The 57671-nt window shown below is 69.9% G+C and carries 48 protein-coding genes, 1 pseudogene and 1 riboswitch (1 of these 50 running past the window's edge); of the genes and pseudogenes, 22 read left to right on the top strand and 27 right to left on the bottom strand.

All coding sequences use genetic code 11. The features are described 5' to 3' along the window. Positions 1–1246 carry the 3' portion of an NACHT domain-containing protein gene (locus H504_RS0115645; RefSeq protein WP_026423529.1) on the top strand. Its footprint begins 695 nt before the window's first position, so the window shows 1246 of its 1941 coding nt (coding positions 696–1941); the start codon falls outside the window, past its left edge; it ends in the stop codon at positions 1244–1246. 704 nt (positions 1247–1950) lie between these two features. On the opposite strand, the gene H504_RS0115640 is transcribed toward H504_RS0115645, so the two are convergent. From H504_RS0115640 to H504_RS0115585, 12 genes are all read right to left on the bottom strand, one after another. Further along, positions 1951–2421 (bottom strand): DnaJ family domain-containing protein, encoded by a 471-nt coding sequence (locus tag H504_RS0115640; RefSeq protein ID WP_026423528.1) that lies wholly within the window; start codon positions 2419–2421, stop codon positions 1951–1953. Next, complete coding sequence (locus H504_RS0115635) at positions 2418–3746, bottom strand: lyase family protein (RefSeq protein WP_026423527.1); 1329 nt, start codon at positions 3744–3746, stop codon at positions 2418–2420. Before H504_RS0115635 ends, H504_RS0115640 begins: the two co-directional genes overlap by 4 nt. A gap of 34 nt (positions 3747–3780) precedes the next feature. Further along, a complete protein-coding gene (locus H504_RS35365) occupies positions 3781–5580 on the bottom strand; it encodes an FAD/NAD(P)-binding protein (protein ID WP_035304478.1) in 1800 nt (599 codons plus the stop codon). A 131-nt stretch (positions 5581–5711) separates the two neighbouring features. Next, positions 5712–7112, bottom strand: coding sequence for a condensation domain-containing protein (locus tag H504_RS35360; protein WP_051385916.1), 1401 nt, complete (start codon positions 7110–7112; stop codon positions 5712–5714). 3 nt (positions 7113–7115) lie between these two features. Continuing rightward, positions 7116–8093 carry an alpha-ketoacid dehydrogenase subunit beta gene (locus H504_RS0115620; protein WP_026423526.1) on the bottom strand — a complete coding sequence of 326 codons (978 nt, stop codon included), beginning with the start codon at positions 8091–8093 and terminating at the stop codon, positions 7116–7118. A 17-nt stretch (positions 8094–8110) separates the two neighbouring features. Beyond that, positions 8111–9079, bottom strand: a complete 969-nt coding sequence (locus tag H504_RS0115615; protein WP_026423525.1) for a thiamine pyrophosphate-dependent dehydrogenase E1 component subunit alpha — start codon at positions 9077–9079, stop codon at positions 8111–8113. Continuing rightward, a complete protein-coding gene (locus tag H504_RS0115610) occupies positions 9072–9953 on the bottom strand; it encodes an aminoacyl--tRNA ligase-related protein (RefSeq protein ID WP_026423524.1) in 882 nt (293 codons plus the stop codon). Before H504_RS0115610 ends, H504_RS0115615 begins: the two co-directional genes overlap by 8 nt. Continuing rightward, the gene (locus H504_RS35355) at positions 9937–10614 is read right to left on the bottom strand and encodes a 4'-phosphopantetheinyl transferase family protein (RefSeq protein WP_169735399.1); all 678 of its coding nucleotides are present in this window, start codon (positions 10612–10614) and stop codon (positions 9937–9939) included. The genes H504_RS0115610 and H504_RS35355 overlap by 17 nt, the downstream gene beginning before the upstream one ends. After that, entirely contained in the window at positions 10614–11474 is an 861-nt protein-coding gene (locus H504_RS38725) for a hypothetical protein (RefSeq protein WP_051385914.1), read from the bottom strand. The genes H504_RS35355 and H504_RS38725 overlap by 1 nt, the downstream gene beginning before the upstream one ends. Beyond that, a complete protein-coding gene (locus tag H504_RS0115595) occupies positions 11474–11758 on the bottom strand; it encodes a phosphopantetheine-binding protein (protein ID WP_084467747.1) in 285 nt (94 codons plus the stop codon). The genes H504_RS38725 and H504_RS0115595 overlap by 1 nt, the downstream gene beginning before the upstream one ends. Positions 11759–11799: 41 nt before the next feature. Next, on the bottom strand, positions 11800–12732 hold the full coding sequence (locus tag H504_RS0115590) for a ketoacyl-ACP synthase III family protein (protein WP_026423522.1): 933 nt from the start codon (positions 12730–12732) through the stop codon (positions 11800–11802). Continuing rightward, complete coding sequence (locus H504_RS0115585; RefSeq protein ID WP_026423521.1) at positions 12729–14096, bottom strand: condensation domain-containing protein; 1368 nt, start codon at positions 14094–14096, stop codon at positions 12729–12731. The genes H504_RS0115590 and H504_RS0115585 overlap by 4 nt, the downstream gene beginning before the upstream one ends. 171 nt (positions 14097–14267) lie before the next feature. On the opposite strand from H504_RS0115585, the gene H504_RS0115580 reads away from it, so the two are divergent. The 4 genes from H504_RS0115580 to H504_RS0115565 are packed head-to-tail and all read left to right on the top strand — an operon-like array spanning position 14268 to position 17432. Further along, positions 14268–14531: an acyl carrier protein gene (locus H504_RS0115580; RefSeq protein ID WP_026423520.1), complete on the top strand. Its 264-nt coding sequence runs from the start codon at positions 14268–14270 to the stop codon at positions 14529–14531. Next, a complete protein-coding gene (locus H504_RS0115575; protein ID WP_026423519.1) occupies positions 14528–15706 on the top strand; it encodes a glycosyltransferase in 1179 nt (392 codons plus the stop codon). The genes H504_RS0115580 and H504_RS0115575 overlap by 4 nt, the downstream gene beginning before the upstream one ends. Then, complete coding sequence (locus H504_RS0115570) at positions 15703–16656, top strand: daunorubicin resistance protein DrrA family ABC transporter ATP-binding protein (protein ID WP_026423518.1); 954 nt, start codon at positions 15703–15705, stop codon at positions 16654–16656. Before H504_RS0115575 ends, H504_RS0115570 begins: the two co-directional genes overlap by 4 nt. Before the next feature lie 11 nt (positions 16657–16667). Further along, a complete protein-coding gene (locus tag H504_RS0115565) occupies positions 16668–17432 on the top strand; it encodes an ABC transporter permease (RefSeq protein WP_026423517.1) in 765 nt (254 codons plus the stop codon). A 154-nt stretch (positions 17433–17586) separates the two neighbouring features. Here the strand turns inward: H504_RS0115565 and H504_RS0115560 are convergent, their stop codons facing one another. From H504_RS0115560 to H504_RS0115520, 9 genes are read right to left on the bottom strand one after another with little or no spacing between them, the layout of a single operon-like run. After that, complete coding sequence (locus H504_RS0115560; protein WP_026423516.1) at positions 17587–18498, bottom strand: phytanoyl-CoA dioxygenase family protein; 912 nt, start codon at positions 18496–18498, stop codon at positions 17587–17589. Further along, on the bottom strand, positions 18495–19508 hold the full coding sequence (gene hppD, locus H504_RS0115555) for a 4-hydroxyphenylpyruvate dioxygenase (RefSeq protein WP_026423515.1): 1014 nt from the start codon (positions 19506–19508) through the stop codon (positions 18495–18497). The genes H504_RS0115560 and hppD overlap by 4 nt, the downstream gene beginning before the upstream one ends. 31 nt (positions 19509–19539) lie before the next feature. Beyond that, positions 19540–20811: a beta-ketoacyl-[acyl-carrier-protein] synthase family protein gene (locus tag H504_RS0115550; RefSeq protein ID WP_026423514.1), complete on the bottom strand. Its 1272-nt coding sequence runs from the start codon at positions 20809–20811 to the stop codon at positions 19540–19542. Beyond that, positions 20808–22421 (bottom strand): class I adenylate-forming enzyme family protein, encoded by a 1614-nt coding sequence (locus H504_RS0115545; protein WP_026423513.1) that lies wholly within the window; start codon positions 22419–22421, stop codon positions 20808–20810. Before H504_RS0115545 ends, H504_RS0115550 begins: the two co-directional genes overlap by 4 nt. After that, positions 22418–23041 (bottom strand): hypothetical protein, encoded by a 624-nt coding sequence (locus H504_RS0115540; RefSeq protein ID WP_211239328.1) that lies wholly within the window; start codon positions 23039–23041, stop codon positions 22418–22420. Before H504_RS0115540 ends, H504_RS0115545 begins: the two co-directional genes overlap by 4 nt. Then, a complete protein-coding gene (locus H504_RS0115535; RefSeq protein WP_026423511.1) occupies positions 23038–24084 on the bottom strand; it encodes a beta-ketoacyl synthase N-terminal-like domain-containing protein in 1047 nt (348 codons plus the stop codon). Before H504_RS0115535 ends, H504_RS0115540 begins: the two co-directional genes overlap by 4 nt. Then, positions 24077–24325, bottom strand: a complete 249-nt coding sequence (locus H504_RS0115530; RefSeq protein ID WP_026423510.1) for a hypothetical protein — start codon at positions 24323–24325, stop codon at positions 24077–24079. The genes H504_RS0115535 and H504_RS0115530 overlap by 8 nt, the downstream gene beginning before the upstream one ends. 1 nt (position 24326) lies before the next feature. Next, positions 24327–24596 carry an acyl carrier protein gene (locus H504_RS0115525; RefSeq protein WP_026423509.1) on the bottom strand — a complete coding sequence of 90 codons (270 nt, stop codon included), beginning with the start codon at positions 24594–24596 and terminating at the stop codon, positions 24327–24329. Between the two features lie 50 nt (positions 24597–24646). Then, the gene (locus tag H504_RS0115520; RefSeq protein WP_051385913.1) at positions 24647–26053 is read right to left on the bottom strand and encodes a class I adenylate-forming enzyme family protein; all 1407 of its coding nucleotides are present in this window, start codon (positions 26051–26053) and stop codon (positions 24647–24649) included. A gap of 329 nt (positions 26054–26382) precedes the next feature. Here H504_RS0115520 and H504_RS0115515 point away from each other — a divergent pair, with 329 nt between their 5' ends. The 4 genes from H504_RS0115515 (at position 26383) to H504_RS0115495 (ending at position 32935) form a co-directional block, all read left to right on the top strand. After that, a complete protein-coding gene (locus H504_RS0115515; RefSeq protein WP_026423507.1) occupies positions 26383–27456 on the top strand; it encodes an alpha-hydroxy acid oxidase in 1074 nt (357 codons plus the stop codon). Between the two features lie 2457 nt (positions 27457–29913). After that, positions 29914–31716, top strand: a complete 1803-nt coding sequence (locus H504_RS0115505; RefSeq protein ID WP_425394061.1) for a chitinase — start codon at positions 29914–29916, stop codon at positions 31714–31716. Positions 31717–31835: 119 nt separating this feature from the next. Next, positions 31836–32357 (top strand): hypothetical protein, encoded by a 522-nt coding sequence (locus H504_RS0115500; RefSeq protein WP_026423505.1) that lies wholly within the window; start codon positions 31836–31838, stop codon positions 32355–32357. Positions 32358–32401: 44 nt separating this feature from the next. Beyond that, the gene (locus tag H504_RS0115495; RefSeq protein ID WP_157440441.1) at positions 32402–32935 is read left to right on the top strand and encodes a hypothetical protein; all 534 of its coding nucleotides are present in this window, start codon (positions 32402–32404) and stop codon (positions 32933–32935) included. Positions 32936–33009: 74 nt separating this feature from the next. Here the strand turns inward: H504_RS0115495 and H504_RS0115490 are convergent, their stop codons facing one another. The 3 genes from H504_RS0115490 to H504_RS38720 form a co-directional block, all read right to left on the bottom strand. Further along, positions 33010–34158 (bottom strand): class I SAM-dependent methyltransferase, encoded by a 1149-nt coding sequence (locus H504_RS0115490; protein ID WP_026423503.1) that lies wholly within the window; start codon positions 34156–34158, stop codon positions 33010–33012. Between the two features lie 103 nt (positions 34159–34261). Then, complete coding sequence (locus tag H504_RS0115485; protein ID WP_035304490.1) at positions 34262–35083, bottom strand: oxidoreductase; 822 nt, start codon at positions 35081–35083, stop codon at positions 34262–34264. Between the two features lie 38 nt (positions 35084–35121). Further along, the gene (locus tag H504_RS38720) at positions 35122–35580 is read right to left on the bottom strand and encodes an ATP-binding protein (protein ID WP_157440440.1); all 459 of its coding nucleotides are present in this window, start codon (positions 35578–35580) and stop codon (positions 35122–35124) included. Positions 35581–35889: 309 nt separating this feature from the next. On the opposite strand from H504_RS38720, the gene H504_RS0115475 reads away from it, so the two are divergent. From H504_RS0115475 to H504_RS35340, 4 genes and pseudogenes are all read left to right on the top strand, one after another. Next, complete coding sequence (locus H504_RS0115475) at positions 35890–36390, top strand: dephospho-CoA kinase (RefSeq protein ID WP_026423501.1); 501 nt, start codon at positions 35890–35892, stop codon at positions 36388–36390. A gap of 55 nt (positions 36391–36445) precedes the next feature. Then, positions 36446–36663, top strand: a riboswitch (cobalamin riboswitch). A gap of 105 nt (positions 36664–36768) precedes the next feature. Further along, positions 36769–39096 (top strand): ribonucleoside-diphosphate reductase subunit alpha, encoded by a 2328-nt coding sequence (locus H504_RS0115470; RefSeq protein WP_026423500.1) that lies wholly within the window; start codon positions 36769–36771, stop codon positions 39094–39096. After that, positions 39093–39218, top strand: a complete 126-nt coding sequence (locus tag H504_RS43635; protein ID WP_281173630.1) for a hypothetical protein — start codon at positions 39093–39095, stop codon at positions 39216–39218. The genes H504_RS0115470 and H504_RS43635 overlap by 4 nt, the downstream gene beginning before the upstream one ends. A gap of 12 nt (positions 39219–39230) precedes the next feature. Continuing rightward, a pseudogene (locus H504_RS35340) lies at positions 39231–40121 on the top strand (ribonucleotide-diphosphate reductase subunit beta); the annotation flags it as partial. A 1080-nt stretch (positions 40122–41201) separates the two neighbouring features. On the opposite strand, the gene H504_RS0115460 reads toward H504_RS35340, so the two are convergent. Then, complete coding sequence (locus H504_RS0115460) at positions 41202–41888, bottom strand: DsbA family oxidoreductase (RefSeq protein WP_026423499.1); 687 nt, start codon at positions 41886–41888, stop codon at positions 41202–41204. A gap of 476 nt (positions 41889–42364) precedes the next feature. On the opposite strand from H504_RS0115460, the gene H504_RS0115455 reads away from it, so the two are divergent. The 3 genes from H504_RS0115455 to H504_RS0115445 all read left to right on the top strand — a co-directional run bounded on the left by H504_RS0115455 (position 42365) and on the right by H504_RS0115445 (position 47440). Beyond that, a complete protein-coding gene (locus H504_RS0115455) occupies positions 42365–43591 on the top strand; it encodes an MFS transporter (RefSeq protein WP_157440438.1) in 1227 nt (408 codons plus the stop codon). 138 nt (positions 43592–43729) lie between these two features. Then, positions 43730–46579, top strand: a complete 2850-nt coding sequence (locus H504_RS0115450; RefSeq protein WP_051385910.1) for an AfsR/SARP family transcriptional regulator — start codon at positions 43730–43732, stop codon at positions 46577–46579. Positions 46580–46582: 3 nt separating this feature from the next. Beyond that, a complete protein-coding gene (locus H504_RS0115445; protein ID WP_026423496.1) occupies positions 46583–47440 on the top strand; it encodes a class I SAM-dependent methyltransferase in 858 nt (285 codons plus the stop codon). A gap of 3 nt (positions 47441–47443) precedes the next feature. Here the strand turns inward: H504_RS0115445 and H504_RS0115440 are convergent, their stop codons facing one another. Then, positions 47444–48316 (bottom strand): AurF N-oxygenase family protein, encoded by an 873-nt coding sequence (locus H504_RS0115440; protein WP_026423495.1) that lies wholly within the window; start codon positions 48314–48316, stop codon positions 47444–47446. Positions 48317–48435: 119 nt separating this feature from the next. On the opposite strand from H504_RS0115440, the gene H504_RS0115435 reads away from it, so the two are divergent. The 3 genes from H504_RS0115435 to H504_RS35330 all read left to right on the top strand — a co-directional run bounded on the left by H504_RS0115435 (position 48436) and on the right by H504_RS35330 (position 51760). After that, entirely contained in the window at positions 48436–48771 is a 336-nt protein-coding gene (locus tag H504_RS0115435; protein WP_051385909.1) for an STAS domain-containing protein, read from the top strand. Then, positions 48768–51176 carry an ATP-binding SpoIIE family protein phosphatase gene (locus tag H504_RS35335; protein WP_035304474.1) on the top strand — a complete coding sequence of 803 codons (2409 nt, stop codon included), beginning with the start codon at positions 48768–48770 and terminating at the stop codon, positions 51174–51176. The genes H504_RS0115435 and H504_RS35335 overlap by 4 nt, the downstream gene beginning before the upstream one ends. 107 nt (positions 51177–51283) lie before the next feature. Further along, a complete protein-coding gene (locus H504_RS35330) occupies positions 51284–51760 on the top strand; it encodes a DUF6328 family protein (protein ID WP_035304472.1) in 477 nt (158 codons plus the stop codon). Here H504_RS35330 and H504_RS0115420 read toward each other — a convergent pair. Continuing rightward, the gene (locus H504_RS0115420) at positions 51748–54501 is read right to left on the bottom strand and encodes an ATP-binding protein (RefSeq protein WP_026423493.1); all 2754 of its coding nucleotides are present in this window, start codon (positions 54499–54501) and stop codon (positions 51748–51750) included. The genes H504_RS35330 and H504_RS0115420 overlap by 13 nt on opposite strands. Before the next feature lie 233 nt (positions 54502–54734). On the opposite strand from H504_RS0115420, the gene H504_RS41325 reads away from it, so the two are divergent. The 3 genes from H504_RS41325 to H504_RS35325 all read left to right on the top strand — a co-directional run bounded on the left by H504_RS41325 (position 54735) and on the right by H504_RS35325 (position 57406). Continuing rightward, the gene (locus H504_RS41325) at positions 54735–54875 is read left to right on the top strand and encodes a hypothetical protein (protein ID WP_157440437.1); all 141 of its coding nucleotides are present in this window, start codon (positions 54735–54737) and stop codon (positions 54873–54875) included. Between the two features lie 151 nt (positions 54876–55026). After that, on the top strand, positions 55027–56448 hold the full coding sequence (locus tag H504_RS0115410) for a serine/threonine-protein kinase (protein ID WP_026423492.1): 1422 nt from the start codon (positions 55027–55029) through the stop codon (positions 56446–56448). Between the two features lie 25 nt (positions 56449–56473). Continuing rightward, positions 56474–57406: a sensor histidine kinase gene (locus H504_RS35325; RefSeq protein WP_051385907.1), complete on the top strand. Its 933-nt coding sequence runs from the start codon at positions 56474–56476 to the stop codon at positions 57404–57406. Positions 57407–57671 lie beyond the last annotated feature (265 nt).

The raw sequence follows: 57671 nt of genomic DNA, 5'->3' as shown, positions 1-57671 counted from the left end.
GTCGAACGACGACACAGAGCTAGACCAAGACCTCCGAGCGCTTCGCCGGTCGAACCAGGGAATCCTGAGCGAGCCGGTGATCGCGGCTGACGCGGAAAAGTACGGAGTGGATGTCACTTTCCCGACCGTGGAACGCGGCTTCATCGCGCCGCACTACAAGGTCGCCAGATATCTCCTGCAAAGCGCCAACGTGGCCAGCGAACGCTGGTGGGACGACCAGGGGCGGCACGCCGATCTCGACCTCATGCTGACCGCCTATTTCAACTCACCCGAGGCGATCAGGCTTCCCCTGTTGGTGTTGGGACACCCCGGGGCGGGAAAATCGTTGCTGACCAAGGTGATCGCCGCCCGACTCCCCGACTCCGACTACACGGTCATCCGGGTCCCGCTGCGCAACGTCGAGGCGACCGCACCGATCATCGACCAGGTTCAGCAGGCACTCGACCGCTCGACCCACCGGCGCACGTCTTGGTCCAGAATGGCCCAACAGAGCGCCGACACCATCCGAGTCATCCTGCTCGACGGCCTCGATGAACTTCTCCAAGCCTCCCATATCGACCGGCGCGGCTACCTCCAGGAGGCCATGGAGTTCCAACGGGGCGAACGCAACCAGGAACAACCGGTGGCGATCATCGTGACCTCGCGGACCCTCGTCGCCGACCGGGTGACCATCCCCGACGGCACGACCGTGGTCAAGTTGACCGACTTCAACCGGGCCCAGATCAGGGACTGGGTCACCCGACGGAACACCGCCAACAACCGGGCTATCACCGAGCGCGCGATCCCGTCGTTGAACCCGGCCGATCTCACGGACCTCCACGAATTGGCCGCACAGCCGCTTCTGCTGTTGATGCTGGCCCTCTACGCCGCCGACCCGGAGTCACCCAAGCTCGGGGCCGATACCTCTACTATCACGCTCTACGAACGGCTCATCGATAATTTTACCCGAAGAGAAGTCCTGAAGAGCGATCGGCCGAGCGACCTCAAAAGCGCGGTGGAGAAGCAGGTCGAACGGCTGTCAATTGCCGCACTCGGCATGTTCAACCGGGGCATCCAGTATATCAGCGATGTCGAACTATCCGATGACATCAAGGCGTTGCACAACGAGCCCAACGCAGGCAGACAGCTCCTAGGGCGCTTCTTCTTCGTACACTCGGCAGAGGCCGTACTACACGAGCGAGAAATATCCTACGAGTTCCTACACGCGAGCTTTGGGGAGTATTTAGCCGCGCTACATCGCCGATGAAGTCATCAGCCTCACCATGGCGGCACGTTTCAGCCGACGCGATCCCGACGACAGCAGGTTGTTCACACTGTTGTCACGTCAGACGCTGGCAGGCAGAGCAAATATGCTCACTTACCTTCGAGCCTTCTTAGGGGAACGTTCAGGCGTCGAACCGATACTGTACAACCTGATCACACAGTACCGGACTCAAACGCGGTCGGCAATATCGGCCAGCTACCAGCCGACTCCGCCGGACGCCTTGAGGCAGCTCACAATCTATTCGGCGAACCTCATCCTCATGATCGAGTCTCTCGTTCCGTTCAATCGGAAGATGATCGACTGGGAAGCCGTTGTCCGACTATGGCAAACCCTGTCGACACGGGAATTCGAAGACATTTTTCTCATATTTGAGAGAAATCGTGATCAATATACCAGTTTCGAAGAAGCAGGTGCCCTACTGCGGGGCCACAGGCATACGTACGATGCATTACTGCTCGGACACGCGATGGCCACGACTCCCAACGGCTACTGCGAGTGGACGAATCACGCCCTCGGCTCAATCTGCGGGATCGGCATTGGCTTTAAGGCTGCCGCGCAGTTCAACCGGCCGGGCGCCGCGGTGCCGCGGGACGAAATCGTGGTAGTGATCGACGCCCTGTCCTGGCTGCTGGCGAAGCCTCAACTAAACGACGCCGCGATAGTCGACGACTACCACCACTACCTGACTACCCTGGTCGACGAGCGCGACGCCACCACCTGGGCTTCGCAAGTAGCGATGGCGGAGCGGGCAGAGTGGGAGGCGGAACGTAGGTTTCGCGCCAGCGGGCGACGATCTCGTCGGGATCGACCAGGGGGACGGTGAAGTGGGTGTCCTGGCCGTTGCGCATCCAGGTTTTGATGCGGTTGTTCAGGTCTTCCACCACATCGCGGACGTGGGACTCACGTGGGAGGCCGCGGATCAGGGTGGGGAGGTGTTCGACTTCCTTGCGCAGGCGCAGGGGTTCGGGGAGGAGGGCTTCGGTGGGGAGGCCTTCGCGGCGGAGGTAGGTGGTGAGCCAGGCTTGGGGGTCTTCGAGGTTGGTGAGGGGTTTGCCGGTGCCGGGGAGGTTGTCGAACTCACCGCGGTTGGCGGCTTCGCGGATTTGGGACTCGACCCAGGATTCCATGTTGACGCCGGGGGGTTTGCGCCTGGTCATGGGAGGAGCCTGCGGTGGCGGTCCAGGGCGCGGTTGACGAGGGCGTCGGTGGCGCCGAGGTAGCCCGCGGGGTCCAGAAGGGCTTCCACGTCAACGGAGGCGAGTTCGGGGGCGGCGCGCAGGGCGTCCGAAAAGGACGGTTCGCGGGAGAGTCTGGCCAGCAGCTTCTTGGCTTCGACCTTGCCGAGGATGGGGGCCAACGCCACGTTGAGGCGTTCGGAGACGATGGTGCCGCCGGTGAGGGACAGGTTGGCCGACAAGCGAGCGGGGAAGACCTCCAGGCCCTCGGCGAGTTCGGCGGCGGTCGCGGCGGCGCCGCCGACGGTGCGGAGGAGTTCGCGGAGGGGTTGCCATTCGGCGTGCCAGGCGCCGGGGGCGCGTTCGTCTTCGGCGATCATGGACTGGGCCAGGACGGTGGCGTACAGCGGGACCTGGCGGGCGGCGGCCATGACGAGGGTGGCCAGCACCGGGTTTCGCTTCTGCGGCATGGCCGAGGACACGCCGCGACCCTCGGCGGAGGGTTCGACGACCTCGCCGACCTCGGTGCGGGACATGCCCTGCACGTCGAGGGCGAACTTGCCCAGGGCGCCGGTCACCACCACGCCTGCGTGACCGATGTCGGCGTACGGGGTCCGCAGGGCGTGCCAGGGGACGACGGCTTCCACCAGGTCCAACTGCCGGGCGAACTCCGCGCTCAGCACCAGGCCGTGCGCCGGGTCGCCCGCATACTCCACATAGGACGCGAGGGTGCCCGCCGCGCCGCCGAGTTGGGCCGGTAACACGACCGCGCGGAGCCGGGACACGGCGTCCAGCACGACGGTCAGCCAGCCCGCGGCCTTCAGGCCGAACGTCACCGGGACGGCGTGCTGGGTCAGTGTGCGCCCGGCCATCACCGAACCCCGGTGCTCGTCGGCCAACCGGGCCAACGCGGCGGCGACGCGCAGCAGGTCCGTTTCGACGGCGGCGAACACGCGGGTGGTGAGCAGCATCGCGGCGGAGTCCAGGATGTCCTGGCTGGTGCTGCCGCGGTGGACGTACTCGCGGGCGTCTTCGGCCACGCACGCGGTGAACGCGGTGACGAAAGCCACGATCGGGTTGGCGCCGCCCCGGGACTTGACGGCCAGGTCGACGACGTCGATGTCCACGGCGGCCGCGGCGATGGACGCGGCGGCGGCCTCCGGGATGACGCCGAGCTTGGCCTGGGCGCGGGCCAGCGCGACCTCCACCTCGACCATGGCGGCGACCCAGGCCTCGTCGGTCACCAGGTCGGCGGCGGTCGAGCCCGCCCACACCGGGGCGAGCAGGCCGGAGTCGGTACCGGTCACGGGGCTCCTTACGCCGGTCGCGCGACCCCGGGGGTCACGCGGTGCTGGTCGTCGCCAACGCCGCCCTGGCGATGGCGTCCGCGTCGGCGAGGATCATCGAGTTCACGCCGGGACGGATCCCCGCGGCGGTCACCCAGTGCACCGACTCGGTAGGAACACCGTATCCGAATCGCCGGGGGTGGGGGGTGCCATCGGCGCGGACCAGCCGGTACGGGCGAGGTGTCACGGCGAGCCCACCGGTCTCGACAGGCCCATCGGGATCAGGGATGCGATACGGCACACAGTCGCCGCGGCTGAGCATCGAGGCGATAAGAGGGTCTGATGTGCGGCGGATGTCGACTTCCGGTAGTCGGGCCTCGACCAGGGTCGTGCACAGCACCGCGGAGCCGCCCACGCGAGGTGAGCTGACGAGGTAACCGCGCTCGGCCAGGTCCACCCGCATACCCGGGCCGACCACCCTGACCACCTCGGCCTCGATCAGCGCGACGAGTTCCGCCACCCGCCGTGCGGGCGGTCCGATGGACAGATAAGCGTTGAGTGGGGTGTACCAGGAGTCAAGGTCGTCGCGGTAAGAGCTGCCGGTTACCCCACCGTGGTCGACGGCCAACCGGACCTCGTTGCGCAGGTCGCGCAGGACGTCAAGAGCGGCCTTGACCGGGTTGGTCACGTTGCCACCGGGCACATTCGCGCGCAGCAGGTCCAGCAGCCACTCGTCGAAGTCCTCGGGCGAGCGGAACGTGCGGCCACCATCGGGTCGCGCCACCCGCTCCCAGTCCCAGACCGGCACCTCGAAGGCGGCGGGCAGTCCCGGCTCACCCGCGATGAACCGGTCCGCGAACTCGTCGCCGCGTGGACCGAGCAGTGTGCGGTAGTAGACGAGTTCGACCTCGCGGGCGATCAGCGGCCAGATGTCGTCGAGGAAGGACACCGTGGGCCGAGACCGGAGCTCGGCGATCACGTCCAGGGTGAGGAACACCGGCTCGTGCCTGCCGTACGCGCCCTTCTCGTTCTCCCCGCGCGCGTGGTACGGGATGCCGCGCCGGGAGCCGGTGATGATGACGGGCTCTTGCCCAGACGGCAGGTACGCCAGCGTCCCGTCCGCGCGCTCTTTGAACTGGCCGCCCCGGTCGGACGTGAGCAGCGCCAGGTAGTCGAAGAAGGACAGCCCGAGCCCACGCAGCGCGATGACCTCACCGGGCATGATGGTCGCGAGGTCCGCCTCAGCCGGGTTGGTGGGCGGCACATAGCCCAAGCCGTGCTCGGCGGCGTAATCGGCCAACCGGGACTCGACGGCGCCAAGAGGCATGTCGACGTGTCCTTGCGCCAGTACGACAGCGGACAACCCGGCCAAGACAGTCCCGTCGGACAGCGTCACGCGTTGACCGTCGTCCGCGTCGGCGATATCCGCCGCACTGACGCGGTGAAGCCGGATCTCCACGCCGGGCGTTCGGCACAACTCGTCGAGGAACCAGTCCAGGTAGTGCCCATAGAACGCCCGGGAGGGGTAAGAGTTCGGGGTCAGCGCCCGTGCCTCGGCGGCGACCACGGCGGGCACGGCAGCCGAGAGCGCCCACTCGTAGAGCGACGGCCCCGGCCGGATCGGGCCCGCACAGTCGACCGAGGCGTCGGTGAACATCGACACCTGGCAGGCGATGGTGTTCATCAGCAGCGACGCGGGCTGCCCGGTCGACCACACCCGGCCACCGCGACCGGCGTGCGGGTCCACCAGGTGCACCACCAGCGGACCGGTGGCGTTGGCGCACAGCCGCTCGACCGCGCTGAGCCCGCGCGGTCCCGCTCCGACGACGCAGACCTCCTGGCCGAACCTGTGCATGAGCTTGTTCCCGGGGTGTGTGTGGAGGCGGGGGCGGGTCCCGGGAGGACCCGCCCCCGCGTCCGGTTGTTCAGCGAACGCGGAAGGGCCTCGAGTGCCCCCGCGCTAGCGCGGGGTTCACTTGATCTCGATCATCGGGCACCTCCCTCGCCAGTGTCCGCCCCGGCTCCGGCGGTGGCCGGGAGCTTGGGCTCGGCCCGCACGCCGGTCGGCGTGTCCGGGTCGAGGGCGGCGCGCACCGCGACGGACTCGATGCCGCGCACGACGGCCTCGGTCTCCGCCGCGGTGAAGTAGCGGGTGTCCACCGACATGGTGAACTCGATCGTGTCGAGCGGGTCGTCCACGTGCAGGTAGAGCTTCTGCCGCGGCATGCCGGGCTCGTCCTCCCAGTGCGTCTCGGACCGGGACAGCGCCGAGGCCAGCGAGTCGGCCGTCGGCTCGGGTCCCGCGCCGGGCGCGCGGTCGGACTTGCGCCGGTCGTTGAAGAAGCAGGAGAAGTCGACGGGCTCGCCGCGATCGGCGAACACCTGGTCGACGACGTCGTCCTGCGCGTCCGGGTCGTAGTAGGCGTGCTTGTAGGCGTTCATCGTGCTGCGCGCCGCCCTGGCGACCGCGTCACCGAGGGTGATGTCGGCGACGTCGATCAGGTAGGGGCTGATCTGCACGATCGTGCTGACCGACTCGGCGAAACCCGGCCGGAACCGGTTGCTGACCATCAGCATCGCCATGACCGGGTTGCTCGCCCCGGCTCGGGCCAACGCGACCGCGAAACAGGCCAGCAGCACCGACGAGGTGCTGACCCCGCCGCGCCGGGCGATCGCGTCGACCGCCAGCCGGGTGGCGGGCGAGCGGTAGCGAACCATCCGAAACGTCGGGTCGCGCAGTTCGCGCGGCTCGCCGAACCGCAGCGGCGACACGCTGCGCAGCACGTTGTCCAGGTACCGCAACGAGTTCGCCGACTGCCGCAACGCCGAGGGCTCCTCCTGGCTGCGGGCCTGCTCCAGCGGCTGGACGGCGGTGACCGGCGGCAGCGTCGCCGGGTCGGACCCGAGCTCGCGGATCAGCACCTCCAGCCCGCCCGCGTCCAGCGACAGGTGCAGGTAGACCGCGACCATGTGCGTGATCTCCGCGCCGACGCGGACCAGGGCGGCCCGCACCGGGAACTCGTGCTCGTAGTCGAACGGCACGCTCGCGTACCGCTCCTGCACGGCGGCGGCGACATCGGCCGGGTCGGACCCGCCCGCGTCGAGCACCTCCAGGGTGATCTCACCGGCCTCCACCAGGGACTGCCGCGGCCGCCCATCGGTGAACACCAGCCGGGTGCGCAGCGCCTGGTGCCTGCCGATGATCACGCTGAACGTGGCCGCCACCTGCTCGACGGTCACGCCGGGCGGCAGTTTGACCACGCCGCCCATGGTGCGCGACTCGCCGGACCGCGCGATGGCCTGCCAGATACCGATCTGACCCCAGGTCAGCCCCGCCTCACCACTGCCGTGGCCGCGGAAGGGAACGGGGACGCGCTCCACCTCCACCGGTCACCAGCCCGGACTCTTGAGCACCGTGCGGATGGCCTCCGCCAACTGCTCCTTGGTCGGTTGCAACACCGCGTCCAGTTCCGGCACCGCGCCGACGATCGCGCCGTCGGGCCGGGTGACCCGCTTGGGCGGCGCGGTCAGGTGCATCTCCTCGACGGCGGTCGCCAGGATCTCCGCGCCCATCCCGCAGGAGCGGTTGGAGTCGTCGAACACGACCAGTCGACCGGTGCGCGACACCGACTCGGCCAACCCGGCCCAGTCGAACGGGTACACCGAGCGCGGGTCCCACACCTCGACCGACGCCTCCTCGGCCAGGTCCTCGGCGACCTGCAGCGCCTCGTGCACCAGGTGTCCTAACGCGACAACCGTGACGTCGGTGCCCGACCGGTGGATTCGACCGCTGCCCAACGGGATCGGCCGCAGGTCCTCGTAGTCGACGATCTCGCGCACCGTCAGCGCGGCGAGCGGGCCGAAGAACACCACCGGGTCGTCATCGCGGATCGCGGTGGTCAGCAGGCCGTAGGCGTCGGTGGGGGTCGCGGGCAGCACGGTCTTGACGCCCATGTGCGCGAACATGCTGTACGGCTGGTCGGAGTGCTGCGCGCCCCACCCGGCCCGCCAGCCCGCGGCGGGCATCAGGTAGGTGACCGGGACGCTGCGCTGGCCACCACTCATCATCAGGAACTTGTTGGCCTGGTTGGTGATCTGCTCGAACACCAGCAGCAGCAGGAACGGGATCTGGAACTCGATCACCGGCCTGCGCCCGGCCATCGCCGCGCCGGTGGCGAAGTTGGTGAAGCCCTGCTCGGTCAGCGGCACCTCGAGCACCCGGTCCGGGCCGAACTTCTTCAGGAACCCGGCGGTGACGTTGGTGAGCGCGAAGTTCACGTCCTCGCCGAGCACGAAGACGGACTCGTCGCGGGTCATCTCGTCACCGAGCGCGCGGTTGAGCGCCTTGAGGTAGGACAGCTTCGGCACGGCTCACTCCTCTCCTGCTACAGCGAGACGCCGGGTCTCGGTCGGAAACCGTCGGCGTAGTAGTGGTCCATCGCGTCGGCCGGGTCCGGCCGGGGACTGTCCACGGCGAACCGGACGACCTCGTCCAGCTCCGCCTCGACCGCCGCGTCCACCCGGTCCCGGTCGGCCGGGTCGATCCGGGCGGCCTGGATGTCCAGCGGGTCGCGGGCCTTCCAGGCGTCGATCTCGGCCTGCTCCCGGTAGCGCAGCCGCACCAGCATCTCGAAGGTGTGGTGGCCGTGGTAGCGGTACGTGTCCATCACCAGCAGCGAGGGACCGCCACCGGAGCGCGCCCTGGCCACCGCCTCGGCGACCGCGGCGTGCACCACCTCGACGTCCTGACCGTCCACATCGGACGACGGGATGCCGAACGCCTCACCGCGGCCGGTGATCGTCCCGGCTACCGCCGTCTCGACCGGAAGCGTTGTGGCGTAACGGTTGTTCTCACAAATGTACACCACCGGGAGCTGCCAGAGGCCCGCCAGGTTGAAACCTTCGAGGAGCGCGCCCTGGGTGACCGCGCCGTCGCCGAAGAAGCTCAGCACGACCTTCGGCTCCCCCGCCTTCGCCGCCGCCCAGGCGATCCCGGCCGCGATGCCCGCGCCGTGCCCGACGGTGCCGGTCGAGTTGTACACGCCCGCGCTGAAGTCCGACGGGTGGAACGAGCCACCGCGACCCTTGTCGATCCCGGTGACCCGACCGGCCATCTCGGCCAGCACGCGCCCCGGGTCGCAGCCCTTGGCCAGCAGGTGCCCGTGGCCCCGGTGGCTGGACAACACGATGTCATCGGGGTCGAGCGCGCCGCAGGCCCCTGCTGCCACGGCTTCCTGACCGATGCACGGGTGGATGCCGCTGAAGATCTCCCCCGCGCGGACCAGCTCGATCGCGCGTTCCTCGAACCGGCGGATGAACCGCATGGTCCGGTAGAACCCCAGGGCGTCAGGCATCTGCGCCGCCGAAAGCCGCCAGCACCGACTCCGGCCACTGCCTGGAGTCCGCACCGTGCCGGTTGATCAGGGCGAGGGCGAGCCGTTCGAGTCCGAAAGCGACACACGACGTGTGCGCGAGCTCGCCGCCCGCGGTGATGCCGAAGGTCTCGCCGAAGTGCTCCTTGTGGTAGTTGGCCGAGGCCACCGCCTGCACCTGGCCGTCGGCCACCGGGACCTTCAGCTCCCACTTGAGCTCCTGCAGCCGTTGCGCCGCTTGGTAGAGCTTGCGGCCGGGACCGAAGAACGGGTCGTCGGCCACCTCGACCGACACGTCCAGCCCCAACTCTTGGAACCAGCCCTCGACCTGCTCCAGCCGGGCCGCCCGCCACTTGAGGCAGTGCTCCTCGGTGGCGACGGTCACCAGCTCCAACATCCGGAACGACCGCAGCCGACCGGGTTCACTGGTCGCCTCCTGGCGGAAGCAGGACGCCTCGACGGTGACCTTCGCGGGTTCGGCCAAGGCGCTGTCGGCCAGCGTCGCGTACACCGGGTAGCAGGCGGCGGGCAGCAGGACCAGGTCACCGATCTGCTGCTGCGCGTACCACTCGCCACCCTCCTCGACCAGTGGCTTCAACCGCGCCCAACCGCTGGGGGTGCCACCGTAGCCGTGCACGGTGCCCAGCAGGTTCGGGAACGCGGCGACGTAACCGGCGCGCTCGATGGTCTTGCGGGAGATGACCGGCGGGATGACCAGCCGGTGGAACGGTTCGTCGGCGGCCAGCGCGGCGACCCCGGTGCGCAGCAACCCGATGACCCGCTCGAACCCCGGCGGGGACAGGAACACCCCCGGTACGCCGGTCTCCAGCGGCAGACCCTCACCCAGCCTCGACATCGCGCCACTCCTCTGGCCAACGGTGCTCGCGCACCCGGTAGTCGTCCTCCCCGGCCAACGCGACCGCGGCCGCGAAGCCGGTGGGCGCGGAGAGATCCCGCACCCGGTATGGGCCGTCAGCCCGCCGTACCACCCCGCCGGAACCGCCGGGGCTCACCGATTGCCGCAGGCCCGGGAAAAGCCGCCCGCCCGCGGCTTTCACGCACGCCTCCTTGCGGGCGAACAACCCGGTGAACCGGGCCGCCCGCTGCCCGGGTGGGCAGTCGACGACGTGTCGCGCCTCCGCCGCCGGGTAGAACCTGGCCGCTATTCGCGCCGCGTCCAACTCCGGCTCGACCCGCTGCAGGTCGACCCCGACCGCGCGGGTGGCGGTGCGGGCGACCACGGCGAGGCCACCGGAGCGGGACAGGCTGACCCGCACGCCGTCGGTCTCGGGTTTGCCGTTCGGCCCGAACCGCCAGCGGACCCGGCGCGGGGCGAGCCCGAGGGCCTGTCCGGCGACCACCCTGGCCACCCCGTGCGCGGCCACGAACTCGGCCTTGCGCTCGGGCGGGAGTGCCGCGACCCTGGCCCGCTCGTCCTCGTCGAGGTGCTCGTGCAGTTCGACGAGAACCCGTTGCGGCAGAACGGAATCAACCAGCCAGATCGCGACCTCGTCCATCATGCCACCGCCGCCGACCACGTGTCCACAGCGGATTCCTCGACGGACACCCGGACATCGGCTGACATGTCCACAGTGGACAGGCAGAGCAGACCGTGTGCCGGCTCGTAGTCGGCCAGCACAACGGGTTCGTCGTGCCCCTTGGCCAGCTCGCACCAGATCCCGGTGTAGGGCTGGCCGGGATCGGCGACGACGTCGGCGATCCCAGGCACCAGCCCGGCCAGCCGCGCCGACGCGATCACCCTGGTCGAGCCCGGAACGGCCGCACGGAAGAGTTCCGGCAGGCGCAGACTGTCCACACCGGTGTGCTGCACCGTGGTGATCGGGCTGCCGTGGTTCTCCAGCCGCAGGGCGACGGCGGTGTGCCGGTCCGGTATCGGCGCGGGCCCCAGCGGCTCGTAGTGCAGTGCCGACTGCTCGACGACGAAAACCAGCGCCCGCTGACAAGTCGTGAGGTAGGACTCGGCCAGCCGCAGCGCCGTGAACGCCGCTCCCGCGCCTTGGTCGCACACCGCGAACGCCATCGGCCGACCGGGGCACCGGTCGCTCAGGTAGCACGCCGTCGCCCGACCCAGTCGCAGGTCGTGCATGGCGAACGCGAGCAGCAACAGGTCGACCGGCTCGTCCGGTCCGACGACCGACGGCAGCAACTCCTCGGCCATCTCCCCGAACGAGTGCCCGACGCCCTCGGTCAACAGGTCTTCCCGCAACGCGTTGCCGTACGGACGGACCAGGTCGGCGAGGAACGGGCGCAGCGCCGGGTCGAGCGCGGTCGGCGAGGTCCCGTCGAACACCTTGGCCCGAGCGGACACCAGGCGCGCCCGGCCACCGGCGGCTGTCGGCGGACCACCGGTGAACATCACTCGTCCGCGACGGTGTGGGCGGCGATGTAGGCCGCGAGGGTGCCGACGGTCTCCAGGTCGTCCTGGCCGATCTCCTCGACGTCGATCTGGATCTCCAGCTCGTCCTCGAGCTCCAGCAGCAGCTCCAGCGTGCTGGCCGAGCTCAACCCCAGCTCGGTGAACAGCTTCGTCGCCGCGGTCAGCCCGACGACCTCCCGCTTGAGCACCCGCGGCAGCAGGTCGCCCATGCTCGCCTGGACGCGGCCGAGCAGGTCGGCGTCAACAGTCTCCACAGACCCCATCGAGGTCCTCCCATCGGTGATGCCAAACCTCGAAGGCCCGGCTAGTGCTCGAAGACCATGGCGGAGAAGGTGGCGCCGAGTCCGGCGGCGCCGACCAGGTACCGGTCCCCCGGCCGCAGCCGACCCTGGTCGAGGGCGGTGCGGTAGTTGAGGAACGGGTCCGCCGCGAAGCTGTGCCCGGTCACCGGCACGTTGTCGAGCACGACCCGCTCGACCGGGTAGCCGATGCGCTTGGCGAGTCGCCGCCAGGACACCGAGTTCACGTTGTGCGGCACCAGGAGCGCGATGTCGTCCAGGGTGATGCCGGCCTGCTCGACGGCGGTGAGCAGCACCCCGGCCAGCAGCTCGGGGTACTCGTGCTGGAACCGCAGCGCCAGCTCCGGGTCGATGATGAGCCTGCCGTCGAAGTCGCCGCGCACGCTCGTGGCGTACGACAGCATCCGGTCGTTCGGCCCGGTCGCGCCGACCAGCGCGGCGGCGGCGCCCTCGCCGAACACCGCGGTCTCCGGCACCAGCATCGCGTCCGGGGTGAAGGTCTTCTCCCCGGACACCACCAGCGCCAACGCTTCCGGGTCGGGATCGGACGCGAGCAACCGCCCCGCGACGTCGAGCGCCAGCAACCCGGTGGCGCACGCCTGGTGGGTGACGGTGAAGGTCAGCGCGTGGCCGAGGCCGAGCTTGACGCACAGTTCCCGCAGCGGGTTGTGCGGGTACGGGACGGCCACCGGCATGCCGCGCGCGTAGAGCACGTACTTGACCCGGTGTTCGTTGCCACGCAAGGTTTCCAGCCGATCAGTGGCCGCCACCAGCAGGTCGAGCAGGGTGCCCGCGCTGTCCAGGCAGATCCGGTCCAGGCCGTGGAACCGGCGGAACAGCCGGATCTGGCGGTCGGTCATGGCGAACCGCTCGGCCAAGTCCTCCAGCGGGACCCGGTCCGGCGGGAGGTAGGCGGCGACCTCGCGCAGCGCGGTCACGACTTGACCCCGGTCCCGGCCCCCGGGTCGAGCGCGGCGTCGACCAGGACGGTCTCGACCTCCTGGAGCAACCCGAGCAGCGCCGCCGGGGCGACCCGGTGCGTGTCGCCGGTCAGGGTGAACACGAGCGCCTCCGTCCCGTCCATCGCCTCGTCGATGTCCATGTACAGCAAGGGCTGGTCCACGTCGGTCCACCGGACCCACTCGTGCCCGGTGCGGCCGCGGGCGGCGGTGATCTCCGCCGGGTCGGGGGCGGTGAGCGACTGCTCGGCCCGGCCGGGTGGGCGGCGGTCGTTGAAGTAGGTGTCCATCTCGACCGGTCCACCCAGGTCCTCGGCGACCGCGGCGACCATGGCCGCGCGCTTCTCCGGGTCGTAGTAGGCGTACTTGTAGGTGACCATGGTCGCCTGGCGGGCGCGGTGCACGGCCTCGGCGAACCCGATGTCGGCGACGTCCACCATCAGCGGGCAGGTCTGCGCCATCGTGCACACCGAGCCGAGCAGGCTCTGCCGGAACCGGTTGTTCACCGCGATCTGCACGGCCACCGGGTTGTTGCCGACAGTGCGCGCCAACGCGCAGGCGTACGCGGCGAGCAGCACCGGTGAGGTGTCGATGCCCAGCCGGACCGCGATGGCCCGGGTGGCGAGCGCGGCGGCGGGCGAGGTCAGCGCCACGTCGCCGAACCGGGGCGAGCGGTGGTCGTCGGACTCCCCCTCGACCCGCTTGGGCGAGACGGTGCGCAGCACCCGCTCCCAGTAGCGCAGGGCGGCCTCGCTGTTGCGCAGCACGTTCGGCTTGCGTTGTTGCTCGGCGAGGGCCAGCGGCTGGGTGGCGTCCAGTGGCACGGTCGGCCCGAAGTTCGTGCGGTCCATCGTGGACAGGTCGGCGATCAGCGCGTCCAGGCCGTGCGCGTCGATGGCCAGGTGGTTGTAGACCGCGACCGAGTGGGTCGGCGTGCCGTCCTTGGTGATCACCGCCATCCGGACCGGCCACTCGTGCTCGTAGTCGAAGTCGGCGTCCTCGTAGTCGCGGCGGACCCGTTCGGCGACCTCGCCCGGGTCGTCCGCCCCGGCCTCGACGACCGCCATGCCGATCCGGCCGCTGTCGTACACCCGTTGCCGCGGGCCGCCGTCCTGGCCGTCGAACACCAGCCGGGTGCGCAGCGACTGGTGCCGACCCATGACGTAGCGCAACACCCCGGCCGACTGCTGCACGGTGGTCCCCGGTGGCACCGGGGTGACCCCGCCCATGGTCTCCGAGTGGCCGGTCTTGACCACCGTCCGCCACACGGTGCGCTGCCCCCAGGTCAGCTCACCGACCCCGGCACCCTGACCGTGGAAATCGACGAGGACCTCGTTCGTCATCCCGCTTTACCCCCGCCGCATTGAGCTGCTTGCGCAGGCATTCTTGGTATCGAGTGGTGAAAGTGTCAATACTCCAGTTGCCGAGCATTCCCCTCCGCCGAGAATGTTCGTGACGGCCCGACCGGGGTGCGGTACCTTGGCGCGCAACCGGCGGGGTTTGGAGGTCGCGCGATGGCGCTTTTCGACGAAGTCGCGGGAATACTCCGGGAGGTGGTCGGGCCGTGCGGCGGATGTCCGCCGGAAATTACGCCGAATGCCACGCTGGAGGGCGACCTGCGTTTCGACAGCATCGACCTGACCCGGGTCGGCGCGACCCTGACCGCCCGCTACGGCGACCGGGTCGACCTGGCCGGGCACGTGCGCGGACTGGAGTTGGACGAGATCACCGGGTTCACCGTCGGCCAGGTCGTCGCCTACGTGGAACAGCGGGCATGAGCCGGTTCCTGTTCGTGGTGCCGCCGTTGGCCGGGCACGTCAACCCCACCATCGGCCTGGCCGCGGCGCTGGTCGGGCGCGGCGACCAGGTCGCCTGGTGCGGTCCGGAGTTGCACCTGCGCCCGCTGCTCGGCCCGGCCGCGACGATCTTCCCCACCGGTACCCGGCTGCACCGCCCGCAGTCGGACCACGGGCTCGCGGCGGTGCGGTCGGTGTGGGACCGGTTCATCGTGCCGTTCGCCCGGTTCAGCCTCCCGGCCGTGGAGAAGGCCGTCGCCGAGTGGCGGCCGGACGTCGTGGTCGTCGACCAACATTCCCCCGCGGGGGCGATAGCCGCGCACCGCCTCGGGGTGCCGTGGGCGACCCTGGCGGCGTCGACCATGGAACTGGGTGAACCGCTGGCGGACCTGCCGAAGGTGCACGCCTGGCTGCACGGCCGGATGCGGCACCTCTGGGACAAGGCCGGGATGCCCGCCGACGAGTTCTTCGACCTGCGCTACTCCCCGCACCTGGTCCTCGCCTGCACCACACCCGCGGTCACCCCTGCCCTACCCGTGGGCATCCTGGGGGTCGGCCCGGTGCTGGCGCCGAGGCACGGCCAGCCCGAGTTCCCGTTCGACTGGTTCGACCAGGGCAAACAGCACGTGCTGGTCTCCGTGGGCACGCTCGCCGACGACGTGTCCGCCCGCTTCCTCAACGAGATGGTCACGGCGTTGGCACCGCTGGGCGACCGGCTGCAGGGCGTGTTCGTCGCGCCGCCGGAGACGCTGCCCGACCTCCCCCCGCACCTGGTCGCGCGGACCAGGGTGCCGATGCTGGCGCTGCTGCCGCACGTGGACCTGGTCGTCTCGCACGGCGGCCTCAACACGGTGTGCGAATCGCTGGCACACGGGGTCCCGCTGGTCGTGGCGCCCATCCGGCACGACCAGCCGATCAACGCGAACGGCGTGGTCGCGGCCGGGGCGGGGGTGCGGGCCGGTTTCGCCCGCGCCGACGCGGGCCTGCTGCGCGCCGCCGTCACCGAAGTCCTCGGCGACCCGGGCTACCGGGCCGCCGCCGCCAAGGTCCGCGAGTCGTTCGCCGAGGCGGGCGGAGCCGACGCCGCCGCGGCGGCGCTGGTGGACCTGACCACCCGGTTGCCGGCAGCAGCCGGCCTGAGCAGGAGCACGTCATGATCGAGGTCAAGGGACTGCGCAAGTCCTTCACGCTGGGCAAACGGCGCAAGACCCGAACCGTCGAGGCCGTCCGCGGCGTCGACCTGTCGGTCGCCGAGGGGGAGATCTTCGGCTTCCTCGGCCCCAACGGCGCGGGCAAGACGACCACCGCCCGCATCCTGTGCACGCTGCTCGAACCCGACGACGGCCACGCCGTCATCGCGGGCGCCGACCTGCGCAAAGACCCGGCCGCCGTACGCACCAAGGTCGGCTACGTCCCGCAGGGCGGCACCACGACCGACGAGGTCACCGCGCGCGAGGAGTTGGTGCTGCAGGCGCGGATGTACGGGATGCACAAGACCGAGGCGGTGCAGCGGACCGAGGAGGCGCTGGCGTCGTTCGAGCTCACCGAGTTCGCCGACCGGCAGTGCCGCACGTACTCCGGTGGTCAGCGCCGCCGGGTCGACATCGCCATGGGCATCATCCACCGGCCGAAGGTGCTGTTCCTGGACGAGCCCACCACCGGCCTCGACCCGCAGTCCCGGGCGCACCTGTGGGACGAGGTGCGCAGGCTGCGCGACGCGGGCATGACCGTCTTCCTCACCACGCACTACCTGGAGGAGGCCGACGCGCTGTGCGACCGGATCGCGATCATCGACCACGGCGAGATCGTGGCACTGGGCACCCCGACCGAGCTCAAGCACGGGGTGGCCGGTGACGTGGTCACCGTCGGCCTCAACGGGGACGGCCCGCGTGCCGCGGAGCTGCTGACCGGCCGCGACTACGTGCACAACCTGGAGCTTGGCGACGACGGCCTGCGCCTCTACGTCGACGACGGCGCCACCGCGATGCCGCAGATCATGCGGGCGCTCGACGGCGGCGACATCCACTTCGACACGGTCGAACTGCACCGGCCCAGCCTCGACGACGTGTTCCTGATCAAGACCGGCCGCTCGCTCCGGGACAAGTAGGAGATCCCCCGATGAAGTTCCTCCGCGACACGTGGCTGGTCTACACCCGCCAACTGCTGCTGGTGTGGCGCACACCCGCCCGCCTGGTGATCGGGTTCTTGCAGCCGATCGCGTACCTGCTGCTGTTCGCCCCGCTGCTGAAGAACGCGCTGGCCTCCGCGGGCGCGCGGACCTACGCCGACGCCTACCGGATCTACGTGCCGGGCCTGCTGGTGGTGTTGGTGCTGCTCAGCGGCTTCTTCGCCGGGTTCCAACTGCTCGGCGAGCTGCGCTCGGGGGTGATCGAGCGGTCCAGGGTGACCCCGGTGAGCCGCACCGCGCTGATCCTGGGCCGGGCGTTCTCCGAGGTCACCACCCTGATGGGGCAGGCGGTGGTGATCACCATCGTCGCGCTGCCGTTCGGGCTGACGGTGGAGATCGGCTGGGTGCTGCTGGCGTACGTGATGCTGGCCCTGATGGCCCTGATGGCCTGCGCGCTGTCCTACGCGATGGCGATGCTGATCCCGTCCCCGGCCGCGCTCGGCCCGCTGATCAACAGCGTCTCGCAGCCGTTGTCGCTGCTCAGCGGGGTGCTGCTGCCGCTGACGCTGGCCCCGGGCTGGCTGGTCACCATCGCCGAGTGGAACCCGATCTACTGGACCACCAACGGCACCCGGGCGCTGTTCACCGGCAACCCCGGCGACACGTCGGTCTGGCTCGGCATGCTGATCGTGGTCGCGCTGGCCGCGCTCACGGTCACCTGGGCCACCCGGATGTTCGCCCGCCAGGTGCGCTGACGGGGCGAGAATTCACGGGCCTCGGGAGAATGTTCTCCCGAGGCCCGTTTCTTTATGCCGAAACCGCACCCGCTTAAGGCAGCGGAAACAGCCCGGTTCGGCAAACCGGGCTGTTTCCGTCTATCCAGAACAGGTTATTTACTGACCTCCGTCTTCACTTCCGCCACAGGGTCGGGCAGTAGTTCTGGTCGGCGTAGTCGGGCAGGCCGTCCTCGGTTCGGCGGACCAGCACGTCGTGGTTGTAGAAAACCGGCGTGCCGTCCGGCTTGAGGAACGGGCGGAACCGGTTGTCGCCGTCCTGCAGGTGCAGCGAGACGGCCCGGCGCGGCACGTCGGCCAGGTTCGCGCCGCTGCCGTGGTAGGTGCGGCAGTGGTGGAAGCTGACGTGGCCCTTGGGGATGATCATCGGGACCTTGCGCACCTCGGCGCCGTTGTGCGCGGCGTTGGCCGCCAGCAGCTCCTCCAGCTCGGCCCGGTCGCGCTGGGCGAAGTGCCGGGTCGAGTCGTCGCCGGGGACCTCGGTCCAGGCGTGGCTGCCGTCGACCATGGTGATGGTGCCCATCCGCTCGTCGCAGTCGTGGAACGGGATGAACGCGGTCAGCATCCGCTCGGAGGCGCAGGTCTGCCAGTAGTGCCGGTCCATGTGCCAGGGGACCTGGTTGGACGCCTCCTCCGGGCGCGGCGGCTTGAAGATCAGGGTGCTCTGCCAGACCCGGATCTCGTCGGCCTGGGCCAGTCGGGCGGCGACCGCGCCGAGCAGCGGTTTGCGCAGGATCGCGGCGACCTCGTCGCTCTCGTAGTGGATGTAGTCGTTGTGCCGCTGGACATCGCCCTTCTCGGGGGTCCAGTAGGCCAGGTTCGGCGGCCGCAGCGGCAGCCTGCGGTCGGTGTGCCCGGCGTAGAACCGCTCGGTGGCCTCGACCAGGGCGTCGATCTCGCTGTCGGTGAACAGCTTGCGGGACAGGTACCACCCGTGCGCCGCGTACTGGGCGACCTCGTCGTCGGTGGGCAGCAGCGCCCGCTCGGCCTCGGTCAGGGCGAACTGGTCGGTGAGTTCGGCGGTCACTGGGTGGCTCCTTGTGCCGGGTCGCGCCGGTCGCGTTCCACGGCCTGGTAGAGCGCCTTGATGTTGGCGCTGCCGAAGGTCAACGCGCCGAGGCGTTCGATCACCTCGAAGAACAGGGTGCGGCGGGGGTGGGTGGTCTGGGTGAAGATCTGGAACAGCTCGCCCTCGTTGTCCTGGTCGACCAGGATGTTGAGCTCCCGCAACTGCTCCACCGGGACGGCCACGTGCTCGAAGCGCTCGGCGAGCGCGTCGTAGTAGCCGCCCGGGGTGCTCAGGAAGCCGACCCCGCGCTCGCCGAGGGTGCGCACGGCGAGCGCGATGTCGTCGGTGCGGAACGCCAGGTGCTGCACACCGGGTCCGTGGTGGGCGGCCAGGAAGTCGTCGATCTGGCCGGGCTCGGCGGTGGTGTCCGGCTCCAGGATGGTCAGTGTGACCTCCTTGGACACGCTCTGCACCACCTTGGAGTTCATCGCCTGGCCGCCGACCTCGATGTGCTCCTCGAAGATCTGCTTGAAGCCGAGGACCTTCTCGTAGTACTCCACCGTCGGGTCCAGCTCGCCCGGCGCGACGCAGACCGCCACGTGGTCGATGGCCTCCAGCAGGTCCAGAGTGGACTCCTGCTCGTCCGGCGCGAGCTCCACCGCGTCGAGCAGCGTGTCCGGTCGGACGAACACGTGGCTGACGTCGCCGAAGCCGGTGATCCGCTCGCCGTGCGCGTCCGCGCCGCGTGCCACCGCCTCGGCGTAGGCCGCTTCGGGGTCGTCGGTGGACAACGCGACCGTGGCCAGGCCGTCACCGTGCTCGGCGACGTAGGCGGCGGCCGGGTGGTCGTCCTCGCGCGCGGAAGTCAGCAGCACCCGGATCGCGCCCTGGCGGAGCAGGACCGAGTGCTGGTCCGGTCGGCGCAACCACCCGTGCAGCCGGAACCCGTACTCGGCGCGCAGCTTGGCGGCGACCTCGTCGGCGTCGCCGACGTAGAACTCGACATGGTCTATGGCTTGCACATGCATGGTTGGACCTTCGGGTGGCGGTGGACTTGGTTCAGACCGCTGGTGTGGTGGTGCGGGTCAGACGGGTGCCTGGCTGACCGATCAGCAGGCTGACGTTGTGGCCGCCGAAGGCGAACGAGTTCGACAGGGCGGCGCGGACCGGACCACGGCGGGGCGCGGCGCGCACGTGGTCGAGCGCGCATTCCGGGTCCGGGTCGTCGAGGTTGTGCGTGGGGGCCAGCACACCGCCCGCCACCGACAACGCGGTCACGGCGGCCTCGACCGCGCCGGAACCACCGAGCATGTGCCCGGTGAGCGCCTTGATCGAGCTCACCGGCGGGCTCGCGTCGCCGAACACCGAGCGCACGGCGGCGGCCTCCGCGGCGTCGCCGAGTGGGGTGGACGTACCGTGCGCGTTGATGTAGTCCACATCGGACGGTGTGAGGTCCGCGTCCGCCACCGCCCGGCGCATCGCCGACGCGGCGCCCGCGCCGTCCGGTCGGGGGGTGGTCGGGTGGTGGGCGTCGGTGCTGACCGCCCAGCCGAGCAGACCGGCGTAGCTCGCGGCGCCCCGCGCGTCGGCGAAGTCAGACCGCTCCACGATCAGGATGCCCGCGCCCTCGCCGAGCACGAAACCGTTGCGGCGCTTGTCGAACGGCCTGCTCGCGGCCGTCGGGTCATCGCCCCAACCCCGGGCGAGCGCCCAGGCGTTGGCGAACGCGGACGCCACCGTCGGGTGCAACGCGGTGTCGCTCCCGCCGCACACCACCACGTCCGCCTCGCCGCCGCGGATGAGCCGCAGCGCCTCGGCGATCGACTGGGCGCCCGCCGCGCAGGCGGTGGCGATGCACGCGCTGTGGCCGCGGATGCCGTACTTGATCGCGATCCGGGCGGCGGCCATGTTGGCCAGCATCCCGGGCAACAGGTACGGGCTCACCTTCGCGCGGCCACGTTCCCAGCGCTGCGCGGCGAAGTGCTCGTAGGTCTCCAGGCCCGCGCCACCGGTCGAGACGACCACCGCGACCCGCTCGGGATCGACGTCGGTGCCGATCGTGATGCGGGCGTCGGCGATGGCGTCGTCGGCCGCGGCCATGGCCTGCAACACGAACCGGTCGACGGCCTTGGCGGACTTGATGTCCATCACCTCGGTCGGGTCGATGTCCGGGGCGATGCCCGCCGCGTCCAGCAGCCCGGCCAGCGGGTGACCCGGCGGCGGGGTGATCACCCCGGACCGCCCGGCGCACAAGGCGTCGAACACCTCGGCGGGCTTGCGGCCCACCGGGGTGACCAGCCCGATGCCGGTGATGGCCGCCGCGGGTCTCATCTCGCACCCAGGTTCTGCAGGTACTGCTCGCGCAGCGCGACCTTGCGGACCTTCCCGGTGGGGCCCAGCGGAATCCGGTCCTCGTCGACCACGACGACCTCGCGGAGCGTGGCCGCCACATCCGGTCCCAGAGCTGTTCGTATGGCCTCGGTGCGATCGGCGTCGGGATCACCGGCCGCGTCGAGCTGCACCAGGACGTCGGTGACAACACCGTCGTCCGTGCGCACGGCGACCACAGTGCAATCGGCGACATCGGGGCACGCGTTGAGGACGCGCTCCTCGGACAGCGCCGTGTGCAACCGCTTGCCGTCGCCGAGATCGACGGAGTCCACGAGCCGGTCGACGTGGTAGAAGTAGCCCTCCTCGTCGCGGTAGACGAGGTCGCCGGTGAGGAAGTAGCCGCGCACGCGGGTGCGGTAGGTGGTCACCGAGTCGTTCCAGTAGCCCAGGGACAGCGTGGGCGACTTCGTACCCAACTCGCCTACTTCGCCGTAGGGCAACTCGTTGCCGTCCGGGCCGAGCACGACGGGTTCGGCGAAGGCGTGCGGGCGGCCGATGCAGCGCCCATAGCGGTTGGTCTCGGTGGTGTGCGTGATGAAGAAGTGCGAGTGGCCCATCTCGCTGGAGCCCAGCCCGTCGATGAACGCCGACCCCGGCTTGCGGACCCGTCCCTCCTTTGTGGACACCTCGCGGTAGCCGAGGGAGATGAGCCTGCGGATGTGCGCCTCGTGCGCGCAGTCACCGGTGTTCCACCACAGCGCGACCGAGTCGAGGTCGCGGCCGCGCAGATCGGTCTTGGCCATCTCCGACCAGGTCGCCGCGAAACCGAGCACACCGCCGGGACGCCACTGCTCGATCGCGTCCACCACCGACGGACCGGTCTGCGTGGAGAGCGCCAGCAGCTCGCTCTCACTGGCCAGCGCCAGGTTGAGCGCGATGAGGGTGGCGGCGTGCGGGGCGGGGAGCGCGGACAGCAGCCGGTCGGTGCCCTGCGCCTTGGGCATCCGCAGCCGGTGCCGGTTGGCGGCGAACAGGCTGGAGTGCGAGTGCAGCACCGCCTTGGGCACGCCGGTCGTGCCGGACGAATGGGTGATCGCGACCGGGTCGTCCTGGTGGAACCGGTAGGGCTCGGGCGCCTGCGCCGGATCGCCCGCGCCGAGCGACTCGATGGGGGGCAACAGGTTCAGGCCGTGCGGCGCGAGGGCTTCGCGGCGGGTCGCGTCGGCGAGGACACCGACCGGTCGCAGCCGCTCGACGTAGCGGACGGTGATCTCCGGGGCGAGCTTGGCGTTGATCAGCGCCGGGATCGCGCCGAGGCGGGCCAGCGCGAGGAAGGTGAGGATGTTGTCGGCCACGCTGGTAGCGGTGATCGCGACCGGGTCACGCGTGCCGATGCCCAGCGCGTGCAACGCGGCGGCCCTGGCCCGGACGCGATCGTCCAACTGGCGGACGGTGAGCGCGGTCCAGGCCGGGATGTCGTCGACCGGGCGGTCGAAGGTGAAGGTTCGGCGGTCCAGGTCGCCGTTCGCCGCGACCAACGTGGTCAACACGTTGCCCGCGCCCAGATCCGGGTCACGCGCCAGCTTGGCCCGGGTGCTCGTGGCGGTCATGACCTCTCCCTCGCTCCGACCAGGACGGCCTCCGCCCGGTCACCGGTATCACCCGCGATGTCCGCGGTTATCAGCAGGGCCGCGTCGGCATCGCCCGCGGCGAACAGCAACTCCGCGCACGCCGCCGCGTCGGCCGTCGGGTCCCCGGTCGGACTGGTGCAGACCACCGGCCCGGCCAGGCCCCAGCGCGCGGCCACGTGCCCCAGTACCGCGTTCGGGTTGGACTGGAAGAACAGCAACGGCTGCACCCGCACACCGGCGGCCACCGCGGCGGCGACCACGTCGGCACTGGTCACGTCACCGTTGACGCTGGCGAGCACGATCGCCGTCCGCTCGCCGCGGGCCGCCGGGGGTTGCCCGTAGTAGGCCCGCAGGCACCGCTCGGCGACCTCGGCCACCAGCGGGTTGAACAATGAGACGACGAACCCGGCAACCGGAGCCACGGTGTCACCACCAGCAGCGTCCACACTGGACTCCGGCCACCGCGCCGAGGCTAGCACGTTTCCGACAGCGTCGGCAGGTGTCAGGTGTGCGGCCGCGTCGACTGTGGTCACACCCTCGATCGTCGGGATTACCTTGCTGGTCAAGGCTTTTCCGCTGTCCAGGGATGGCGCGCTCATGCCGCCTCCAGTAGCAGGGCGGTGTTCGCGCCACCGAAGGCCGCGTTCACGGTGAGCGCGTACCCCATGCGCGCTCGCCGCGGTTCGACCACCAGGTCCAGCGCGCACGTCGGGTCCGCACCGAGGTAGTTGGCGTTGACCGGCAGCACACCCTCGCCCGAGGCGAGGACGGTGGTCACCAGCTCGACCAGCCCGGACGCCTCCAAAGCGTGGCCGTGCACCGATTTCGTCGAACTGACCGGCGTCCGGTCCAGTCCGACGAGCGTCAGCGCGGCGACCTCGGCCTCGTCGTTGAACGTTGTTCCCGTGCCGTTCGCGTTGACGTAGTCGATGTCTGATATGGACACTCCGGCCCGATCAGCGGCACCCGTGATGGCTCGGGCCAGGCCGGTGCCGTCCGGCTTGGGCTTGCACACGTGGTAGGCGTCTCCCGACCGCGACCACCCGGCCAGTCGCGCCAACGGTGTCGTGCTGTGTGCCTCCAACAACACCGCCGCCACACCGTCGCCGAGCAGCATCCCCTGTCTGCCCAGGCTGAACGGCCGCAGCCGACCGTCGCGCGAGAGCGCCCTCCCGGCGTCGAACAGCGCGAAGGTCGACGGCTCGACCAGGTACCCGGCGGCGACCAGGACCCGGTCGGCCCGACCGGTCGAGATCATCGTCGCCGCGTCGGCCACCGCGGAGGTCGCCGCCACGCACGCGCCGGTGTAGACCCGCGACACGCCCGCGACCCCGGTCCGTGCGGACACTTCCCTTGCCAGTGCCCGGCTCCCGGCGTCAGCGTGCGCGGCGAGCAGCAGCGGCACTGACGCGCGCGGCCCCGGACACGCGCGCTCGATGACGCCAACCAACTCATCGACAAGGTCGGGTGAGCCGGGCAGGGTCGCCGCGTGTTCGGTGCGGCGGCCCACCGTGCTGAACCGGGTGACCGGCGCGAACGCCGGTTCCCCGGCGAAGGCCCCGGCGACCAGTCCGGCGTGGTCGCCGAAAGCGGTTCGCGCGGCGACGCCGGAGAGGTAGACGGGTCTGGCGGACTCAGTCATGGCGCTCGGCCTCGACGAGCGCCTTCGCCAGGGTGTCTACCGCGCCGGTCACCGTGCCCATGCCCGCGAACACCTCGTCGGTCAGGTCCAGTTCGACCCCGTAGCGCTGCTCGACCTGGGCGATCAGCCAGGTCAGCTCCAGGGAGTCCAGGTTCTCGCCGACCTCGCCGGTGCTGCGGTCGCCGAAGCCGGACAGCATCGCCAGCACGTCGGCGCGGTCGGGTGGGACGGGTGCGGCCATCTCAGGACGCGTCGGCGCCGGACGTGGTCGACAGCCGCTCGGCCAGCGCGTCGACGAACTCGTCCAGGTTCATCAGGGCCAGCGACTCCATGTCGTCGTCGCCGAACTTGATCTGGTACTTGTCCTCGATCTGCACGGCGAGGTCGGCCAGCGCCAGCGACTCCAGGTCGAGGCCCGCCGGGCCGAGGTCGGTGTCCCCGGTGACCTCGCTGACGTCGTAGTTCATCTCGCGCAGCGTGTCGAGCACGAACTCGCGAAGCTGGTCCTTCATCGCCCTGTCTCCCTGTCCTCGTTCCCTGCACTGCAACAAAGCCGCGGGCGTCAGCCGTTCTCGGCGGCGGCGAGCACGGCGGCGGCCCGGACGACCTTCCCGGTGGCGGTCCTGGGCAACGCGGGCAGCACGACCAACCGGCGCGGCCGCTTGAACGGCGCCAACGTCTCGGTGATCGCGGCGCGAACCTGCTCCAGTGACGCGCCGTCGGCCAGGCTCAGGTACGCCTGCACTCCCCCGTCGTGCAGCACCACGGCCTCGCGCACCGAGTCCAGGCCCGCGATCGCCTGCTCCACCTCGGTCAGGTCGACCTTCAGACCGCCGATCGACACCTGCGAGTCCAGCCGCCCCAACACGGTCAACAGCCCGGTGCCCGGGTCGAGCGCGGCGGCGTCCTTGGTGCACAACCAGCCGTCGACGAACCGACCCGGGTCCTGTTCGCCCAGGTACGGCGACCCCGGCCGGGCGATCCACAGCTCACCGCCGCGGATGCGCAGGTCCATCCCGTGCGCGGGGTCGACCGACGGCCAGAGCACCCCGTTGAGGTCGGTGGCGATCACGCCGACCTCGGTCATCCCGTACATGGTGCCCAGCGGGACGCCGAAGCGCTCCCGGAACCGCACCGGGACGGCGGGTCGGACCAGCTCACCGGCCACGATCATCCGGCGCAGTTGGGGAAGCGGGCGCGGATCGGTGGCCGAGGCGAGCAGTTCGGCGTGGAACGGAACCCCGATGATCGTCGCGGGCGAATCGGCCTCGGCGACCGCGGTGAGGATGCCGTCGGCGGTGAGCCTGCGCGGGAAGACGAGCTCGGCGCCGGTGTGCAACGCGTTGAGCAGGCCGCCGACCAAGCCGAGCACGTGCACGATGGACGCGAGCAGGACGACCCTTTCCCCCGCGCGGGGGAAATCGGGCAGCCGGTCGTAACGGTCCAGTTCGGCAATCAGGTCATCGGACGTCCGAGCGATCACCTTCGACGCACCGGTCGAGCCGGAACTGAACTGCACCAACGCGTGCGCCGTGTCGGCCGGGCGGCCACCCTCCCTGGCGGACACCGCGGCCACCACCTCGGCGTACCCGCACAGCTTGTGCCCCTTGACCTCCGCGGCCTCGACCAGGTACTGCGCGGCGATCCGGTCCAGCGCGCCGTCCACCTCGTGCTGGGTGAGCCGGTGGTCGAGCAGGCTGACCTGGGCACCGATCCGCCACGCGGCCAACAGGAAGGCGATGAAGGTCAGCGACGGCGGCAGTCGCAATGCGACAGTCCCACCCGCGACGAGCCCGGCCGCGCGCAACCGGCTCTCCGCCCCGGCCACCGATCGGCGCAACGCGTCCCGGTCGATCGGCCGATCCATGCGCAGGCACCCGGCCGCACCGTCGCCTGCCAGCAGCACCTGGTCCACCCATTCCGGGTTTGCCGCAGGCCGATTTGCCAGCGGAAGATCTGCGTCCGCCATTGGTTCCTTCACATTTTGTCTAGGCCGAATGCCGTATCGGGAGTTCATTACCCGCCCTGACCCGCCAAACAATCGCATACCGGCTCAACGAGAGTCAAGGTCGCCCGAAAGGCGTAACGGAGGCGGCTAAGGCAAGGCCACTACCAGGCGTTCTCACTGTGCGCACAGGGCAACCGGCCGTGCGTACGACTACTCGCCGCGCACGAAAGAAGTCAACTAAACCGCGTTCGGTGACGACACAACCGAAACCGTGGAAAATGCGGTGAACGGATGCCACGATATCGCGGCCCAGTGCCCCGAACGGCCCAAACCGGTGAAGGCGGACAACGGTGAAACCAGTAGACGTCGCGGACTACGCGGCCAACGCGGAGACAACCCTGGCACCCGACGTGCTGGGCTACCTCAACGGCGGCTCCGGCGCGGAGTGGACACTACGCGCCAACGCCGCCGCCTGGGACCGGATCCGACTGCGCCCCCGCGTCCTGGTCGACGCCTCGGCCTGCGACACCCGCGCCGAACTGCTCGGCTCTGCGCTGGCCGCGCCGATCGGCGTCGCACCGATGGCATACCACAGGTTGGTGCACCCGGAGGGCGAGTTGGCCACGGTCCGCGCCGCCGGTGCCGCGGGCGCCCTGTTCGTGTCCAGCATCTTCGCCAGCACCGACCTGGCCGAGATCGCCGCCGCCGCGACCGGTCCACTGTGGATGCAACTGTACTGGCTGCGCGACCGGGACGCGCTGCTCGACCTGGTCACCCGCGCCGAACAGGCCGGGTACCGCGCCTTGGTGCTGACCGTGGACGCCCCCAGGGTCGCCCGCCGGTCCCGCGACCTGCGCAGCGGCTTCACCCTGCCCCCCGACGTGCGCGCCGTGAACCTCAGCTCGGAACTGATGGCCGCCGCCCACGTCGCCGAGGTGGGCGTGTCCGCGATCGAACGGCACTCCCGCGAACGCTTCGACCCGACGATCACCTGGTCAGACCTCGCCTGGCTGCGTGCCCGAACCCGGCTCCCCCTGGTGCTGAAGGGAATCCTCACCGGCACCGACGCCATCCAGGCCATCGACCACGGCACCGACGCCATCGTCGTCTCCAACCACGGCGGCCGCCAACTCGACGGCGTCCCCCCCACCGCCGACACCCTCGCCGAGGTCGTCGACGCGGTCGCGGGCCGCCTCCCAGTCCTCGTCGACGGCGGCATCCGCAGCGGCCGTGACGTGCTCAAAGCCATCGCCCTGGGCGCCTCCGCCGTCCTGGTGGGCCGCCCCGTCCTCTGGGGCCTGGCCCACTCAGGCACCCCCGGCGCCGAACACATCCTGCGGCTGCTGCGGGAAGAACTCGAGGAAGCCCTGATCCTCACCGGCCACCCCACCCTGGCCACCCTGGACCGAACCGCCCTCGGCTAGCTTCCAGCCCCCAGGTGGCGACGCCGATGCCGTCACACGCGTACGCCACGAACCCCGCCAGGCACCGCTTCACCCCCGGTCGCCCCCGCCACTCCCCTTCCCACGCCGCAGTGGGCGCGGCCACCCAGGCTCGACAGCCGCGCCCACCCCCGGCAGCTCACCCACCGGCATCCTGACCTTCACTCACCCCACCGGGCTCACGCCTCACGAACGTTACGCATCCCAACCCACCCCCCTCCCCACCCATCCATCAGCGATTTCGCAGGAGCATAAGTCCGCCCAACTCAACCCGTCGATACGCCAAGGGCGCTAACCCCGCACTAGGCCGAATGGACACATTCCCTTGTCCTTAAAGGACTTCAGCCCACCCACCGCCCCACTCGCCCCCATCCCCCAAACGGCCCATTCCCCCTACTCCACCCCGGACACTCCACCCCTCACCACCATCAGTCCACAATGTCCGTCCACATCACCCACCCCACCCAACTCCCCCACCCCCACACACTTCCCCACCCCACCCCCACCACACGATCCAACGAACCCCACCCCACCCTCTTGACACCACCACCCCCACCGCCCTACGGGCGCCCCCCACCCTCCCGGGGGCAGCCCTCGATGCCAGTCTACTGGCGGGGTCCGTCAAAAGATCTTGGACGATGGAGCGGAGGGGGTCTCCTGTGGATAACTTGTGTCGCTGGATGGGGTGAAGTTCGGCGAGGGCAAGGGAAGGATCAGCAGGTGAGGGGGTGGTGGGCGGGCTGACGGGCGGGCGTGGCGGATGTTGGCCGGAGGGCGTTCGCAGGGGCCAGTTCGGGTGGGCGGTGGCAGGCGGGAAAGCGGCGGTGGACGGCTGGGGGGCGGCAGTGCGGGCGCCGAGGCTGGGCGTGGGAACTGCGGGGCAGGCGCCAGGACGAACATGGATCGACGGACGGCTGCCGAGGCCAGGGCTGGGTCGGGGAACTGTCGGGCGAGCCCCTACGCAGGAGCAGGGATCGACGGCGCGAGCACCAGGGAGATCTACGGGGCGGGCACGCGGGCGAGAGCAGGGATCGACGGCGCGAGCCAGGGCCGAGGCGCGGATCGACACGACAGGGTGTAGACCCAAGACCAGTGCCGGTTTGGGTATCTACGGGGCGCCCATGCAGGCGAGAGCGGGGACCAAGGCGCAAGCACCAGAGCGGAGGCGCGGATCAACGGGGCGGACGCCAAGACCAGAGCCCGATGGGGATCGGCGGGCATCCGGGTGCGAGCAGGGACCGGCGGCACGAGCACCAAGGCCAAGGCTCGGATCAGCGGCGTAGGCGTCAAGGTTAGAGCTGATTTGGGGATCTGTGGGCGGCCATCTGGGTGGGAGCGGGGATCAACGACGCGAAGATCCGAGGCGTAGCTCGGCGGGTGAGCGTCAACACCCGAACCGGCTTGGGATCGACGGGGCGGCCATCCGGGCGCGGGCACCAGGACCAAGGTGCGGATCAACGAAGTGGACGCCAAGGCCAGAACCGGACCAGCGGCGCGAGCATCCGGGCGGGAGCGGGACCGACGGCGCGAGCGCCAAAGCCGAGGTGCGGATCAACGGGTGGGCGTCAAGGCCCAATGCCACTGACTCAACGACTGTTTTTGCAGGTCAGAGCATGTTTGCCAGTGTCGACGGCAAGGCTGCCGCCACAGGGTGGGTGACGGGATGTGCCGACGCGACCAGCGCCTTCTGGTCCAGCGCCGCCAGCATTGTCCTATTTGGACAGTTGAGCAGTGGGCAATCTGGACTCGACACAGGTCGCGACCAGGGAAAACGTTAAGTTGGTGGCATTGTGTCAAAGCCAGAACCGGATCGGCGGGGCAGGTATCCGGGCGAGGGTGGGGACCAACGGCACGAGCGCTGGAGCCAAGATGCAGATCGACGGGTGAGCGTCAAGACCCGAACCAGATCGACAGAGCAGGCATCCGGGCAAGCATGGAAACCAACGACGCGAGCGTCAAAGCCAAGGTGCGGATCGACGGGTGAACGTCAAAGACCCCGAACCAGATCGACAGAGCAGGCATTCGGGCGAGGGTGGAGACCAACGGCACGAGTCTGGAGCCGAGGCGCGGATCAACAGGGTGGACGCCAAAGGCCAGAGACGACGGGGATCGGCGGGCGGGCATCGGAGGGAGCCGGCGGCGCGAGCGCCAGGGTCAAGGTGTGGACGGGACGGGCACCTGCGGGCAGGCGTCAAGACAGGAGTGGGGATCGGCGGCGCGAGTGGCGGGGGCGACGTGTGGATCGGCGGGCGGGTGCCAAGGTCGGAAACGGGTTCGGGATCCAGGGGCCTCCCACGAAGGAGTGGGCGGGTGATCAGCAGGGCGGGTCCCGGAACGGCTGGTCGTAGGACGGGGAGAGGTCTGGACAACATCGGATAATTGGTCTAGACAATATCCGAGCGGTGTCCCCCTGCGCACCGTGACATGGAGGTTGTCGACATGACACTCGTCCTTCGCCGCCGTGGTGGTTGGGGGGTGGTGGCCGCGATGGCCGCCGCCTGCTCGGTCGTCGCGGGGGTGCTCGTCGCCGGTCCCGCGGCGGCGGCCAACCTGTTGACCAATCCGGGCTTCGAGAGCGGGTCCACCGCCGGGTGGACGTGCGACTCGGCGGCGGTCGTGTCCACCCCGGTGCACTCCGGGTCGTACGCGCTCGCCTCCACCGCGAACGGCGCGAAGACCGGCCAGTGCGCGCAGACCGTGTCCGTGCTGCCCAACACCGCCTACAAGGTGTCCGCCTGGGTGCGGGGCAACCCGGTCTACCTCGGCATCACCGGCGGCGGCTCCACCTGGACCGCCGCGTCCGACTACTCGCAACTGTCGCTGGCCTTCACCACCGGCGCGACGCAGACCAGTGTCGAGTTGTACGTGCACGGCTGGTACGGCGCGGGCACGTTCCAGGTCGACGACCTCGTGCTCGACGGTCCCGGCGGCGGTGGCGGCAACCCGGGCGGCAACGCGCCGAGCACCCCGGCGAACCCGGCGGTCGGCGCGGTCAACGCGAACTCCATCGCGCTGTCCTGGGCGGCGGCGACCGGGACCGTCACCGGCTACAAGGTGTACGAGGGCACCACGCTGAAGGCGACGGTCACCGGCACGTCGACCACGATCAGCGGCCTGGACTCCTGCTCGACGCACACGTTCGCGGTGACCGCGTACAACACGACCGGCGAGTCGGCGCGTTCGTCCGAGGTCACCGGCACCACCACCGGCTGCCCGGACATCGGCCTGCCCAAGCACGCGCTGATCGGCTACCTGCACACGAGCTTCGCCAACGGGTCCGGCTACATCAAGATGTCCGACGTGCCGGACAGTTGGGACATCATCGACCTGGCGTTCGCCGAGCCGACGTCGGTGACCTCCGGTGACGTCCGGTTCAACCGCTGCTCGGTCACCGAGTGCCCGTCGGTGGAGAGCGACGCGGACTTCATCGCCGCCATCAAGGCCAAGCAGGCCAAGGGCAAGAAGGTGCTGATCTCGATCGGCGGCCAGAACGGCGAGGTGCAACTGACCACGACCGCGGCGCGGGACAAGTTCGTCAGCTCCGTGTCGGCGATCATCGACAAGTGGGGCCTCGACGGCCTCGACGTCGACTTCGAGGGCCACTCGCTGTACCTCAACTCCGGTGACAAGGACTTCCGCAACCCGACCACCCCGGTGATCGTGAACCTGATCTCCGCGCTGAAGTCGCTGAAGGCCAAGTACGGCGCCAAGTTCGTGCTCACCATGGCGCCGGAGACGTTCTTCGTCCAGGTCGGCTACCAGTTCTACGGCGGTACCAGCGCGGGCGACAACCGCACCGGCGCCTTCCTCCCGGTGATCCACGCGCTGCGCGACGCGCTGACCGTGCTGCACGTGCAGGACTACAACTCCGGGCCGGTCACCGGTCTGGACGGCCAGTACCACACCATGGGCGGCGCGGACTTCCACATCGCGATGACCGACATGCTCAAGGCCGGGTTCCCGGTGGCCAACACCGGGTTCACCTTCCCCGGCCTGCGCGACGACCAGATCGCGATCGGTCTCCCGGCCGCGGTCAGCGCGGGCAACGGCTACACCTCGCCCGCCAACGTGCAGGCCGCGGTCAACTGCCTGGCCCGCAACCAGGGCTGCGGCGGCTACACCCTGCGCGGCGGCACCCAGCCGGGGATCCGCGGGCTGATGACCTGGTCGATCAACTGGGACCGGTACTACAACTGGGAGTTCCAGAACTCGCACCGGCCGTTCCTCACCTCGTTGCCGTAACCACTTACCCGGATCAGCCCCACCCCACGTGCCCGGGGTGGGGCTTTTCCCCTGTTCGGGCCCGTTCGCCCAGTTGTTGCGGCTACCCTGGCGCGGGTCGCGGCGCACCGGGAGGGTCTGTGCTCAGGGTTGTCCAGGCGGTGGCGGCGGTGGTGCTGGTGGGTGCCACGGTGTGGTTGGCGACCCTGATGTGGACCGGCGCCATGACCAGGTCCGGCTACCGGGGTGATCTCGGTTCGTTCCAGGTGAACCGCTGCCTGGACGATGAGACCCCGGACGGCACCACACACTCGTGCACCGGCGTGTTCTTCCCCGAAGGTGTGGTGACGTCCACCGCCGCGGTGCGGCTCGACCCGGCGGACGAAGCCTTTGCCGACAACACCCGGCTCACGGTGCGCCGAGTGGGTGACCAGGTGTTCGTGCCGAAGACGTGGTTCGTGATCCTCCTGTTGGGCTTGGTGATCGTTGTCGGGGCGGCGCTGCTGGGGTTCGCGGCCTCGCTGGGCTACGCCGCGGTGACCGACGACGACTGGACGTTCGGCCTCGGCTGCCGGTGGTTGCTGGTGGCGAACCTCTGCGCGACCGGGTTGGTGCTGGTCGGCGCACTGGTCATGGCCGTGGTCCTGGCCATCATCCCGTGATGGTGGCATCTGGGTGAGGTCGTCGCATCCGAGGAGGACTCGTGGTGAAGCCGCTGCTCCGGGTTGTCCAGGCGGTGGTCGCGTCGGCTCTGGTGGGCATTGTGGTCTGGGTGGCGGTGCCGCTGTGGTTCCACATCCAGGAGGAGGCGGGCTACCGCGGTGAACCGGGGACGTTCCAGGTGAACCGGTGCGTGCAGGAGGAACTGCCGGACGGCGGCGGCACCATCTCCTGCACCGGCCGGTTCGACCCGGACAACTCGGCCGCGTCGTCGGGTGCCGTCGTCGAACTGATCCCGGCCGACGAGGTGTACGGCGACAACACCACGCTCGCCGTGCGCCAAGTGCGGGACAACGTGTACACGCCAAGGCCGTGGCACCGGATCCTCGGCATCGAGGTGATGGTAGGTCTCTCGGTCGGCGTGCTGGCGTTCGCGGGTTCCCTCGGGTTCGCCGCAGCGACCGGTGCCAAGTGGACGTTCGGTCTCGGCTTCCGATGCCTGGGTGCGGGTTACTTCGGTGTGTTCGCCTTGGCGGTTGCCTCAGTGCCGGTCGTGGCGGTCGTGTTCTGGGTTACCTAGCCAAGGCGCCAAGCGTCCACTGTGGATAGAGATAGCGGACAATCGGTCCACAGAGGCCGGACGGCGGGGTTGGCTCAGCGAGCGGGCAGCTCCAGCGCCCAGCGGTACGCCTGCACCAGGCCGCTGTCGAAACCGGACGCCGAGCCCCAGAGGAACAGCCGGAAGTGCCGGTACAGCGCCTCGCCCCAGTTGGACACGACGTGCTCGCGGTTGCGGTCGAGCTTCTCCGCCCAGATCTTGCAGGTGAGGTAGTAGTTGTGCCGCTCGTCGTCCACCGAGGTGAGGGAGAACGGCGACCGCGCCACCTGGTGCAGGTAGTCGTGCAGCAGCAGCGGCGTCGACACACCGGGGTAGACGTACCTGCTCATGAAGGTGGACATGCGGTGCTTGTGCCGCATCGCCAACGCGTCCAGGTAGACCCGGCCGCCCGGCTTGAGCAGCTCCGCGTACTTGCGCAGCGACGTCTTGTAGTCGGGCAGGTGCTCGGTGACGCCCATGTTGACGATCGCGTCGTATTTGGCGCCCTTGAACTGGTAGAAGTGCTGCCGCAACACCTGGCACGGCAGGTTCTCGCGCGCGATGAGGTCCTTGAGGAACAGCTCGGACGGCTCGGACAGGGTCAGCGTGGTGACCTCGATGCCCTTGCGCCCGGCGTGCTCGACGAACGCGCCCCAGCCGCCGCCGATCTCCAGCACCCGGTCGCCGGGCTTGACGCCGAGCTGCTCGATGGCCATGTCCATCTTGCGGGTCATCGCGTCTTCGATCGGCTCGTCGTCGGACTTGAACGAGCCCTGCGTGTAGCAGCGGTGCCGATCGTCCAGGAAGGACAGGAAGAACTCGGGGTCGCGGTCGTAGTGCGCGGTGATGGACCGGCGGTCGTGTTCGGTCTTACCGCGCACAATCGCGGGCAGGAACCGGTTCACGTACGACACGGGGTGGATGTCGCTGAAGAACTTGCGCATCGACAGGGCGGCGAAGATGTCGCCGTCGATGTCGAGGCTGCCGTCCAGGTAGGCGAGTCCGATCTGCACCTGGTCGAGCGAGTTCAGCGCCGAGATGGCCGCCTCGTCGTGCGCGACGAGGGTGAACACCGGTTCGCCGGAGCCCAGCGTGCGACCGTCCCCGGTGGGCGGCTCAATCCGGAAAGGCACCTCGGGCCGCTTGCGGAAGAAGGCCCGGTACCGCCGCGCGAACGCGCCCCAATCGGCTTTCTGCACCGTCACGGGGCCAGACTAGCAGCGCTCAACGGCGGGCCACTATGCCGACGCAGCCCGCTTTCCAGCCGGTGGGAGACCCTCCCCACGTTGCGTTCAAGGGTCGTCCGGTTTAACCGGCGATGGCGTTCAGGTCGGCCAAGTCCTCCTCGGTGAGCGTGATGTCACCGACGGCGAGGTTCTGTTCGAGGTGCCCGACCGACTTGGTGCCGGGGATGAGCAGGATGTTGGGCGAACGGGCCAGCAGCCAGGCGAGCGCGATCTGCCGGTCGGTGGCGTCGTGCCGGGCGGCGACGGTGTGCAGCACCTCGGCCTGCAGCGGCTGGAACCCGCCCAGCGGGAAGAACGGGACGTAGGCGATGCCGAGCCGGGCGGTCTCGTCGACGAGGGCGTCGTCGCCGCGCTCGGTGATGTTGTACTGGTTCTGCACGCAGGCGACCGGGGCGATCTCGCGGGCCTTGGCCAACTGCTCGGAGGTCACGTTGCTGACCCCGAGCTCCGCGATCAGGCCCTCTTCGCGCATCGCGGCGAGCACCGCGAAGTGCTCCTCCAGCGGCGACTCGTCCATCACCCGCAGGTTGACCGCGTCGAGCCGGTCTACACCGAGCCGGGTGAGGTTGTCGTGCACCGCGGACCGCAGTTCGTCGGGGGCGAGCGCGGGCAGCCAGTTGCCCTTGTCGTCGCGGCGGGCACCGATCTTCGTGACGATGACCAGGCCCTCGGGGTAAGGCCGCAGGGCCCGCGCGATCAACTCGTTGACCACGTACGGGCCGTAGTAGTCGGACGTGTCGATGTGGTCGACGCCGAGTTCGACCGCGCGGCGCAGCACCGCGATCGCGCCGTCGGGGTCGGCGGGCGGCCCGAAGACGCCCGGTCCGGCCAACTGCATGGCCCCGTACCCGATCCGCTTGACCTGTCCCAACGTCGCTGCCATACCGCCCACTATGCCCGGTCGGGCAAATGCGCGCGTGATCAACCCCTGTGTGGGAAGTGTGCGACGAGGACACTCCTGCCGTCGTGGTGGCGCAGGTGCACCTCGTCGGCGAGCACGCGCAAGAGCGGCAGGTTGAATCCGCCGTCGGGTATGTGTCCCTGCGCCGGTAACTGCCACGGGCCGGTGTCGGCGACAGTGACCACGATCGCACCTGGTCGGGCCTCGACCATGAGGGTCACCTCGCCGGTGGCCCGGTCGGGTCGGAACCGGTGTTCGACGGCGTTGGTCACAGCTTCGTCAGTGGCCATAACGATGTCCCGCGCGGTTTCGATGGCCACACCGAGGTCCGCCAACCACGCCCGGAGGTGGTTGCGCAGGGTCACCAGGTGGTAGAGCCGGGGTGGCATGGTCACCGTGAGCTGGTCGCCCTCGGTCGACGCGGTGGCCAGGACCTTGGCGGGTGCCCCCGCGCCACCGGCGTCCGGTGCGATCGACACCGTCACAACCCCCTCGTCACGCCACGAACTCGTCACCCAACGAGTCGCCCTCGGCAATATCGTTGTTACCGCAGGTTCATGATGAGGTGCAACTGGTCACCAGGGGAAGGGGGCACGGCCGATCGACCGGTGTGTTCGCCGGAGACGTCGCGCACAGATGTCCGGATTGTGCTGGAGTCGCGGCACCCGGTACGGCTGTGGTATGGACCACAACTGACCACACTCCACAACGACGCCGTCGTCCCTCTACGGGCTACGACGAGGACGTCGCGGTTGTCGCCCATCGCGCGAACCAGGAACAATCCTGACATGGGCGCGGCATTGATAACCGGCTGTTCCGGCTCCGGCAAGAGCACCGTCGCGGCAGAACTGTCGGAGCGCGGTTATACCGCCATCGATGCGGACAACGTGATCGCGCGGTGGCTCGACCGGTCCGGCAGTCCGGTGTGGATGCCCGACGACGCCTCCGCGACCTGGTTCGACCAGCACACCTGGTCCTGGGACCTCACCTGGCTCGACGACCTGATCGCGTCGGCCGACACCATGTACGTCTGCGGGGCGGCCGACAACATCGCCCGCGCCTGGACACGGTTCGAGCGGGTCTACCTGCTCGCGATCAGCGAGGCCACCATGCTGTCCAGAGTGGACGACCAGGACCGGCTGCACGACTTCGGCCGCCGCCCCGGCCAGCGCGAGTGGATCCGCCGGTGGCGCCCGCGCTACCAGGACGAGGTGCTGGCCCTCGGCGCCATCGAGGTGGACGCCGACCGGGACCTCGCCGCCGTGGTCGACACGATCGTGGGCGGCTGAACCCCAGCGACACGCCCACAACATGTGGGTGTGCGGTGGCCCGGCGATCACTATGTATTGTGGTCCGGTAGCTGGTTCGACCGGTCAGCCAGACCGGTCGTCGCAAGAGGGAACCCGGTGCGAGTCCGGGACTGCCCCGCAGCGGTGAACGGGAACGAAAGCCGTCAGATGAGCACTGGACGCCCGCGTCCGGGAAGCGACGGCCAGTAGGCGCCGGGTCGACGACCCGGCACGCCCGTGAGTCCGAAGACCTGCCAGCGCCCCGCGTGCGATCGCACGCGGGCGTCCACAGCCCCGAGGGAGGGCGGGCGGACGTGGCGGTCGCGCGCGCCCGTTCACTCCCCCGACCTCGTGGCACCGGCTCGCGAGGAGAGAGCTGTGACGGTCGTCGACTCTGTCGTCACCACCATGCGGGTGCGCAAGCGCGATGGCGCGCTTGAGCCCGTCGACGTGAACAAGATCGTGCGCGCGGTCGAGCGCTGCGCGGACGGACTGACCGATGTGGACCCGCTGCGGGTCGCCACCAAGACCATCAGCGGTCTGTACGACGGCGCCACCACCGAGGAACTGGACCGGCTGTCCATCCAGACGGCGGCGGCGCTGGTCACCGAGGAACCCGAGTACTCCAAGCTGGCCGCGGGCCTGCTGACCGCGTACATCGGGAAAGAGGTGCGCAGACAGGGCGTGCACTCGTTCAGCCAGAGCACCGCGCTCGGGCACGCCGAAGGGCTGATCGGCGACACCACGGCCGCGTTCGTCGCCGCCAACGCGCGCAAGCTGGACGACGCCGTCGACCTCGACGCGGACCGGCGGTTCGAGTACTTCGGCCTGCGCACCGTCTACGACCGGTACCTGCTGCGCCACCCGGCGCGGCGGTCGGTGATCGAGGTGCCGCAGTACTGGCTGCTGCGCGTCGCCTGCGGTCTGTCGCACACCGCCGCCGAGGCCATCGACCTCTACCGGCTGATGTCGTCGCTGGCGTACCTGCCGAGCTCGCCGACGCTGTTCAACTCCGGCACCGTGCACACCCAGATGTCGTCGTGCTACCTGCTGGACTCGCCGCGCGACGAGCTGGAGTCGATCTACCAGCGGTACGCGCAGATCGCCCGGCTGTCGAAGTTCGCGGGCGGCATCGGGGTGCAGTGGTCCCGGGTGCGCTCGCGCGGCGCGCTGATCCGCGGTACCAACGGCCACTCGAACGGGATCGTGCCGTGGCTGCGCACGCTGGACGCGTCGGTCGCCGCGGTCAACCAAGGCGGTAGGCGTAAGGGCGCCGCGTGTGTGTACCTGGAGACTTGGCACCCGGACGTCGAGGAGTTCCTGGAGCTGCGCGACAACACGGGCGAGGACGCGCGCCGCACGCACAACCTGAACCTGGCCAACTGGGTGCCCGACGAGTTCATGCGCCGGGTCGAGGCCGACGCCGACTGGTCGCTGTTCGACCCGGACGAGGTGCCCGAGCTCGTCGACCTGTGGGGCGCGGACTTCGACCGCGCCTACCGGGCCGCCGAGGAGGCGGGCCGGGCGGTGCGCACGGTGAAGGCGCGCGACCTGTACGGGCGGATGGTGCGGACGCTGGCGCAGACCGGCAACGGGTGGATGACGTTCAAGGACACCGCGAACCGCACCTGCAACCAGACCGCCGAACCGGGCAACGTGGTGCACCTGTCCAACCTGTGCACCGAGATCCTGGAGGTCACCAGCGACGACGAGACCGCGGTGTGCAACCTCGGCTCGGTCAACCTCGGCGCGCACGTCCGCGACGGCGAGGTCGACTGGGAGCGGCTGCGGGCCACCGTCCGCACCGCGGTGGTGTTCCTCGACCGGGTGATCGACATCAACTACTACCCGACCGAGCAGGCGGCGCGCAGCAACCCGCGCTGGCGCCCGGTGGGGCTCGGTGTGATGGGCCTGCAGGACGTGTTCTTCAAGCTGGGCCTGTCTTTCGACTCCGACGCGGCGCGCGAGCTGTCGACCCGGTTCACCGAGGAGATCTACCTGACCGCGCTGGAGTCGTCGGCCGAGTTGGCGGCGTCCGCGGGCGCGCACCCGGCGTTCGCGCAGACCCGGGCGGCGCGCGGTCAACTGCAACCGGACCTGTGGGGCGTGACGCCCACGCAGACCGCGCGGTGGGCGGCGGTGCGGGAACGGATCGCCGAGCACGGGCTGCGCAACTCGCTGCTGGTCGCCATCGCTCCGACCGCCACGATCGCGTCCATCGCCGGGTGTTTCGAGTGCATCGAGCCGCAGGTGTCCAACGCGTTCAAGCGCGAAACCCTGTCCGGCGAGTTCCTGCAGATCAACTCGTACCTGGTGCGCGAACTGAAGTCACGCGGCCTGTGGACCGACGACACCCGCGCCCGGCTCAAGCGCGACGAAGGGTCGGTGCAGGGCATCACCGAGTTGCCCGACGACGTGCGCTCGCTGTTCCGCACCGCGTGGGAACTGCCGCAGCGCGCGCTGATCGACCTCGCCGCCGCGCGCGGCCCGTACATCGACCAGAGCCAGTCACTGAACCTGTTCGTCGCGTCGCCGACCATCGGCAAGCTGTCGTCGATGTACCTGTACGCGTGGAAAGCGGGCCTGAAAACCACGTACTACCTGCGCTCCCGCCCGGCGACGCGCATCCAGCAGGCGACAGTGCCCACGGTATCCGCCGTGGCTTGTTCCCTGGAGAACCCCGAGTCCTGTGAGGCCTGCCAGTGACCGCGCTCGAATCCACCACCCGCAAGCACGCCCTGCTCGACCCGGGCATGGACCTGACCCTGCGCCCCATGCGCTACCCGCACTTCTACGACCGCTTCCGCGACGCGATCAAGAACACCTGAACCGTCGAAGAGGTCGACCTGCACTCCGACCTGGCCGACCTCGCGAAGCTCTCCCCCGCCGAACGGCACCTGGTGAACCGGCTGGTCGCCTTCTTCGCGACCGGCGACACCATCGTCGCGAACAACCTGGTGCTGAACCTGTACCAGCACATCAACGCCCCCGAGGCCCGGCTCTACCTGTCCCGGCAACTGTTCGAGGAAGCCGTCCACGTCCAGTTCTACCTGACGCTGCTCGACACGTACCTGCCGAACGACAACGACCGCGCCGACGCCTTCGCCGCCGTCGACACCATCCCGTCGATCCGCGCCAAAGCCGAGTTCTGCTACAAGTGGATCGACTCCATCTCGTCGCTCACCCGCCTGGACACCCCCGCCGACCGCCGCTCGTTCCTGCTGAACCTCATCTGCTTCGCCGCCTGCATCGAAGGCCTCTTCTTCTACGGCGCGTTCGCCTACGTGTACTTCCTCCGCTCCCGGGGCCTCCTCAACGGCCTCGCCTCCGGCACCAACTGGGTCTTCCGCGACGAATCCATGCACATGTCCTTCGCCTTCGACGTGGTCGACGTCATCCGCGCCCAAGACCCCACCCTCTTCGACGACTCCCTGCACACCCAGATCAACACCATGATCGCCGAAGCCGTCGACGCCGAAACCCAATTCGCCCACGACCTGCTCAACCAAGGCGTCGCAGGCTTGTCCCCCACCGACATGCGCACCTACCTAGAACACGCCGCCGACCGCCGCCTCGCCCGCCTCAACCTCCCACCCCTCTACAACTCCCCCAACCCCTTCCCCTTCATGGACCTCCAAGACGTCCAAGAACTCTCCAACTTCTTCGAACGCAGAGTGTCCGCCTACCAAACCGCCATCCCCGGCACCGTAAACCTCACCGAAGACTTCTAAGAAATAGAACGACACACCAAAGCAGCCGCGCAAAGACGCTCCACCCCACACCCGCACCGCGCACCCAAAAACCCAGCCCTGATCGACGAAGCCCCACACTTGCACCGCCCCACACTTGCACCGCCCCCCAGGAAACCGTCGTGCGGTGAAGCACCACACAGAACTGGCACCGCGCGCCTCGGGACCCGCCGACACCAACCGCCCGTTGTGGTGGAGTTGTTTTGTTTGGGGGGAGCGGTGGCCTAAGCCGGCGGGCGGGTAAGGCCACGCTTTCCAGTGGCCCCGCCTTTTAGCCTTACCCAGGCTGCCGCTAGGGGCCCCAAACAAAACAACTTCACCACAACGGGCACCACCGTTTTATCTGGCGCCCAAGCGCCGGCGTCGCCGCCAGGCGACAAGGCCGAAACCCGAGGCGCAGCCGAGGCTCAGAGTCCCCTGTGTCGGCCCTCATGCCCCCGAGACTGTCGGTGGGTCCGTCTAGGCTGTGTATTCAGGGGCTCATGGTCAGGTTGATCATGGTTGGCCGGGGTTGTCGGTGGTCCTGGCCAGCTGTGTATTCGGGGGCTTTCGTCCGGGTTGATCATGGTGTGAGGGGTCTCTGGGCCTCGCTGCGCTCGGGGTTCGGCCTTGTCGCCTTCGGCGACGCCGGCCATAGGCGCCAGATAAAACGGTGGTGCCCGTTGTGGTGAAGTTGTTTTGTTTGGGGCCCCTAGCGGCAGCCTGGGTAAGGCTAAAAGGCGGGGCCACTGGAAAGCGTGGCCTTACCCGCCCGCCGGCTTAGGCCACCGCTCCCCCCAAACAAAACAACTTCACCACAACGGGCGGTTGGTGTCGGCGGGTCCCGAGGCGCGCGGTGCCAGTTCTGTGTGGTGCTTCACCGCACGACGGTTTCCTGGGGGGCGGTGCAAGTGTGGGGCTTCGTCGATCAGGGCTGGGTTTTTGGGTGCGCGGTGCGGGGGTGGGGGTGGGGGTGGGGCTTCGTTGGTGAGGGGTGTTGGTTCGAGGTGCGCGGTGCGGGGGTGGGGCTTCGTCGGTGAAGGGGTGGGTTTTGGGCAGCGGTTTCGGGTGAAGTCCAGGGGGTTAGGGGAGGGTGTTGAGGAGGTTGTCCGCCCAGTCGGGGTTGTGGTCGTCCACCCGGGGGAAGCCGATAGGGGGGCGGGTGGTCCAGTGGAAGGTGATGCCTGGGTTGTGTTCGGCGAAACCCGCGGCGGTGAACAGGTGGGGGCTGCCTTGGACTTCTGGGCCTTGGGCGACTTTCCACTGCTCGTACACCGCTGGTCGGCCGGTTCCGCGGGCCAGGGCGTCGGCGAGGGCGTCTTCGTCGACGTGGTCGCAGGATTTCGCGAGGTCGAGGATGACTGAGTGGATGCTGATGCAGCGGTTGTCGACGTAGAACGCGTGGCGGAGGGCGGTGTCGAGTTCGTCGCTGCCGCGGAGGCCGCCGATGGTGGGGGCTTTCGCTGCCTGGACGGCTTCCAGGGCGGGGAGGGTGGTGACGGGGTAGGTGTAGTCGGGGGCGCGCCATTGGCGCCAGCCGTAGTCGGGGGCGATACCGGCGATGGCGACCAGTTCGGCGTCGAGGATGAGTTTGGGGGTGGGGCCGCTGTTGAACAGTTCCAGGGGGAACGCGCGGTGGTCGACGAGCAGGTCGCGGCCCTGGGCGTGGGCTCGGGTGCGCAGGGTGTGCAGCGCGAGGGTGCCCCAGGGGCAGGTGGTGTCCGACCACACGGTGACGACGTTGGCGGAAGGGTTCACCAGCTCGGTCATGTCGGGCGTCCGTTCGGGTCGGCCCCGGGGGAGCCGGGGCGCTCGAACCATCAGATCATTGATCAACTTGACTGGTCGTGTTGGCCCGGTCACACCGCGTCGCGCGGCAGGTGGGGGATCGGGTGTTCTCGGCGTCGCCGCACCGACGCCGAGGAACCCGAGTCCGGACTCGTGACGCGCCGCCGCACCGTGCGCGTGTGCCGGTCACCTGATCGCGATACCCGGGTGGAGCGCGTTGTACACACGGCCGATCGGGCGAATGTTCGGTGACGGGGCTTGAGCAGCACCTCCCGCCCCGCGGCCCGTTGACAGACCACAGTGGACTGACCGGCGGTCGACGACTCGGACTCCGCGCGGGTCCGCGTAGTGCCAAAGGGCGCGCGTGGGAGGAAGGTAGACGGGGTGTCCACCTCGACGGGTGATGCCCGGAACAGCGTCTTGTCGTCCGGTTCGGCGCGGGCGGGCGTCCAGTGACGGTGGGGTGGCACAGATATGCCGGGATCGGGCGCAGCAGTTGGGTTCTGGTGGCCTGCCAGGCGTTCTACTTCATGGGGGTCAGCATCGACCTCACGCTGACCGCCGTCGTCGGGTTGGCGTTGGCGCCCGCGCCGGAGCTGGCGACGCTGCCGTTGGCGACGATCACCATCACCGGCACGCTCTGCTCGGTCGGCGCGGGCCTGCTCGCGGGGCGGTTCGGCTACGTGCGGGTGATGATCACCGGTGCGCTGTTCGCGGCCGCGGGGGCCGCGTTGTCCGTGTTCGCGGTGTCGACGCACTCGTTCGCCCTGCTGTGCTGCGGGACGGCCCTGGTGGGCGCCTACCGGTCCACCGGCGGCTACATCCGCTACATGGCCGCGGATCGGGCGCCGGAGGGCAAGCGGGAGCTCGCGGTGTCGTTCATCCTCTACGGCGGCCTGCTCGCCGCTGTCATCGGCCCGTTCGCCGCGACCACCAGCGCCGACTTCCTGGGCGCCAAGTACGCGGGCGCCTACCTGATGGTCGGCGTCTACGCCCTGCTCAACATCCCGCTGCTGCTGTCGTTGCGCGCGGGCGACCTCCGCCCCAGGACGGCGTTCGCGGCGGCCCCGCTGCCGCTGTCCGCCGTTCGGGGCGACCGCCGTTACCTGCTCGGGCTGGTGTCCCTGGCGGGCGCGGGCGCGATGATGACCATGGTGATGGCCATCGGTCCGCTCGGCAGCCACCACGCGGGCCACTCGGACACGATCAGCGCCACCATCGTGCAGTGGCACCTGATCGGCATGTTCGGCCCGTCGATCATCAGCGGCAGCGTCCTCGCCCGGGTCGGCCCCACCTGGACCGCGGCCATCGGCGCGGCGCTGTTCGTGGCCGCCGCGTTGGCGGGCGGCCTCGGCACCGCGTTCCCGAACTTCCTGCTCGCACTGACCCTCAACGGAATCGGCTGGAACTTCCTGTACCTCGCGGGCACCACCTTCATGGTCCGCTGCTACCCGCCCGGCCGCGGTTCCCGCATCCAGGCGACGGCCGAGGGCGTCGCCGCCATCACCGCCGTCGCCGCGTCGCTGGGCGCCAGCACGGTCTTCGTCCTGCTCGGCTGGCAGGGCGCCAACCTCCCGGTGCTGGTGATCTCCGCGGCCCTGCTGATCACTCTCGGCACCATCGCCCGCACCACCCGCACCCCGGTCGCTCCCCCGGCCCAGTCGGACGCGGGCCACACCGCGTGACCACTGGTGTCCTCAGTGGACCGTCAAGCGCCGGGACCGGGCGGGGGCGCTCCCCTCCGGCGCCCCCGCGTCCGTGAGGGTGGCCGATGCCGTCCTCGTTTCGTCCTCGGCGGTGTCTTGGCTGGTAGGGTGGCACGGGTGATCATCGGGGGTGGGCGGTACGGGGTGCTCGGGCCGCTGCAGGTGCGGCTCGGCGCGTCGGTCGCGCTCGGTGGTCTGAAACAGCAACGGGTGCTGGCGGCGTTGTTGTTGAGCGCCGGGCAGGTGGTGCCGGTCGGGCGGCTGGTGGACGCGATCTGGGAGGTCGACCCGCCGAGAACCGCGGCGAAACAGGTGCGCAACGCCGTGTCGGACCTGCGTCGCGCGCTCGCGCAGGACGGCGCCAGGCTGGAACTCGCCTCCGGCGGCTACCGGCTGGACGTGGGCGACGACCTGGACGCGACCGTGTTCGTCCAACGGATCGCGCACGCGCGGACGCTGGCGGCGGACGACCGTGCAGCGGACGCGGTCGCGGTTTTCCGGGCCGCGCTGCAGTTGTGGCGCGGCGACGTTCTCGCGGGGCTGGAATGTCCAACACTGGGGCCGGAAATCGCCCGGCTGCGGGAACTGCGGCTGGCCGCCGTCGAGGACTGCGTCGACCTGCAACTCGACCAGGGCGAGCACCGCTCGTTGATCGGTGAGCTCTCGGCGCTGACCCGCGAGTACCCGTTGCGGGAGCGGCTGACCGGCCAGCTCATGCGGGCGCTGCACCGCTCCGGCGCGACCGGCGAGGCGACACTGGCGTACCACGCCTTCCACCAGCGGCTCACCGAGGAACTCGGCATCGACCCGAGCCCGGACTTGCGCAGGCTGCACCACGAACTGCTGGCCGACGGGGAACCGGCGCCGCGGTGCGACCTGCCGAGGGACACGAGTTCGTTCACCGGCCGCGGCCAAGAGTTGGACCGGCTCGCCGAATCAGCCACCCGCGCGGGTTCGACGATGGTGGTCTCGGCGATCGACGGCATGGCAGGCGTGGGGAAAACCGCCCTCGCCGTGCACGCCGCGCACCGGCTCGTCCAGCGTTTCCCCGACGCCCAACTGTTCCTCGACCTGCACGCGCACACCCCCGGTCAGACGCCGCTCGCCCCCACGGCCGCGTTGGAGGGGCTGCTGCGCGCGCTGGGGGTCGAGCAGGACCGCATCCCGCACGACCTCGACGCGAGGGCGAGCCTGTGGCGGGCGACGTTGTCGCGGCGGCGGGTACTGGTGGTGCTGGACAACGTCGCGAGCAGCCGTCAGATCGCACCGTTGCTGCCGAGTTCTCCGGGTTGCCTGACGATCGTCACCAGCAGGCACCGGCTCATCGATCTCGACTCCGTTGTCCTGGTGCTCGACGTGCTGCCGTTCGAGGACGCGCGAGACCTGTTCGTGAAGGTGGTCGGCGACGACCGACCGCTGGCGGAACCGCGGGCCACGGCCGAGGTACTCGACCTGTGCGGGCACCTGCCGCTGGCGATCCGCATCGCCGGGTCGCGGTTGCGGCACCGCGCGTCCTGGTCGGTGGACTACCTGGCGACCCGGCTGCGCGACCAACGCCATCGCATCGACGAGCTCAACACCGACGATCACAGTGTGGCGACGGCGTTCAACCTGTCTTACGAACAGCTCCCCCAGGAGGGCAAGGTCCTGTTCCGGATGCTCGGGCACGGCCCCGGTGTCGACGTCGACGCGCACGCGGCGGCGGCCTTGGTCGACGGCTCCCCCATAGACGCGGAGCGGACCCTGGAGGGCTTGGTCGACGCGCACCTGTTGCAGCAGCACAAGCCCGGCCGGTACCAGTTCCACGACCTCTTGCGCTCATACGCCGCCTCCCTGTCCCTGGAGGTCGACTCGACCGACGAGCGGCGCGGCGCGGTGGAGCGGTCGCTGAACTACTACCTGTCGACGGCGGCCGTGGCGATGGACCTGGTTTCCCCCACGGAAAAGGTGCACCGACCACCGGTGCCCGAACGGTCGACCCGGGTCTTCGCCACCTACGCGGACGCCCTGAGCTGGCTCGACGGCGAACGCCGAAACCTGCTCGCCGCGGCGGAACACAGCGCCGAGAACGGCTGGTACTCGCATTCCAGCAGGCTTTCCGGCACGCTGTGGCGCTATTTCCACATCAGCGGCTACCACCACGACGCGCTTGCCCTGCACAGCAACGGGGCGACCGCGGCGCGCGCCGCGGCGGACCCGCGCGCGCTGGCCGACACCTTGGCCAGCCGGGGCTACAGCAACTGGTGGCTGGGCCGGTATCCGCAGGCCAGGCAAGACCTCGACGAGGCCGTTCGGCTGGCGAAGCAGGCCGGCGACCTGAGCGTCGCGGGTCGCGCGTTGCACGCCTTGGGTCTCGTGCACACCCGCCTCGGGGACGGACCACGGGCGCGGGCCGCGCTGGCGGAGACACGGGACATCGGGGTGGCGACGAACGACCGCATCCTCGAGGGATACGCGTTGCGCGGACTGGGCGATGTGTACTCTCGGCTGGGCGAACAGGATGACGCCGTGACCGCGTACGAACAGGCGGTGGCCATCGCGCGCGAGACGGGAAACGGCACCATCGAGGGGTATTCGGCGCGGGCGCTCGGTGAGATCCACGCCCGGCGCGGGGAACACGACAAGGGGTTGGCGTACTGCATGCGGGCGTTGGAACTCGCGCGGTCGAGCGGTAACCGGAACGTGCAGACCCGCGCGCTGCGCACCGTCGGCGACATCCACCGCGACGCGGGCAGGCTCGACCTGGCGTTGGGCAGCTACGCCGACGCCCGGCGCATCGCCGAGGAGACCGGTCACCTCTACGAGGTCGCCTGCGCCCACGACGGCGCCGCGCGGACCCGGTTCCTGCAGGGCGACGCGACAACCGCCGCCGCCCACTGGCGGCAGGCCCTGGACCTGTTCGCCGAACTGGCTGTCCCCGAGGCGCACGGCGTGCGGGAGCAGTTGGCCGCGCTCGGGCGGGCCTGAGCCGTGCCGACCACATCCACGGCCGAGACGACCGCGCTGCTGCGCGCGGCGGGTGCGCTCCTGCCCGAACCCGACCTGCGCGGCCCGGACACGCTGGCCGTCCGGCTGTTGCCGTGGCTGCCGGTCGGTCGCGCGCTGATCAAGGTCCCCGGGCTGCGTTCCCGGGTGGTCCGCGTGATCCGCGCGACCTGGTCGCACGCCCTGTGGTACGAGGTGGTGCGCACCCGGTACATGGACGACGTGGTGCTCGCCGAGATCGATCGGGGCGCGCGCCAGGTCGTCATCCTGGGCGCGGGTTTCGACTCCCGGGCGCACCGGCTCGACCTCGCCGGGGCGGCGGTGTTCGAGGTGGACCAGCCGGAGATCTCCCGCCGCAAGCGGGCCCGCGTCGGGCGCCTCGGTGCCGACGTGCGCTACGTGACGACGGACTTCAACGCCGACAGCCTGGCCGACGCGATGGCTGCGGCCGGGTTCGACCCCGCGACGCGGTCGGTCGTGGTGTGGTCCGGGGTGACCCCGTACCTGGAGCGGCGCGGGGTGGTGCGGACGTTGCGCTGGTTCGCCGAGCAGGCCCCCGGGTCGTCGGTGGTGTTCGACTACTGCTGGCAGGAGATCCTCGACGGCACCGAGGAACGTCCGGACGCGTCGACCGTGATGCGCAACGTGGCCGCGCGCGGTGAGCCATGGCGGTGGGGCATCCCGAAGGGCGGGGTGACGCCGTTCCTGGGCGAGTTCGGGCTGGTGGCGGCCGAGCAGTTGGAGATCGCGGCGGCGCAGGAGCGGTACCTGCGGCGGCCGGACGGGTCGGTCCAGGGTCCGGTGTGGACGTTCGGCGGGTTCGTGCACGCGCGCGTTCCGTGACCGTCACCCGAGCAGTCCGGACTTGCGCCACAGCGCCATGGTGAGCCTGCCGCGCAGGAGGCCCGTCTCCCGGCAGTAGGCGACGAGCCGTTCGGTCATCCACCGCAGCGACTCGTGGTGGTGCGGGTTGCCCATGGCGGCGCGGTGGGCGGCCTTCGGGTCGAGACCGGCGCGGCGGTATGTGTCGGGGCGGAGCAGCGAGCGCTTCAGCGAGAGCGCCAACAATGCCACGCCGACCCGGTTGACCCACCTGGACACCGGTCCGGCGTCCGCCAGGGTCCGGCGCACCGCCTCCCGCGCGTAGGCGACGTGCCTCGACTCCTCGACGACGTGGATCCGGCTGACCATCCGCACCAGGGGCTGCAGCGACTCGTCGGCCATGCACTGCCGTTGCACCCGGTCGACCGGTTCCTCGAAGAACAGCGCGCCCGCCCAGTAGAACGGTCCGAACGGCACCAGCGCGGTGAAGACATTCAGCAACCTGGTGGCCAGGATCGACTGCGGTACGACCGTCCCGCCCATGGCCTGGATCGCGCGGGCGAACATCGTCGCGTGCCTGCACTCGTCGGCGACCTCGGTCAACGCGTACAGCGCCGAGTCGCCCAGGTCGCGCGCCTCCTGCACCGACCGGGTCAGCGACCGCACCAGGCTCAGCTCGGCGTGGATGATCACTGACATCAGCGTGATCATCTCCTGTTTGCCCAGCTCGGCCCGCTGCTCGGCGGACATCGCCGCCCACATCGCCGTCCCGTGCAGCGAGACCCGGCCCTCCGGCAGCCAGGCCTTCCCCTCGACCGGCGGCGCGTCCCAGTCGACGTCCACCTCCGGGTCGTAGAACCGCTCCCCCGATGCCTTCAGCAACCGCCGCGCCGTCATCCGTCCCCCTCGTCCAGGTGCTCGGTCACGGATTCTCCCCGTGCGCTCCGCCGGACCCCCGTGCGGATGACCGGGGCGAGTTACCATCACCGGCGACGTGCCTGCGGAAGGGGCCTGGTGTGGCTGATCTCCTGGCGATCACGGTGGACGAGCGCGCCGCCGAGGTCGTGGTGGGCGTGGTCGGGCAGTTGGACTTCGGGACGACACCGCGGCTGACCGGGGTGGTGACCCCGGTCGTCGAATCCGGGCGGCCGGTGGTGCTCGACCTCGGCCGACTGTCCTTTTGCGACTCCAGCGGGCTGAGCGCGCTGGTCCGGCTGCACAAGGCGGCGACGGCCGCGGGCGGGTCGCTGGTGCTGGCCAGACCGGGGCCGCAGGTGGCGGCGACGATCAGCGCCACCGCGCTGGACCGGCTGTTCACCATCGAGGCCGAGGTGCCGGACCGGTCCCGGTGAGCCCGCGCCGGACGCCCGACTCGCGCACCTACGACATCACCCGGTTCGGCCTGTCCGACATGGTCCGCACGGCCGCTGACCTGCGCAGGCGCGCCGAGCTGGCGAGCGGTTTCGACGCGGCGGCCGATGCCGTGGTGACCCGGCTGCGCGAGTGCTTCACCGACGGTGCCGGGCCGGTGCTGCCGATCGTCCGGCTGTTCACGATCCGGTCACGCGACGAGCTCCCGCCGGAGCAGTGCCCGCAGGTCGGGGAGTGGTTCCTGGTGCTCGCGGCCGAGGCCGGCGGCCGGTGCACGCCGGTGCGGGCGCTGCCGCCCGCGGCGGAGTTCGGCAGCATGCCGATGCTGTCCGCGATGACCCGCGAGTTCGGGCTGACCCCGGACGACGTGCTGACCGGATCGCTCGCGGGCGACGGGTTCGGCGTGTTCCACGTCCCGGTCGCCGCCGGTAGCCCGCACGTGCGGGACCAGGAGTTGGTGGCCGAGCTCGGGATCGCGTCGGTGCTCGGCTTCGGCGGGGTACTGCCGAGTGGCAATGGGATTTCGGGGATTTCGGGGATATCAGGGCCACCGGGGCTACCGGGCGGCACGCCGTTCGCGGTGGTGATGTACTCGCGGGCGCCGATCCCGGCGAGCACGGCCGAGCAGTTCAAGGCGGTCGCGATCGGGCTGCGCGTCGGGCTGCTCACGCACGGGGCCGGGCTCCCGGCCGAACGGGACGCGCTGCGCGCGCACCTGGCCGTGCTCGAACAGGCCGCCCGCGACCAGGCGACGGCGCTGGAGCAGGCGGTGGACCGGCTGCGCGCCGAGGCCGAGCTGGTCGACTCGCTGCAGGTGGTCGGGCGGCGGCTGACCGCCCAACTGGACCTGGACGCCCTGGTGCAGGACGCGACCGACGCGGCGACCAAGGCGACCGGCGCGGCGTTCGGCGCGTTCTTCTACAACCTGATCGACTCTTACGGCGAGTCGTACACGCTGTTCACGCTGTCCGGGGTGCCGCGGTCGGCGTTCGAGCGGTTCCCGATGCCGCGCAACACCAAGGTCTTCGCGCCCACGTTCAACGGGACCGGCACGACGCGCTCACCCGACATCCTCAACGACCCCAGGTACGGGCACAACCCTCCGTACCGCGGTATGCCCGACGGCCACCTGCCGGTGCGTAGTTACCTTGCGGTGTCCGTGGTGTCGCCGTCGTCGGGTGAGGTGCTGGGCGGCTTCTTCTTCGGTCATCCCGAGCCGGGGCAGTTCACCGAGCGGCACGAGCAGTTGGCCGAAGGCATCGCCGGTTATAGCGCGATCGCTTTGGACAACGCGCGGTTGTTCGCCCGGCAGCGGACGATGGCGACCGAACTCGCCCGCAGCATGCTGCCGACGATCCCACCGACGCCCGGTTTGCGCGTCATCTCTCGTTACCTGCCCGCGGCCACCGGCGCCGAGGTCGGCGGCGACTGGTTCGACGTGGTGTCGCTACCGGTGGGGCGGACCGCGTTCGTCATCGGTGATGTCGCCGGGCGGGGTGTCGCAGCAGCAGCGGTGATGGGGCAGATCAGGACGGCTGTGCGGTCGTACGCGCTGTTGGACCTGCCTCCGTCGGAAGTGCTGCGCAACACCTCGGAGTTGGCGATGGCGACCCCGGACGCGGACTTCATCACGTGCCTCTATGCCGTGCACGACCCGGCAGACAACACGCTCACCTTCTCCAGCGCCGGCCACCTGCCCGCGATCTACCTGTCGCCGGAAGGCACCCCGACTCTTGTCGCGGAGACGATGGGTATGCCGCTGGGCGTTGGCACTACCTTCACCCAACAGCAGATCGCGTTCCCCTTAGGAGCCAGGCTCGCCCTCTACACCGATGGCCTCGTAGAGACCCGCCACGGCCACCTCGACGACCGCATCGCGAAGCTCGCCCAGTCCCTGCGCGATCTCCCCGCCGAGGACGAAGCCCTGGACACCCTCATCACCGGCCTCACCGACGGCGCCCACGACGACGACGTCGCCTTCCTCTACATCGCCCACGAAGACTGCGACAGCCACACCGCCGTCCTCCCCCTCACCACGGCACCCGACGCCGCCGCCCGCGCTCGTGCCTTCATCGCGGCGCGCCTGGCGGACTGGGGCCTGACCGGCGTGCTCGACCGGGCGGTGACCATCGCCAGCGAACTGGTCACCAACGCGATCAAGCACACCGGCTGCCCGGCGACCCTCCGCCTGCACGCGGGCACCTCCCACCTCGGCATCGACGTCAGCGACAGTGACCTGACCCAGCCACGCGCGGTCCCGGTCGCCCTCGACGACGAGCAACACCGCGGCCTGCACATCGTCAAGTCCTTCGCGACCCGGTGGGGCACCCGCGCGACTCCCGACGGCAAGATGGTGTGGGCGGAGATCGCCCTGCCGCGCCAGTGACGTGACCCGATGGGTGGGCACGGTTCCGAACTCCGTCACCGGACGGATGTCTCGCGCCCCGGCGAGGACGACGCTGGTGGCTCGGACAACCCCGACTGGAGTCATGGATGAACACCGAGCAGGAGACCCCGCACCAGCGGCTCACCCGGAACTACGGGGAGATGCTGCAAGAGATCCGCGTCGCGCAGACCGGGGTGCAGTTTTTGTTGGCGTTTTTGTTGGCGTTGGCGTTCACGCCGAGGTTCGCCGAGACCACGGAGTTCGAGCGGACCGTGTACGTGGTGGCGTTGTTGGCGGGCGCGGCGGCGACGGCGTTGTTGATCGCGCCCGCGCCGTTCCACCGGCTCGTGTTCCGGCGCCGGTTGAAGCGGCACCTGGTGGCGGTGACGGCGTGGTTCACGTTGTGCGGGCTGGGTTTCCTGGTGCTGTCGCTGGGGGCGTCGATGCTGCTGATCCTGGACGTGGTCCTGGGCACGCGGCAGGCGGTGTGGCTGTCGGCGGGGATCGTGGGCTGGTTCCTGGTGTGGTGGTTCGCGGCGCCGATGGCGAGCAGGCGGATGGGCAAGCGGCATCAGGCCGACTGATGCGCGGTGGCCTCCCGGGCGATCTCGGTCCGGGAGGCCACGCCGAGTTTCGCCAGGATGTGCGAGACGTGCGTCGCGACAGTGCGCGGGGACAGCACCAACCGGTCCGCGATGGCCGGATTGGACAGTCCACGCGCGACAAGAGCGGCGACGCGGGTCTCGGTCGGGGTGAGGCTGCCCCATCCGGTGCGGTCGACACGGTGGCGCGCACGGGGACCGCGGCGGATTCCGTAGTCGTGCAAGGCAGACCGTAGACCGGCCGCGTCCCAGGCGGCGCCGAGCGTGTCGTAGACGTTGTCGGCGGCGGTGAAGGCGGCACGCGCCGCGACGGTGTCACCAGCCTCGGCCCACGCGACAGCCGCCGCATGAAGCGCCCTACCGCGCGCGAACGGCCGCCCGGCCTCCGAGTAGTGGTGTGCGGCACGCATAAGAGCGTCAGGATCGTGGTTGATGAGGCCCCGGCACAACGCCGCCGCTGCCAACCGGTGCGCGATAGTGCCACCGGACTTCTCAGCCAAGCCCGCCGCGTACTCCGCTGCCGTGTGGTCTTCCAGCAGCACCGCGAGCCGGACAGTCTCAGGCAGCAGGTCTTCCATCTCCTCCAGCTCTTGCGCGGTCTCCGACAGACACGCCAACAACCCCGCCAAGGCAAGGTCGGTTTGTCCGTGTAGTTCGTGGCCCAACGCGCGCGCGAGCGCCAACGAGCCGATCACACGGTTGCCGATACCTCCCGAAGGTTCTGCTACCGCCGCGAGGTGACCGACAGCGCTATCCGGATCACCTCGGTGGAACGCGATCAGCGCTGCGATGCCGTGATCGCAGCAGGCGACACCGGGGTCCTTGACGTCGTCGGGTAGCGCTGTCACCTCGACCAGGGCGTCATCCCACCGGCCAACGTCGAACAACAACTCCCCCAGCGCGCTGTGCGCCTGCGCGAGCCGGACAAGCCCACCGGCCTCTTGCGCGAGTGTGCGGACGGCGGTGGCCGCGACGATGGCCTCGTCGTAGCGGTCGACGTCGCCCAGCGCGACAGCCTGGTTGATCTGCAGCAGCAACCGGAGGTCGAGCAGCGCCGGGTCACCGGTGACCGCGAGCGCCCGGTCGAACAGGGGCAGAGCGGCCGCCACGTCGCCGCGCATGACCGACACGATGGTCAGCACGTGCAGAGCCCAGCCGATCGTCCACCGGTCGTCCTCGGCGGCTTCCAGCGCGCGGGCCGCGACGACCCCGGCCAGCTCAACCTCACCGAGGTCGCGGTGGGCCCGCGCGGTCAACACGAGCAGCCGCGCGCGGTGTCGCTCGGGCAGGTCTGCTCCTGCCTCGGCCAACGCGGCAAGCGACTCGCGCGATCGACCGGTCAACGCGCGGCACTGTGCCAACGTCCAGTGCAGGTCGACCACGATGTCTGGATCGGTGGTCGCGGCGAGCGCCCGAGAAGCGATCTCCTCCGCGCCTGCCGGATCTCCGGTGCGGTACCGAGCATCAGCCAAGCGAGCCGCGAGCGGGCCGCCGTCACCGGTATCGCGCACCGCGCGGTCCAGCAGGCGAGCCGCAAGAGCGGGCGCTTGAGCGATAAGAGCCGGTGCGGCATCGGCGAGCCACGCGGTCGACCACGTGTCCAGGCGAGCCGTGCCCGACAGGTCTACCGCGCGCAGGAACTGCTTGGCGACTCGGCGAATGGGCGCACCTGCCTCCGCGAGAGCAACAGCGGCGTCACGGTGCAGGACAGCCCTAACGGCCGCAGGTAAACCGTCGTGGATGGCCGACCGGATAAGTGGGTGGCGGAAGGCAAGCCTGTCGGCCGACTCACGCAATACACCCGCCGCACCGGCTTCCTCAAACGCGTCGACAAGGTCGGTAGCCCGCTCGCCAAGGACGGTGGCAACATCGGCCGGATCGAACTCGACACCCAGCAGTGCCGCCGCGCCTAGAACCGCGCGAACCCGGTCAGGCAGGAAATCCAACCGGTGCGCGATGGCGGCAGCGAGTGAGCCCGGCGCCAGATCAGCCGTTAGCTCCACCTCGCCCTCTTGCGTCGATATCGCTCCCGCACGTCTTAACGCGTCAACGAGTTCGGTGAGGTACAGCGGATTCCCGGCGGCCCCATCGGCGAGAGCCAGTAGCCGCGCGCCTGGCTTACCGCCGACGAGATCACCCACCAACTCGGTAACGGCGTCCCCGGGAAGCCGATCTAGCGTCAAGATGCCTGCCCGACCCGCAGCGCGGCGGATGGCGAGCAACTCCACACCGCGCGGGACGTGCCGGGTCATGCCGATGAGCAGCAGCGGGAGGTCACGGGCGAGGCGCGCCAAGTGGGACCACAGGGCGGCGGTCGCTCGATCCACCCACTGGAGGTCATCGACGACGAGCACGGTCGGCGCGGCGGCGCACTGCTCCGAGACCATCGCCAGCAGTTGCCGGGACGCGGCCGCGACCGGATCAGCGGCGCCGGTCTCACCGCGTAGCAACCGGTCTGCGGACACAAGCCTGGGATGGTCACCGCGCAGAGCGTCCAGCACGGGTAAGAGCGGCAGGTCTTGACCGAGTTCGTCGCCATAACCCCAGCGGACAACACAATCCAGCGCGGTGGCACGGTCGGCCGCGGAGCGGACAAGGGTTGTCTTACCGATCCCCGGCTCACCCTCGACGAGCACGACCCGCCCGCGACCGGCGCGCAAGGCGTCGACCGCCGCGTCGAGGCGGCGGCGTTGCGCCGTCCGACCGAACGGGTGTGCCGACATCGGGCCAGGATACGGATGTGAACAAAAGGTGAACAACCGCTGTTGACCAGGACTGACCCAATGGCGTAGCGGTGGTCACGCGCCGTGGTCGTCTGGGGTTACGCGCGCATTCACCGGGCGTTGTCCGCGGTGTGGCGCCACCGTGGCGTGCCGTTGCGACCATCGGACCGCTCCACACCGTGCACAGCCCGTCCGGGCCGCACCGGCCCGACGGCCGACCGACGGAGAACCCCATGCGCGCCACGCGTTCCCTCATCGCCGCCCTGGTCACCGCCGCCGCCCTCATCACCGCCATCGCCCTCGCCGCCCCCGCCTCCGCAGGCACCAACCCCGGCATGACCCACAACTCGACCCCCGGCATGACGCATAACTAGACTCCTCCCGCCGCCCGCCCCCTCATCCCCGCCCGGCATCGTTCCCCGGCTTGGCACGTGAGGACCGGCATCGTTCCCGACTTGGCAGGTAGGGGTCCGGGCTTGGGCGGGGTCCGTTTCAGCACCGCGTTGGTCGGGTAAACATCGTCAGGTGACTGAGCGACTGGTTTCCGGCCGCTACCGACTGGTCGCACCCCTGGGCAGCGGTGGTATGGGCGAGGTCTGGCAGGCCTACGACGAACGACTGCACCGCACCGTCGCGGTGAAGCGGATGCGGGTACCCGCAGGCCCTGAGGCCGAGCGGGTGGCGCGGGCGGCGGTGCGGGAAGGGCGCATCGCGGCCAAGTTGCAGCACCCGCACGCCATCACCGTGTACGACGTGATCGACGACGACGGCAGTCCGTGTCTGGTCATGGAGTACCTGCCTTCGACGACGCTGTCCGAGCTGTTGGCTTCCTCCGGCCCGCTTACCCCGGAGGAAGCCACTCGCGTGGGTGGCGCTGTCGCGGCCGGGTTGGCCGCCGCGCACGAGGCAGGTGTCGTGCACCGAGACGTCAAACCGGGCAACGTGTTGCTGGGCGTGGACGAGCGGGTCAAGATCACCGATTTCGGAATCTCCCGGTTGGCCGCGGACGCCCCTGGCACGGTTACCGCTACCGTGCGCGGTACACCCGCGTATCTTGCTCCCGAGGTCGCCCGTGGCGAGGTGGCCACATTCGCCTCTGACGTGTTCTCGTTGGGTGCCACGCTGTACACCGCGGTCGAAGGTGAGCCGCCGTTCGGGCGTGACGACAACCCGATGGCCTTGTTGTACCGGGTTTCCACTGGGGTGTTCACGCCACCGACGCGGGCGGGGTCGTTGACGCCGCTGCTGCTGCGGATGTTGGATCCGGTACCTGGCGCACGACCGACCATGGCCGAGGTGCGCGACCATCTCGCTGGGGAACCGGAAGTGCCGCTTGTCGACTTGGCGCCGGAGACAGAGCAACTGGAGCCGGTAGCGCCACCGGGGAAACGCAAGAAGGCCGCTCTGGTGTTCATAGCGGCGCTGGCTGTCCTGGCTGCCGGGACGATCGTGACTCTTGCGGTGGTCGACAACGACTCGCAGGCACCCGTGGCTGCGCCGGCGGCCACTACTACTACGGAGGCCTTACCTCCCTCGGTACAACCGTCTCCCACCACGATTGCGTCGACCTCGGCCGTTCCGACTACCGTGCCGCCGACAACAACGCCCCCACCCCCACCACAAAACCAGGGTGATCCGGTAGCGGCGGTGACGAGCTACTACGCGTTGATGCCCGGCGGCCTGCAACAGGGCTGGACCCTGTTGACGCCGAAGTTCCAGCACAGCCCGGCGGGCGGGTATGACGGGTACCAGCGGTTCTGGGGTGGTGTGCGCAGCGTGCGGGTGTCGAACGTGACGGCGAACGGGGACAACACGGTCAACGCGACCCTGGACTACCGGTTCGCGGACGGTCGGGCCATCCGCGAGGTGCACCGTTACGTGCTGGTGAATGCCGGTGGTCAGTGGAAGATCGACCAGACGACGGTGCTGAGCAGCCGTCCCGTTTGATCAAGTGGGCGGGTAACTTGATGGGGTGGTTCGGCGTTCAGCGGAGGGCGATGCGGCGGCGCTGCTGGCCGCCGTCGCCGTGCTGGTGGCGGAGCGGGACCCGAGGCCCGCCGCGGTCGCCGAGGCCGTCGGGTGGGCGCTCGACGCCGACGGCTGCGAGCTGCGTCTCGACGGTGAGCGGTACTCGTGGGGTGCGGGCGGGGCCGGGTTCCGCGCGGTGATCTGCCCAGGCGCGGAGCTGCGGGTGCGCCCAGCGCGGGGCCGGTTGGGCGCGCTGGCCACGGTGTTGGCGCCGGTCGTGGAGCTGGTCCGGCTGACCCGGTCGGTGGACGAGCTGCGGCGGAGGCGCCAGGTAGCCGCCGCCGAGCTGGCCGACGGGCGGTGGCGGGCCGCCGCCGACATGGACACCGAGCGGCGCCGGATCGAGCGGGACCTGCACGACGGCGCCCAGCACCACCTGGTCGCCCTGCGGATGGCGGTGGCGGTCGCCGAGCACGATCCCACGTTCGTGCCCACGCTGCGGAAGCGGCTTGACGCGGCTCAGGAGAGCCTGACCCGGACGGCCGGTGGAATCTTGCCCGCTGCGCTGGCCGAGGGCCTGGCGGCGGCGTTGGGGGCCGAACTAGGCGGGCACAGCGATGTGCGGCTCGATCTGGGGGAAGTTCCGCGGTACCCGGAGCCGGTGGAGACAGCGGTGTACTTCGTGTGCTTGGAGGCGGTGAACAACGCGCACAAGCACGCGGTGGGGGCCAACATCGACGTGCGGTTGCGACCCGCGTCGGATGGTTTGCACTTCTCGGTTTGTGACAATGGGCCGGGGTTTGCGGGGGGTGGGGGTGGGAGTGGGTTGGTCAACCTGCGGACCCGGCTGATGGCGGTTGGGGGGACTGTGCGGGTGGACTCGGTGGTGGGGAATGGGACGCGGGTGGAGGGGTTTGTTCCTCGGATTCTTGAGTGAGGACGCGGGGTTGTTGGGGTTGGACTGTCGGTGGTTGTGGTTAGGCTGTGTATTCGGGGGCTTTGCTGGCGGTTGATCTTGGTGTGAGGGGGCACTGGGCCTCGGCTGCGCCTCGGGGGTCGGCCTGGTCGCCTTCGGCGACGCCGGCGCTTGGGCGCCAGATGAAAGCGGGGGTGCCCGTTGTGGTGAAGTTGTTTTGTTTGGGGCCCCTAGCGGCAGCCTCAGGTAAGGCTAAAAGGCGGGGCCACTGGAAAGCGTGGCCTTA

This window comes from Actinokineospora inagensis DSM 44258 (assembly GCF_000482865.1).
Classification (GTDB): Bacteria; Actinomycetota; Actinomycetes; order Mycobacteriales; family Pseudonocardiaceae; genus Actinokineospora; species Actinokineospora inagensis.
The sequence above is the reverse complement of the archived record's forward strand: the minus strand, read 5'-3'. Positions and strand labels throughout refer to the sequence as shown.

What these genes read in the sequence shown, in the direction of transcription:
- H504_RS0115640 (WP_026423528.1), bottom strand. Translation starts at nt 2,421, where the DNA reads ATGACCAGGCGCAAACCCCCCGGCGTCAACATGGAATCCTGGGTCGAG.
- H504_RS35365 (WP_035304478.1), bottom strand. Translation starts at nt 5,580, where the DNA reads ATGCACAGGTTCGGCCAGGAGGTCTGCGTCGTCGGAGCGGGACCGCGC.
- H504_RS0115615 (WP_026423525.1), bottom strand. Translation starts at nt 9,079, where the DNA reads ATGCCTGACGCCCTGGGGTTCTACCGGACCATGCGGTTCATCCGCCGG.
- H504_RS0115610 (WP_026423524.1), bottom strand. Translation starts at nt 9,953, where the DNA reads ATGTCGAGGCTGGGTGAGGGTCTGCCGCTGGAGACCGGCGTACCGGGG.
- H504_RS35355 (WP_169735399.1), bottom strand. Translation starts at nt 10,614, where the DNA reads ATGGACGAGGTCGCGATCTGGCTGGTTGATTCCGTTCTGCCGCAACGG.
- H504_RS38725 (WP_051385914.1), bottom strand. Translation starts at nt 11,474, where the DNA reads ATGTTCACCGGTGGTCCGCCGACAGCCGCCGGTGGCCGGGCGCGCCTG.
- H504_RS0115595 (WP_084467747.1), bottom strand. Translation starts at nt 11,758, where the DNA reads ATGGGGTCTGTGGAGACTGTTGACGCCGACCTGCTCGGCCGCGTCCAG.
- H504_RS0115585 (WP_026423521.1), bottom strand. Translation starts at nt 14,096, where the DNA reads ATGACGAACGAGGTCCTCGTCGATTTCCACGGTCAGGGTGCCGGGGTC.
- H504_RS0115580 (WP_026423520.1), top strand. Translation starts at nt 14,268, where the DNA reads ATGGCGCTTTTCGACGAAGTCGCGGGAATACTCCGGGAGGTGGTCGGG.
- H504_RS0115575 (WP_026423519.1), top strand. Translation starts at nt 14,528, where the DNA reads ATGAGCCGGTTCCTGTTCGTGGTGCCGCCGTTGGCCGGGCACGTCAAC.
- H504_RS0115570 (WP_026423518.1), top strand. Translation starts at nt 15,703, where the DNA reads ATGATCGAGGTCAAGGGACTGCGCAAGTCCTTCACGCTGGGCAAACGG.
- H504_RS0115565 (WP_026423517.1), top strand. Translation starts at nt 16,668, where the DNA reads ATGAAGTTCCTCCGCGACACGTGGCTGGTCTACACCCGCCAACTGCTG.
- hppD (WP_026423515.1), bottom strand. Translation starts at nt 19,508, where the DNA reads ATGCATGTGCAAGCCATAGACCATGTCGAGTTCTACGTCGGCGACGCC.
- H504_RS0115550 (WP_026423514.1), bottom strand. Translation starts at nt 20,811, where the DNA reads ATGAGACCCGCGGCGGCCATCACCGGCATCGGGCTGGTCACCCCGGTG.
- H504_RS0115545 (WP_026423513.1), bottom strand. Translation starts at nt 22,421, where the DNA reads ATGACCGCCACGAGCACCCGGGCCAAGCTGGCGCGTGACCCGGATCTG.
- H504_RS0115540 (WP_211239328.1), bottom strand. Translation starts at nt 23,041, where the DNA reads ATGAGCGCGCCATCCCTGGACAGCGGAAAAGCCTTGACCAGCAAGGTA.
- H504_RS0115535 (WP_026423511.1), bottom strand. Translation starts at nt 24,084, where the DNA reads ATGACTGAGTCCGCCAGACCCGTCTACCTCTCCGGCGTCGCCGCGCGA.
- H504_RS0115530 (WP_026423510.1), bottom strand. Translation starts at nt 24,325, where the DNA reads ATGGCCGCACCCGTCCCACCCGACCGCGCCGACGTGCTGGCGATGCTG.
- H504_RS0115525 (WP_026423509.1), bottom strand. Translation starts at nt 24,596, where the DNA reads ATGAAGGACCAGCTTCGCGAGTTCGTGCTCGACACGCTGCGCGAGATG.
- H504_RS0115520 (WP_051385913.1), bottom strand. Translation starts at nt 26,053, where the DNA reads ATGGCGGACGCAGATCTTCCGCTGGCAAATCGGCCTGCGGCAAACCCG.
- H504_RS0115505 (WP_425394061.1), top strand. Translation starts at nt 29,914, where the DNA reads ATGACACTCGTCCTTCGCCGCCGTGGTGGTTGGGGGGTGGTGGCCGCG.
- H504_RS0115485 (WP_035304490.1), bottom strand. Translation starts at nt 35,083, where the DNA reads ATGGCAGCGACGTTGGGACAGGTCAAGCGGATCGGGTACGGGGCCATG.
- H504_RS0115475 (WP_026423501.1), top strand. Translation starts at nt 35,890, where the DNA reads ATGGGCGCGGCATTGATAACCGGCTGTTCCGGCTCCGGCAAGAGCACC.
- H504_RS0115460 (WP_026423499.1), bottom strand. Translation starts at nt 41,888, where the DNA reads ATGACCGAGCTGGTGAACCCTTCCGCCAACGTCGTCACCGTGTGGTCG.
- H504_RS0115440 (WP_026423495.1), bottom strand. Translation starts at nt 48,316, where the DNA reads ATGACGGCGCGGCGGTTGCTGAAGGCATCGGGGGAGCGGTTCTACGAC.
- H504_RS35330 (WP_035304472.1), top strand. Translation starts at nt 51,284, where the DNA reads ATGAACACCGAGCAGGAGACCCCGCACCAGCGGCTCACCCGGAACTAC.
- H504_RS0115420 (WP_026423493.1), bottom strand. Translation starts at nt 54,501, where the DNA reads ATGTCGGCACACCCGTTCGGTCGGACGGCGCAACGCCGCCGCCTCGAC.
- H504_RS41325 (WP_157440437.1), top strand. Translation starts at nt 54,735, where the DNA reads ATGCGCGCCACGCGTTCCCTCATCGCCGCCCTGGTCACCGCCGCCGCC.